General features: G+C 66.8%; 44 protein-coding genes, 3 tRNA genes and 2 pseudogenes. 31 read left to right on the forward strand and 18 right to left on the reverse strand.

The features are described from left to right. The first annotated feature begins 118 nt into the window (after positions 1-118). The 4 genes from ON29_RS29555 to ON29_RS29570 all read left to right on the forward strand — a co-directional run bounded on the left by ON29_RS29555 (position 119) and on the right by ON29_RS29570 (position 3,774). Positions 119-907 (forward strand): RsmA family anti-sigma factor, encoded by a 789-nt coding sequence (locus ON29_RS29555; protein WP_040871368.1) that lies wholly within the window; start codon positions 119-121, stop codon positions 905-907. 109 nt (positions 908-1,016) lie between these two features. After that, positions 1,017-2,033: a thioredoxin-disulfide reductase gene (trxB, locus tag ON29_RS29560; protein ID WP_040871370.1), complete on the forward strand. Its 1,017-nt coding sequence runs from the start codon at positions 1,017-1,019 to the stop codon at positions 2,031-2,033. A gap of 54 nt (positions 2,034-2,087) precedes the next feature. Then, complete coding sequence (trxA, locus tag ON29_RS29565; protein WP_040871372.1) at positions 2,088-2,420, forward strand: thioredoxin; 333 nt, start codon at positions 2,088-2,090, stop codon at positions 2,418-2,420. 160 nt (positions 2,421-2,580) lie between these two features. Continuing rightward, on the forward strand, positions 2,581-3,774 hold the full coding sequence (locus ON29_RS29570; RefSeq protein ID WP_040871373.1) for an N-acetylmuramoyl-L-alanine amidase: 1,194 nt from the start codon (positions 2,581-2,583) through the stop codon (positions 3,772-3,774). 67 nt (positions 3,775-3,841) lie between these two features. On the opposite strand, the gene ON29_RS29575 is transcribed toward ON29_RS29570, so the two are convergent. From ON29_RS29575 to ON29_RS36175, 4 genes are all read right to left on the reverse strand, one after another. Next, positions 3,842-4,570, reverse strand: coding sequence for a hypothetical protein (locus ON29_RS29575; RefSeq protein ID WP_040871374.1), 729 nt, complete (start codon positions 4,568-4,570; stop codon positions 3,842-3,844). A gap of 251 nt (positions 4,571-4,821) precedes the next feature. Continuing rightward, positions 4,822-5,835: a ParB/RepB/Spo0J family partition protein gene (locus tag ON29_RS29580; protein ID WP_040871375.1), complete on the reverse strand. Its 1,014-nt coding sequence runs from the start codon at positions 5,833-5,835 to the stop codon at positions 4,822-4,824. Between the two features lie 70 nt (positions 5,836-5,905). Beyond that, on the reverse strand, positions 5,906-6,859 hold the full coding sequence (locus ON29_RS29585; protein WP_040871376.1) for a ParA family protein: 954 nt from the start codon (positions 6,857-6,859) through the stop codon (positions 5,906-5,908). A gap of 1,256 nt (positions 6,860-8,115) precedes the next feature. Further along, positions 8,116-8,355, reverse strand: coding sequence for a hypothetical protein (locus tag ON29_RS36175; RefSeq protein WP_040871377.1), 240 nt, complete (start codon positions 8,353-8,355; stop codon positions 8,116-8,118). 26 nt (positions 8,356-8,381) lie between these two features. Here ON29_RS36175 and ON29_RS37320 point away from each other — a divergent pair. Beyond that, positions 8,382-8,580, forward strand: a pseudogene (locus ON29_RS37320) (acyl-CoA dehydrogenase family protein); the annotation flags it as partial. A 1,614-nt stretch (positions 8,581-10,194) separates the two neighbouring features. On the opposite strand, the gene rsmG reads toward ON29_RS37320, so the two are convergent. From rsmG to rpmH, 6 genes are all read right to left on the reverse strand, one after another. Then, positions 10,195-10,986, reverse strand: coding sequence for a 16S rRNA (guanine(527)-N(7))-methyltransferase RsmG (gene rsmG / locus ON29_RS29595; RefSeq protein WP_083864148.1), 792 nt, complete (start codon positions 10,984-10,986; stop codon positions 10,195-10,197). Positions 10,987-11,127: 141 nt separating this feature from the next. Beyond that, entirely contained in the window at positions 11,128-11,634 is a 507-nt protein-coding gene (locus ON29_RS29600; protein WP_051175727.1) for a Jag family protein, read from the reverse strand. 157 nt (positions 11,635-11,791) lie between these two features. Beyond that, complete coding sequence (gene yidC / locus ON29_RS29605; protein ID WP_040871379.1) at positions 11,792-12,874, reverse strand: membrane protein insertase YidC; 1,083 nt, start codon at positions 12,872-12,874, stop codon at positions 11,792-11,794. A 4-nt stretch (positions 12,875-12,878) separates the two neighbouring features. Beyond that, entirely contained in the window at positions 12,879-13,277 is a 399-nt protein-coding gene (gene yidD, locus ON29_RS34100; protein ID WP_051175729.1) for a membrane protein insertion efficiency factor YidD, read from the reverse strand. Then, positions 13,274-13,705 carry a ribonuclease P protein component gene (gene rnpA, locus ON29_RS29615; RefSeq protein ID WP_040871381.1) on the reverse strand — a complete coding sequence of 144 codons (432 nt, stop codon included), beginning with the start codon at positions 13,703-13,705 and terminating at the stop codon, positions 13,274-13,276. The genes yidD and rnpA overlap by 4 nt, the downstream gene beginning before the upstream one ends. Positions 13,706-13,726: 21 nt before the next feature. Then, a complete protein-coding gene (gene rpmH, locus ON29_RS35140) occupies positions 13,727-13,870 on the reverse strand; it encodes a 50S ribosomal protein L34 (protein WP_006550910.1) in 144 nt (47 codons plus the stop codon). 635 nt (positions 13,871-14,505) lie between these two features. Here rpmH and dnaA point away from each other — a divergent pair. From dnaA to ON29_RS29660, 9 genes are all read left to right on the forward strand, one after another. Continuing rightward, entirely contained in the window at positions 14,506-16,446 is a 1,941-nt protein-coding gene (gene dnaA / locus ON29_RS29620; RefSeq protein ID WP_040871382.1) for a chromosomal replication initiator protein DnaA, read from the forward strand. 871 nt (positions 16,447-17,317) lie between these two features. Then, positions 17,318-18,493 (forward strand): DNA polymerase III subunit beta, encoded by a 1,176-nt coding sequence (dnaN, locus tag ON29_RS29625; protein ID WP_040871384.1) that lies wholly within the window; start codon positions 17,318-17,320, stop codon positions 18,491-18,493. Positions 18,494-18,736: 243 nt separating this feature from the next. After that, complete coding sequence (gene recF, locus ON29_RS29630; RefSeq protein WP_083864149.1) at positions 18,737-20,017, forward strand: DNA replication/repair protein RecF; 1,281 nt, start codon at positions 18,737-18,739, stop codon at positions 20,015-20,017. Between the two features lie 358 nt (positions 20,018-20,375). Further along, on the forward strand, positions 20,376-20,945 hold the full coding sequence (locus tag ON29_RS29635) for a DUF721 family protein (protein WP_040871385.1): 570 nt from the start codon (positions 20,376-20,378) through the stop codon (positions 20,943-20,945). A 134-nt stretch (positions 20,946-21,079) separates the two neighbouring features. Beyond that, entirely contained in the window at positions 21,080-21,991 is a 912-nt protein-coding gene (locus tag ON29_RS29640; protein ID WP_040871386.1) for an alpha/beta fold hydrolase, read from the forward strand. A 299-nt stretch (positions 21,992-22,290) separates the two neighbouring features. Continuing rightward, the gene (gene gyrB / locus ON29_RS29645; protein ID WP_040871388.1) at positions 22,291-24,336 is read left to right on the forward strand and encodes a DNA topoisomerase (ATP-hydrolyzing) subunit B; all 2,046 of its coding nucleotides are present in this window, start codon (positions 22,291-22,293) and stop codon (positions 24,334-24,336) included. Between the two features lie 52 nt (positions 24,337-24,388). Next, the gene (gyrA, locus tag ON29_RS29650) at positions 24,389-26,908 is read left to right on the forward strand and encodes a DNA gyrase subunit A (RefSeq protein WP_040871390.1); all 2,520 of its coding nucleotides are present in this window, start codon (positions 24,389-24,391) and stop codon (positions 26,906-26,908) included. 39 nt (positions 26,909-26,947) lie between these two features. Further along, positions 26,948-28,195 carry a DUF3566 domain-containing protein gene (locus tag ON29_RS29655; protein ID WP_040871391.1) on the forward strand — a complete coding sequence of 416 codons (1,248 nt, stop codon included), beginning with the start codon at positions 26,948-26,950 and terminating at the stop codon, positions 28,193-28,195. Between the two features lie 154 nt (positions 28,196-28,349). Then, positions 28,350-28,423, forward strand: a tRNA-Ile gene (locus ON29_RS29660). 247 nt (positions 28,424-28,670) lie between these two features. Here the strand turns inward: ON29_RS29660 and ON29_RS29665 are convergent. After that, positions 28,671-28,743: transfer RNA gene (locus ON29_RS29665), tRNA-Ala, on the reverse strand. Between the two features lie 204 nt (positions 28,744-28,947). Here ON29_RS29665 and ON29_RS29670 point away from each other — a divergent pair. After that, positions 28,948-31,149, forward strand: a complete 2,202-nt coding sequence (locus tag ON29_RS29670) for an MMPL family transporter (RefSeq protein WP_040871392.1) — start codon at positions 28,948-28,950, stop codon at positions 31,147-31,149. A gap of 22 nt (positions 31,150-31,171) precedes the next feature. On the opposite strand, the gene ON29_RS29675 is transcribed toward ON29_RS29670, so the two are convergent. After that, complete coding sequence (locus ON29_RS29675) at positions 31,172-31,807, reverse strand: TetR/AcrR family transcriptional regulator (protein ID WP_040871394.1); 636 nt, start codon at positions 31,805-31,807, stop codon at positions 31,172-31,174. A 133-nt stretch (positions 31,808-31,940) separates the two neighbouring features. Between ON29_RS29675 and ON29_RS29680 the strand changes: the two genes are divergently transcribed. The 9 genes from ON29_RS29680 to ON29_RS37970 all read left to right on the forward strand — a co-directional run bounded on the left by ON29_RS29680 (position 31,941) and on the right by ON29_RS37970 (position 39,195). Then, entirely contained in the window at positions 31,941-33,074 is a 1,134-nt protein-coding gene (locus tag ON29_RS29680; protein ID WP_085994964.1) for a VOC family protein, read from the forward strand. After that, positions 33,071-34,006 (forward strand): fumarylacetoacetate hydrolase family protein, encoded by a 936-nt coding sequence (locus ON29_RS29685; RefSeq protein ID WP_040871397.1) that lies wholly within the window; start codon positions 33,071-33,073, stop codon positions 34,004-34,006. The genes ON29_RS29680 and ON29_RS29685 overlap by 4 nt, the downstream gene beginning before the upstream one ends. Beyond that, entirely contained in the window at positions 34,003-34,221 is a 219-nt protein-coding gene (locus tag ON29_RS29690) for a hypothetical protein (protein ID WP_040871398.1), read from the forward strand. Before ON29_RS29685 ends, ON29_RS29690 begins: the two co-directional genes overlap by 4 nt. Beyond that, a complete protein-coding gene (locus ON29_RS29695) occupies positions 34,218-34,574 on the forward strand; it encodes a DoxX family protein (RefSeq protein WP_040871399.1) in 357 nt (118 codons plus the stop codon). The genes ON29_RS29690 and ON29_RS29695 overlap by 4 nt, the downstream gene beginning before the upstream one ends. After that, the gene (gene mhpA, locus ON29_RS29700) at positions 34,571-36,148 is read left to right on the forward strand and encodes a bifunctional 3-(3-hydroxy-phenyl)propionate/3-hydroxycinnamic acid hydroxylase MhpA (RefSeq protein ID WP_040871400.1); all 1,578 of its coding nucleotides are present in this window, start codon (positions 34,571-34,573) and stop codon (positions 36,146-36,148) included. Before ON29_RS29695 ends, mhpA begins: the two co-directional genes overlap by 4 nt. Positions 36,149-36,258: 110 nt before the next feature. Next, a tRNA-Ala gene (locus ON29_RS29705) sits at positions 36,259-36,331 on the forward strand. Positions 36,332-36,383: 52 nt separating this feature from the next. Next, positions 36,384-37,229 carry a ParA family protein gene (locus ON29_RS34105; RefSeq protein ID WP_157172942.1) on the forward strand — a complete coding sequence of 282 codons (846 nt, stop codon included), beginning with the start codon at positions 36,384-36,386 and terminating at the stop codon, positions 37,227-37,229. Then, complete coding sequence (locus tag ON29_RS34110; RefSeq protein ID WP_051175733.1) at positions 37,229-38,017, forward strand: hypothetical protein; 789 nt, start codon at positions 37,229-37,231, stop codon at positions 38,015-38,017. The genes ON29_RS34105 and ON29_RS34110 overlap by 1 nt, the downstream gene beginning before the upstream one ends. Positions 38,018-38,712: 695 nt before the next feature. Continuing rightward, on the forward strand, positions 38,713-39,195 hold the full coding sequence (locus ON29_RS37970) for a C40 family peptidase (RefSeq protein ID WP_040871419.1): 483 nt from the start codon (positions 38,713-38,715) through the stop codon (positions 39,193-39,195). Positions 39,196-39,274: 79 nt separating this feature from the next. Here the strand turns inward: ON29_RS37970 and ON29_RS29725 are convergent, their stop codons facing one another. Beyond that, a complete protein-coding gene (locus tag ON29_RS29725) occupies positions 39,275-39,979 on the reverse strand; it encodes a YoaK family protein (RefSeq protein WP_083864150.1) in 705 nt (234 codons plus the stop codon). A gap of 206 nt (positions 39,980-40,185) precedes the next feature. Between ON29_RS29725 and ON29_RS29730 the strand changes: the two genes are divergently transcribed. The 5 genes from ON29_RS29730 (at position 40,186) to ON29_RS29755 (ending at position 45,517) form a co-directional block, all read left to right on the forward strand. Continuing rightward, positions 40,186-41,112, forward strand: a complete 927-nt coding sequence (locus ON29_RS29730; protein ID WP_040871402.1) for an acyl-CoA dehydrogenase family protein — start codon at positions 40,186-40,188, stop codon at positions 41,110-41,112. A gap of 820 nt (positions 41,113-41,932) precedes the next feature. Then, positions 41,933-42,934 (forward strand): daunorubicin resistance protein DrrA family ABC transporter ATP-binding protein, encoded by a 1,002-nt coding sequence (locus ON29_RS29740; RefSeq protein ID WP_040871404.1) that lies wholly within the window; start codon positions 41,933-41,935, stop codon positions 42,932-42,934. Next, positions 42,931-43,779 carry an ABC transporter permease gene (locus ON29_RS29745; RefSeq protein ID WP_051175735.1) on the forward strand — a complete coding sequence of 283 codons (849 nt, stop codon included), beginning with the start codon at positions 42,931-42,933 and terminating at the stop codon, positions 43,777-43,779. The genes ON29_RS29740 and ON29_RS29745 overlap by 4 nt, the downstream gene beginning before the upstream one ends. Positions 43,780-44,112: 333 nt before the next feature. Beyond that, a complete protein-coding gene (locus ON29_RS29750; protein ID WP_040871422.1) occupies positions 44,113-44,640 on the forward strand; it encodes a peptidylprolyl isomerase in 528 nt (175 codons plus the stop codon). A 4-nt stretch (positions 44,641-44,644) separates the two neighbouring features. Beyond that, positions 44,645-45,517 carry a rhomboid family intramembrane serine protease gene (locus ON29_RS29755; protein ID WP_040871405.1) on the forward strand — a complete coding sequence of 291 codons (873 nt, stop codon included), beginning with the start codon at positions 44,645-44,647 and terminating at the stop codon, positions 45,515-45,517. A 53-nt stretch (positions 45,518-45,570) separates the two neighbouring features. Here the strand turns inward: ON29_RS29755 and ON29_RS29760 are convergent, their stop codons facing one another. Both ON29_RS29760 and crgA read right to left on the reverse strand, forming a co-directional pair. Further along, positions 45,571-46,056, reverse strand: coding sequence for a PH domain-containing protein (locus tag ON29_RS29760; RefSeq protein WP_051175737.1), 486 nt, complete (start codon positions 46,054-46,056; stop codon positions 45,571-45,573). An 89-nt stretch (positions 46,057-46,145) separates the two neighbouring features. Next, entirely contained in the window at positions 46,146-46,409 is a 264-nt protein-coding gene (crgA, locus tag ON29_RS29765; RefSeq protein ID WP_040871406.1) for a cell division protein CrgA, read from the reverse strand. Between the two features lie 96 nt (positions 46,410-46,505). Between crgA and ON29_RS29770 the strand changes: the two genes are divergently transcribed. Both ON29_RS29770 and ON29_RS29775 read left to right on the forward strand, forming a co-directional pair. Next, the gene (locus ON29_RS29770) at positions 46,506-47,150 is read left to right on the forward strand and encodes an aminodeoxychorismate/anthranilate synthase component II (protein WP_040871408.1); all 645 of its coding nucleotides are present in this window, start codon (positions 46,506-46,508) and stop codon (positions 47,148-47,150) included. Then, positions 47,147-47,827, forward strand: coding sequence for a RibD family protein (locus tag ON29_RS29775; RefSeq protein WP_040871409.1), 681 nt, complete (start codon positions 47,147-47,149; stop codon positions 47,825-47,827). Before ON29_RS29770 ends, ON29_RS29775 begins: the two co-directional genes overlap by 4 nt. Before the next feature lie 263 nt (positions 47,828-48,090). Here the strand turns inward: ON29_RS29775 and ON29_RS29780 are convergent, their stop codons facing one another. The 3 genes and pseudogenes from ON29_RS29780 to ON29_RS36765 all read right to left on the reverse strand — a co-directional run. Further along, positions 48,091-48,510 (reverse strand): CBS domain-containing protein, encoded by a 420-nt coding sequence (locus tag ON29_RS29780; protein ID WP_040871410.1) that lies wholly within the window; start codon positions 48,508-48,510, stop codon positions 48,091-48,093. 106 nt (positions 48,511-48,616) lie between these two features. Beyond that, positions 48,617-50,518: a Stk1 family PASTA domain-containing Ser/Thr kinase gene (pknB, locus tag ON29_RS29785; RefSeq protein ID WP_040871411.1), complete on the reverse strand. Its 1,902-nt coding sequence runs from the start codon at positions 50,516-50,518 to the stop codon at positions 48,617-48,619. Then, positions 50,515-50,929: pseudogene (locus ON29_RS36765) on the reverse strand (serine/threonine protein kinase); the annotation flags it as partial. The gene pknB and the pseudogene ON29_RS36765, both read right to left, overlap by 4 nt.

Here is a 50,929-nt window from a genome sequence, read left to right on the forward strand (position 1 = left end):
GGGGAACCGGAGGTAGTTGGGATGCGTCATTAATAGTGACGAACCACTGAACGATTCAGAGGCAGGTCCCGTCGGCGAGGGGATCCCCGCGATGTCAGATGCGAACAACGGAGGTGCGATGGCTACCCGGTCCGTGCCGCAGCCCCCGTTCACGCCCGAATTGCTGGCCGACCTGCATGCCGACAATGTGACATCGGCGCAGCGAGAGCAGCTGTGGCCCGCGGTTCCGCACGACCCGGAGGCAGTGCGGTACCTGGACGCGTTGGACGAGGTCACCACCGAGTTGCGTGCTCTCGGCCGGGATGAGCACATCATCCATTCGATGCCGGAGGACGTGGCGGCACGGCTCGCTCTGTTCATCGATGAACTGGAACCACCCGAGGAGACTCCTGCGGAGAACGCCACGGTTCACGAGCTTTCCCCCGCCCGGGCGCGCGAATCCGCTGCGGCAGCAGAGATTTCCGGAACCGCGCCGGTGGTTCTCGACGAGCATCGGCGCGGCAGATCCCGCTGGCTCGCGGCGGCGGCCGCGGCGATCGTCACGGTGGCGGGCGCCGGTGCCTGGTTCTCGACGTCCTTCGACGGCGATGCCCCCGCGCCCACGGCACAACCGACCCCGGGGAACGACGACTGGGGTGACGATCTCACCGCCACCACGGCCCTCAGCGCACTCGGCAGGCACAACGTCACCGGATCGCTGGCGGGCCCGGGAGCGCTCGAACGTTGTGTCCGGGCGAACGGTCTCGACCGCACGGTGCTCGGGTCGACCGACATCAGATTCCAGGGCGGCAACGCGGTGCTCATCCTGCTCAACGGCCCGCAGCCGCCCAAGATCACCGCACTGGTGGTCGGCACCGGCTGCGGTACCGGCGATCCACAGCGCAAGGCATTGCAGGACATCGGCTGACCTTGCGATCTGCGCCACGCACACGGGTGTGACCCGGACAAGCCGGGAACAACAGCCATTACCCTGTTGTTGACCGACACGTCCGATCGAATCTTCCCGGAAGGGCCCCATGAGCGAACGTAGCGAGCAAAGAAACAACACCGGCACGCCAGTTCGCGACCTGATCATCATCGGCTCCGGACCCGCCGGTTACACGGCCGCCATCTACGCGGGCCGTGCCGAGCTCCAGCCGCTGCAGTTCGAGGGGACCCAGTTCGGCGGCGCGCTGATGACCACCACCGAAGTCGAGAACTTCCCCGGCTTCCGCGACGGCATCATGGGCCCTGATCTCATGGAGGAGATGCGCGAGCAGGCCAAGCGGTTCGGTGCGGATATCCGCACCGAGGACGTGGAGGCCGTCGACGTGACCGGCCCGATCAAGAAGGTCGTCGTGGGCGGGGAGACCTTCGAGGCCTACGCCGTCGTCCTCGCCATGGGCTCGGCCGCACGCTACCTGAACGTTCCGGGGGAACAGCGCTTGCTCGGCCGCGGTGTCAGCGCCTGCGCCACCTGCGACGGTTTCTTCTTCAAGGGCCAGGACATCGTGGTGGTCGGCGGCGGCGATTCCGCGATGGAAGAGGCGACCTTCCTCACCAAGTTCGCCGCCAGCGTCACCATCGTGCACCGCCGCGAGGAGTTCCGCGCCTCCCGCATCATGCTCGAGCGGGCGAAGGCGAACGAGAAGATCAAGTTCGCGCTCAACGCCGAAGTGGTCGAGGTGCACGGTGAGACCAGCGTCACCCACCTGACCCTGCGTGACACCAGGACCGGCGAAACCTTCGATCTGCCCGCCACTGGGCTGTTCGTCGCGATCGGCCACGATCCGCGCAGCGAACTCGTCAAGGGCCAGGTCGCCTTGGACGACGAGGGCTATGTACTGGTGCAGCACCCGACCACCGCCACCGACGTCCCCGGCGTCTTCGCCGCCGGCGATCTCGTCGACCACACCTACCGCCAGGCGATCACCGCCGCGGGCACGGGCTGCCGGGCGGCCATCGACGCCGAGCGCTGGTTGGCCGACCAGGGCGACATCACCTCGAACACCCTCGACCACGCGGGTGAGTCGGTAACCGTTCCCGCCAACTGAGCTCGCGCGAACGAGCAACACCTTTCATCTCGCTGTATCGCAAGGAGAACACCCATGCCCGAGTCCGCCAACACCGTCACCGTCACCGACGCGTCGTTCGCCGACGACGTGCTGCTGAGTGAGAAGCCCGTCCTCGTCGATTTCTGGGCGGACTGGTGCGGACCGTGCAAGATGGTCGCGCCCGTCTTGGAGGAGATCGCGGCCGCGTACGCGGACAAGCTGACCGTCGCGAAGGTGGACGTGGACGCGAACCCGAGCACCGCCCGCGATTATCAGATCCTCTCGCTGCCCACTATGATGCTGTTCCGCGGCGGTAAGCCGGTCAAGCAGATCGTCGGGGCGAAGGGCAAAGCGGCTCTTCTGCGCGAACTCGAAGACGTCATCTGACGGCGCGATCCGACGACGCGCCGTACGATGCCTGGACCCGGGGATTGTCGAAACCCGGTCCGGGTCTGAGACAATCGACCGACGTTCCGGTCGTGCGAAGGTGTAGCCCATCGCATGAGTGGGTACCCGCGGGTTTGACGGAAGGAAAGGGCTCTCACGCATGCACCGACTTCGTCACGGCGATTCCGGTCCAGCCGTAGCAGAGGTTCGGAGCACCCTGGCAAGCCTCGGGTTCCTACACGCGCATATCGCTACCGATCACGCGGACACACGCGAGTATTGGAAGGACACCGAGGTCTCCTTCGACCACCACCTCGACTCGGCGGTTCGCGCATTCCAGCAGCATCGCGGCTTGCTCGTCGACGGCGTGGTCGGCCCGGCCACCTACCGGGCACTGAAGGAAGCGTCCTACCGGCTCGGCGCGCGCACGCTGATCTACCAGTTGTCCGCGCCGCTGTACGGCGACGACGTGGCCACACTTCAGCGCAGGCTGCAGGACCTCGGCTTCTACGTGCACCGCGTCGACGGCTACTTCGGCCCGCACACCCATGACGCGCTGACCGCCTTCCAGCGGGAGATCGGGCTGTCCGCGGACGGCATCTGCGGTCCCGACACCCTGCGCTCGCTGGATCTGCTCGGTGCCAGGGTGACCGGAGGCAATCCGCACCGGATCGCCGAGGAAGAGGTGGTGCACCGGGCGGGGCCCCAGCTGACCGGCAAGCGGATCGTCATCGATCCGGGTCTCGGCGGTCCGGACAAGGGTTGCGCCGTGCCCTCCGAATACGGCGAGGTCTACGAGTCGGAAATCCTGTGGGACCTGGCCAGTCGTCTGGAAGGGCGGATGGCGGCCACGGGTATGGAGACCTTCCTGTCACGTCCGTGGGGCGCCAATCCCACCGACGCCGAACGCGCGGACACGTCCAACGCCTTCGACGCCGACTTGATGATCTCGCTGCGCTGCGCCACCAACCCGAGCCCGCTGGCCAACGGTGTGGCCGGGTTCTACTTCGGCAACTCGCACGGCTCGGTGTCCATGATCGGGCAGGTGCTGGCCGGGTTCATCCAGCGGGAGGTCGTCGCCCGAACCTCGCTGCAGGACTGCCGAACCCATGCGCGAACCTGGGATCTGTTGCGTCTCACCAAGATGCCCACCGTGCAGGTCGACATCGGTTATCTGACCAACGAATACGACGCCTCGGTGCTCACCAACCCGCGCATGCGCGACGTGATCGCCGAAGCCATCTTGATCTCGGTGAAGCGGCTGTACCTGCTCGGGCAGGACGATCAGCCGACCGGTACCTACACGTTCGCTGAGCTGCTGGCCGAAGAACTGGCCGCCGCGGACCGTATGTAGCCTCGGCCTTCTCGCAACGAAACGTCCCCTGCCTTCCGACTCGGCAGGGGACGTTTCGGCGTTTGCGTCAGCGCGCTCCGATGCGGGTCGGCGCGGTCATCGATGCCGCCGCGAGCAGCTGATCCAGCGCCCGTTCGACGTCTTCCTTCCAGCCGTGGTCGGAGTCGAGTTCCAACCGCAAGCGGGGGAACCGGTGATGCTGGGCCACCACCTCGAAGCCGACATCCTCCAAGAAGTCGGCGTCGATCATGCAACTCTCGGGCGAGCACTCGGTCGTCGCACCCGCAGCGCCCGCCCCCTTGATCGGTGCGACGATCCGCTCGAGCAATGTCATCGAGCCGGATCGCTCCGCGAGTGCCTGCGTCGCCGGGTCGGTACGGATGCCGAACGCTTCCAGAGCGCGCACGCCACGGCGCACCAGATCGGCTACCACGGCCTGGACCAGGCGATGGGCTACATCGACGCCCTGATACGGGAATTCGGCCCGCAGCGTGGTCAGCAGGACCGCGTCCGGGCTCACGGGGGAGGTGGGGAAGAGCGCGGCCCGAGGTACCACCCTCGGCGGTGCGTAGAAGGCACAGCCGGCGACGCTGCCGTCGACGTTCGCCACCTGTCCGCACGAACCCCACTCCAGCATGACCGTGGACAGCCAGGCTTCCTTCTCGAACACCGGATCGCTGAAATTACGCGAGTCCTCCGCCACCGCGGGGTCCATCTCCCAGAAGACACAGCGCCGCGCATGCGCGGGAAGCTTTTCCAGTCCGCCGAGGGTTAGTGCTGTGACGCTGGTCGACACCGCTCTGCTCAGCCTCCAGCTGTCCGATTCATCCACGCTCACGTCGCATCAAAGTCTGCTCGCCAGCAAGAATAAGCGATCAAGGGGAACCCGCCTCATTCCATGTCGCTGTGCTGTTGGTCAAAAGAACTTGTGTTGCGTCGCCGGGAGCGATCCGCGCTCCACGACCGCGCGAAACCCTGCCGTCACAGTGACGTTTCGGCCGGGAACTCGCACCTATCGAAACCACAAGTTTAATTTCGTCACTTCTGTCACACCTGGGGCGCGCTCTGCTCCATCAGGGCGACGATCCTTTCGAGGTCTTCGACCGACCCGAACTCGACGACGATCTTGCCTTTGCGCTTGCCCATACTCACGAGGACCCGGGTGTCGTAGGAGCCGGACAGCCGATCGGCCACGGCTTGTAGGCCCGGCATCTCGATCGGCTTGCGACGAACGACGGGAGAGGGCGCGGCCGCGTCCTGCTCTCGGTTCGCCAGCATGACAGCTTCCTCGGTGGCCCGGACCGAGAGTCCCTCGGCGACGATTCGGGCGGCGAGCACCTCTTGAGCGTCCGCACCCGCTTCGAGACCGAGCAGTGCTCGCGCGTGCCCGGCGGACAGTACGCCCGCCGCGACCCGGCGCTGCACCGGGATCGGCAACTTCAGTAGACGGATCATATTCGTCACAACCGGTCGAGAGCGGCCGATTCGCGAGGCCAATTCCTCGTGGGTGACGTCGAATTCCTCCAGCAGCTGCTGATAGGCCGCCGCCTCTTCGAGCGGGTTCAGCTGCACCCGGTGGATGTTCTCCAGCAGGGCGTCGCGCAGCATCGACTCGTCCGCGGTCTCCCGGACGATCGCGGGAATGGCAGCCAGGCCCGCTTCCTGGCATGCTCGCCAGCGCCGCTCGCCCATGACCAGCTGATAGCGGTCCACGCCCGGCTCGGTCCGGCGCACCACGATCGGCTGCATCAGACCGAATTCGCGGATCGAATGCACCAGCTCGGCCAGGGCGTCTTCTTCGAAGACCGTGCGCGGCTGCTTCGGATTCGGCTCGATCTGGTCCGGCGGGATCTCCCGGTAGATGGCTCCGCCGGCCTCGAGTTCGGCGTTGTCGGCCGGATCCGGTACCCGATGCAGATAGGTGGAAGGGGGCTGCGGCCCGACCGGATCCAGACCGATGACACTCGCAGCGGCGCTGCTGAGGCCCGGAGCGGCCGTCGGTGTCGTCGGAATCAGCGCGGCGAGACCGCGCCCCAGCCCACCCTTCTTCGCCTGACTCATCGGTCTACCGACCCCTTCCTCGTTCCGCCACCAAACCGGACTGTGCCGGGCGCCGACCCGGCCCGCCGAGTCACTCCGCCGACTTCGTCGCGGCGACGCGCGGGACCGCGCGGGCCGCCATCTCGCGTCCGGCATCCAGGTAGCTCATCGCGCCCCGGGAGCCTGGATCATAATCGAGCACCGTCATGCCGTAACCCGGCGCCTCCGACACCTTCACACTGCGTGGGATCACCGACCGCAGCACGACATCGCCGAAGTGCCCGCGGACCTCCTCGGCGACCTGGTCGGCCAACTTGGTGCGACCGTCGTACATCGTGAGGATCACGGTCGAGACGTGGAGTTCCGGATTCAGGTGCGCCTGCACCAGTCCGATATTGCGGAGCAACTGACCGACGCCCTCCAGCGCGTAGTACTCGCACTGGATCGGGATCAGCACCTCCTTCGCCGCGACGAGCGCGTTCACCGTCAGCAGACCCAAGGAAGGCGGGCAGTCGATCATCACGTAGTCGATGTCGTAACCGGCGATGTTCGCCTCTTGGATCGCGGCTTTCAGCCGACCCTCCCTGGCCACCATCGACACGAGTTCGATCTCGGCGCCCGCCAGATCGATGGTCGCGGGGATACACAGGAGACGCTCGCTGTGCGGGCTGGTCTGGATCGCGTCCCGCACCGAGACCTCGCCGATGAGCAACTCGTAGCTGGAGGGGACGCCCGAATGGTGCTCGATACCCAGGGCGGTGCTGGCGTTGCCCTGCGGGTCGAGATCGATCACGAGAACCGTCATCCCCTGATGCGCCAGGGCAGCCGCCAGATTCACGGTGGTGGTCGTCTTCCCGACCCCGCCCTTCTGATTGGCGATCGTGATGATGCGTTGCTCGTGCGGTTTCGGCACAGTCACCTTTCCTGGATGGAGGACCTGACTTGCACGTTGCGCTTCGGCAGCGATCGGGGTCTCACTGGGGGAGATGTGCCCGAACGGCGTATTTCCGAATGCCTCCGCGTCGAAATTGCTGGAGTCCAGCATCCCCGGCACGCGCGACGTTGTTTCCCGTGAAACATTCGCCGGACCGCTCGACATAGACAGCTCCTAACCCGAGAAACTTCAGAACACGTACGCGCGATAGGACGGATCGGCGCCGTGCCAGCAACAGCCTTTGTCGGATCGAACACGATGCACAACCGGGTCCGCAGCGCCCGATCGACCGAGCGGAGCTCCTCGCCGCTGTGACAACCAGATCCCTCCGTGGCACCTACGCTCACGCCCGACGGACACTAGCTTGCCAGCACTGAGCGGTTTAAGAAAGCTGAATCGCGGCGAGGCGCAAAGCGACACGCAAATCCGCACGAATTCACCCCGCCGCGCGCGCTGTTTCACATGAAACATTGGCCGCGAACCAGTGGGCGGGGCGGTTCGACCTGACGTGGTGGACTGAGCATCGAAGACCGGGCAGCTGGGTCGCAGCGACGGTTTGGGGGTCTGCTTCCGGCCACCTCGACGAACGTTCTCCGTCCAGCGGATGCATGCTCGTTCCTTCGGATGGGCGCACCTGGTCACGAAGGTGGCGGACGACGAAGCGATGGACGTGGCAGCGGTCGATGGCGATCACGGACAGGGGATTCCACTATTAGGAGTGCACCGGCGTCGGGTGCCTGAATCGCGCTCGCGTCATGCCGGGGCTGCTGAGCAGAACGGCCGAGTGTTCCACTGAGTGCCGCCCTGAGCCATCGGCGTTCCCCTTCGGGATGCGGAAGCGATCGAGTGTGGCAGAAGCGGAGAAGCGCTCCTCCGGGAACGCTGGCGCACACGCAGCCGCATCGCCCATGGAAGATCGGCCGTTGGCGATCCGAGTTGAAGGGAAGTATCAGCCACTCGGTTCCGCCGTCTGTTCATCACCGCACCGATGTTTCACGTGAATCATCGTGTGCCGCAATTTCAAGCACTGCGCACGCAGCGCCCGCAGACGGTCCACTGCTCGCGAGGTGCACTGGTCGCGCCGCCCGCACACAGCCACTTCTCCAGCGTGGGCGTTTACTCGAGGGAGGGGGAACCACCTCGGGACCAACCACCTGCCCATTCCGAAGACTTGCTTATCGCGGGCGCAGCCGCATCATGCCCGTGTGGTACGCCCGGCCATCGCTGCCCCTCCAAATTCACCACCCCTCCGCCCTTTCGCGCCCTCCGCCTTTCGCGCCTTCCGTTCGTGCGCGCCTTCCGTTCGTGCGCGCCTTCCGTTCGTGCGCGCCCTCCGTTCGTGCGCGCCCTCCGTTCGTGCGCGCCCTTCACTCGTGCGCGCCCTTCACCTTCTGCGAGCTCCGCTCGTGCGCGCTCTCGGTTCGCGTGCTCTCCCACCCTTCCGCGCGCTCCACCTTCCGTGCTCTGCGCCCTTCCGTGCGCTCCCGCTCGTCCGTGCGCTCCCGCTCGTCCGTGCGCTCCCGCTCGTCCGCGCGCTCCCGCTCGTCCGCGCGCTCCGCTCGTCCGCGCGCTCCGCTCGTCCGTGTCCACCGCTCGTCCGTGTCCACCGCTCGTCCGTGTCCACCGCTCGTCCGTGTCCACCGCTCATCCGTGCGCTCACTTCTCGCGTTCTCCCACCCTTCCCTTCGCCGACGAATTCCTCGCCCCGAACGCGCTGGAGTGGGACGAGCAGAAGCACTTCCCGGTGGACGTTGCTGCGCAAGGTGGGCCCGGTCGGTCTCGGCGGCATCTACGTGCGCGAGGACGTGGGCGGTTCGGGCCTGCGCGCCCTCCGCCCTACCCCGCGCGCTCAGTTCTTCCTCGCCCTCCGTGCGTCTGCGCGCCCAGTTCTTGTGCTCTCCCGCTCGTCCGTGTTCTCGGCTCTCCCGTGCCGTCGCTCGTCTGGGCGCTCGGCTCCTCCGTGTCCACCGCTCGTCCGTGCGCTCAGCTCTCACGCCCGGCTCTTCATGCCCACCTCCGCGCGCTCACTTCTCGCGCTCTCCACCCTGCCGCGCGCTCCGACCCTGCCGCGCGCTCAGTTCTCGCGCACCCCCGGCTCTTCACGCCCACCGCTCGTCCGCGTCCTCGGTTCTCGTGCTCTTCCGCCCTTCTGCCTATCCGCGCTCTCCACCCTTCCGCGTGCTCAGCTCGTGCGTACCCTCGGCTCTCGTGCCCACCACGTCCGCGGCTCCGCCCTTCCGTGCCTTCGCCTTCGTGTGTGCCCTCCGTCGTTCTGTACACATCTACTGCGTGGCGCACCTTCCTCCCTCTTTTTCGGTGCGCCGCAACGCTCGGCGCGGATGCGCGGCGCGCAGTCGCCGCGCTTCGGTCTTCTGCGCGGTTCACCAATCTGCGCCCCTCGAGAATGCGCCCGCTATCGCTGTTCGCGCACTCCTCTCATCCGCGCGGCCGCACACATCCACTTCGCGCGCACTCACCTTCGCCTGTGCGCACTCGCCTCGCGCTCCGCATGTCCGTCGTTCGCACGAACCAAGTCGGCGGCACGATGGGAATGGCCCGGGGCGTAGGACACTCGATCGTTTCTGCTCCGCAACCCGGCATGACGCGAGCGCGCTATCCAAATACTCGAGGGACTGGCTTGGCCTGCCGCGCCGCGAGGCACACGCAGTCATGCTCGGCTAACGCCTGTCTGGACATCGGCGCCGAAAGTTCATTCGCACAGCGCTCTTACAAGCGGCAAGCTTTGGCCCCATCGCGATCTCCAGAGATGCAGAGACTCCGTTAACCATCGCGCGGTGGGATGATCGCACCGGTACGTCCCGTGCCCGACCCTCCCGCCGAAGATGGTCCTTCCGGCCTCACCCGGCCGCGAGCGCTGGCTGCAACGATGACACGTCGTGGCCCGACAAGAAGCCGACTGTGATTCACGTGAAACATCGGGAGGGTGAAGCGCGCTGGTCGCAAACCGTAGTGTTCTGGCTCGGATTCACGTGAAACATACGGAGGCGGCGGCCCGTCGACATGACGTCGCCAACCAGTGAAGCGACCTCGCCACTGCCTCGAATGGATCCTCGGGAGTCGGGCCCGCCAGACGCGGTCCTGTTGTCGCCTCCCGCCGGGATGAACGGGCTGGTGTCCATTGCCAGCAATGTGTCCGACGGGGCGCGCGGCACTGGCCGCTCGAGGCCGAACAGTCCACAGCCCCCGCGGATCCGCCACGTCGAACTCCACGCGGATAACGCGCGAGCGCCGGGCGCGCCTGATACGGATCTATAGCCGGGCGACTCGGCACTGGATGATGTTTTCGCGTCGCCGATGGCGATCTCAGTGGAATTCCGGGTAGCGAACATATCCGCTTGCCCGTGTTCGACTTTCATCATTTCGTCAGAGTGACGAAACGTGCCCAGGTCCTAAGGTCGGGCATAGAATCTTCGGTATCGAAGCTTCTACTTGGCCTTGCGCGCCGCACGCTTGCGCCCACGCCCCGTCGTCGCCGTGCGCCCTGCCTTACCTTCGCGTTCGACCGCTCGTTCGGCCCGTCGCAGGGAACTGCGCTCGGCGCGGGGGAGCCGCTCGGCGCTGATCACCATGGTGGGCGTGGCCACCAGGCCGACACCGCATTGCAGCACGACCGCATTGCCGGCTCCGGCTTTCGCCAGCGCGGCGCCATCGCGTTCCAGTTCTTCTGCCGCGCTGGAACCCTTGAGTGCGAGCATGTGCCCATGGTCGCGTAGGAGGGGCAGTGACCACTGAGCGAGTTTGCCGAGCGGGGCTACCGCGCGAGAGGTGACAACGTCCGCGCCACCGGCTTCTTTCATCACACCGGACTGCTCGGCCCGTCCTCGCACCACGGTTACATCCAAGTCCACCGATTCGATGAACTCGCTCAGAAACACGGTTCGGCGCAGCAATGGTTCGACCAGGGTGATCCGCAGGTCCGGCCGCGCGATCGCAAGCGGGATACCGGGCAAGCCGGCGCCACTGCCGATGTCGACCACGGAGGCTCCCTCAGCGATCAACTCGCCGAGGACTGCACAGTTGAGGATGTGGCGATCCCAGAGGCGGGGCACCTCGCGTGGGCCGATCAAGCCGCGCTCCACGCCCGCGGTCGCGAGCGCCGTGCAATATCGACGCGCGAGATCGAGTCGGTCGCCGAAGACGGTGGCCGCCGACGCGGGTGGCTCCAGCTCCGCGGGTACCGCGGCGGCTCCACCGAGATCTCGTTCCACGTGAAACATCCTTCCGAACTCGGGTCGATCTACGAGCGAGCAATCGGGCTCCGGACACGAACAAGGCCCCCGATCCGAAGACCAGAGGCCCTATCCAACCACTACCCGTCCGGGCCGCGAAACATGCCGCCCGCTTGGGGATGCCGCGGGTCAGCCGGGAACGACCACCACGTGCCGGTTCGGTTCCACACCTTCGCTCTCGCTGCTGACGCCCTCCACAGCGGCCACCGCGTCGTGCACGATCTTGCGCTCGAACGGCGTCATGGGCGCGAGCGACTCCGGCTCGCCGGAGTCCAGCACTCGCTGCGCCGCCGCCGCTCCGAGCTCGCTCAGTTCGGACCGCCGTTTGGCCCGCCACCCTGCTACGTCCAGCATCAGTCGGCTGCGTACGCCGGTCGCCTGCTGGACGGCGAGACGAGTCAGCTCCTGCAACGCGTCGAGCACCTCGCCGTTGCGGCCGACGAGCTTCGTCAGATCACGTCCGCCGTCGATGCTCACCACCGCACGGTCGCCTTCCACGTCGAGATCGATGTCACCGTCGAAGTCGAGTACGTCAAGCAGCTGCTCGAGGTAGTCGCCGGCGATCTCGCCTTCCTCGATGAGCGCTTCCTCGGCATCGGTCACGACATCGCCGGTGTCCGCCTCGGCGTTCGCCATCGTCGTCGCCACGGTGGCATCCCCTCCGTCGGTCTCAACAGTCATTTGATTTCCTTCATCTGCTCATCGCGCGCGCCGGGCAATCGCCGCCGGGCGGTATTCGCGATCAAGGGTTGCTCAGCGGTCGAGGTGGGCGGATCAGCCCACCGATCGGTCGTCAGCGCTTGCGCTTCTGATTCGCCCTACCCCGGTTGCCCGGCCGCTTCTGGCCGGCCGGTCGGCGTTGACCCGCGGCCTGCTTCGACGGCTTCGCGGTGCCATTCGTCGATGCGACAGCAGTGTCCTCGTCCGACCCGGCGTCGGCCGCGGCGGCGGATTCCGGCTTCTTCTTCACGTTGACCGGTTTGGCACCGGGCTTCGGCGCGTTCTGCGCGCGCTGCTCCAGCTTCGCCTGCTTCTTGGCTTCTTCTTCTTTCGCCATGCGACCGAACACGAGGTGCTGCTGCCCGTAGGTCCAGATGTTGTTGGAGACCCAGTACAGCAGGATGGCGATGGGCAGGAACGGGCCACCGACGAGCACGCCGAGGGGGAACACCCACAGCGCGAGCTTGTTCATCATCGCGGCCTGCGGGTTGGCCGCGGCTTCCGGCGTCTGCCGCGCCACCGACGCGCGGGCGTTGAAGTGGGTCGCCAGACCCGCGATGACCATCAGGGGAATTGCGACGAGCGCGATGCTCAGCTTGCTCGGTACGCCGCCGTAGCTGGCGAATGCCTGCAGTTCGTTGACGGGTGTGGTGATGAACGCCGAGATCGGCGCGCCGAAGATACGGGCGCTCAGGAAGGACTGGACATCGGCCGCACTGAAGACGTAGTTCGCGGTGTTCGCGTTCTGCTCCGGCGTCATCGCGAGCTGACCGAGGCCGTGGCCGGTCCGGTTGAACGAGCGAAGCACATGGAAGAGTCCGAGGAACACCGGGACCTGAGCGAGGATCGGCAGGCAACCCATCAGCGGATTGAAGCCGTTGTCCTTCTGCAGCTTCTGCATCTCGACCGCCATCTTCTGGCGATCGTTCTTGTATTTCTTCTGCAGCTCTTTGATCTGCGGCTGCAGTTCCTGCATCTGCTTGGTGGTGCGCACCTGCTTGACGAACGGCTTGTAGAGCACCAGGCGCAAGGTGAACACCAGGAACACCACGGCCAGCGCCCAGGTGAGACCGTTGTCCGCGCCGAACGCGAACCCGAAGACCCGATGCCAGAACCAGAGGATCCAGGACACCGGGTAATAAATGAAGTCGAGCACGGCTCTATGCACTCCCGTCGTTCGTGTCGCCGATCACCGCGTGCGGCGATCCTTTACAAGCGTTCGGCTCCGACCGCGGTTCGGCGGGCAGGCTCGGTTCCTGCGTCGCCGCGTCGGTCGCTGACCCGTCCGCAGGCTCGGCGCGGGATGTGCTCCGCTTCCGCTCCGGGACGGGGTCCCACCCACCAGGGTGCCAGGGCGCGCATTTGGCCAAGCGCACGACCGTCAGTCCGAGCCCGATGAACAGGCCCCGAGTGCGCAGTGCGGTAACCGCGTACTCGCTACAGGTCGGGGTGAAACGGCACACCGGCATGCGGGTGGGGGAGACGTAGGTCCGATACAGCTCGATCGAAAAGATCAGCACGTTCACGGGCAGTCTGGCGATCTTCGCCCAAAGGCTCATGCCCGGCCGCCCGTCGACACGCCCGTCTCGGCGGCGAGGCCGAGCTTGCGCAGCGCGGTGCGTACCTGGCGCAGCAGGTCCTCCGACGAAGCCATCGCGGCGCCCGGAAGCGCACGGATCACGACATCGGTCCCCGGCGGCAGTTCGTCGACCACCTGGGCGCACATATGACGCAGGCGGCGGGCAACGCGATGTCGAATCACCGCGTTGCCCACCGCCTTGCTGACGATCAACCCGAACCGCGGCCCGCCTACGCGGACCAGCAAGTCGTCCGGGACCTGATCATGTCGTCCATTCGTGCCCACAACTCCGTCATACCCGTGTGCGAGCGCATGCACGACCAGATCACGCCTCCCGATTCGCTGGCCGCGGCGCACCGTCCGGGAGAAGTCGGCACGATGATGCAACCGATACGGCTCAGGCAACACCCGAGCGTCCGAGAGCGAGGATCAGGCAGTGAGGGAGGCGCGGCCCTTACGGCGACGCGCCGAGACGATGGCGCGACCCGCACGGGTGCGCATCCGGAGGCGGAAGCCGTGAACCCGCGCCCGACGACGGTTGTTCGGCTGGAACGTCCGCTTGCCCTTGGCCACGGTCAACACTCCTCGAGTAGGCGGGCACCAGGTGGTGCCCGAAGCTTGTCGGTGATACGTATATTGCGCGAATGAATCGCAGGTCTGGTCATCATCGGCGCGCGTCGGTCCTGGCGCACAGTCGGTCGATCACGACCTAAACGCGGTCAGCACAAGACCGCCACCGCACCAAGGGGTGACTGTACGAGGGTACTGATCGGTCCGGGACGGGTCAAACTCGACCCCCTCTTTCCCCGGCCCCCGCAACCAGGCGGAATCGGTCGTCCGGAGTGAGGCGTTCCGGCCATCCCAGTGAGTTCGTCCACGCCCCTAGCCATCCCGTAGGCTTGGCCGCCAAGGTACGTAGCCAGACGATTGCTGTAGAACCGCAGGTCGCAGCGTTGCCCTCTCCGCGCATGCCCGCGTTTCACAGCTCCCCAGGGTTCTCCACATCTGTGGATAATTGTGTGGAAAGACCCCTGGAGTGGCATATTCGTAGGGCCGACGGTGCCCACGCCGCTGTCCTGATGGGGGACCCGGACAGCGTCCGAACCGGTTACGGACGTACGCAGGATCACGGGGCCACCCCCGAGCATCACATTCCACGCGTGCCCCGGCCGTCTGCTCCTATCGACCTACTCCGGGGAGGAAACTGCATGGACGACGAGCAGAACGTGCTGGCCACGGTATGGCCCGAGGTTGTGAGCGAGCTGACCACCGGATCGCCGGACGGCGCCATCCCTCCGGTTACCCGGGCGCAGCAGGCCTGGCTGAAACTGGTCAAGCCGCTGACGGTCGCACAGGGGTTCGCCCTGCTCTCCGTGCCCTCGTCGCTGGCCCAGGAGGCCATCGAACGCGATCTGCGCGAGCCCATCCTCCGTTCCCTCGGCCGCAGGCTCGGCCCCCAGGTGGAAGGACTCGGCGTCCGCATCGCCGCCCCGACCACCCCGACCGTCGACCGCCAGAGCAACACCCCACGGCACGCGCGGATGACGAGCAGGCCGGAGCGCCCACGAGAAGGCAGGCCTCCCGCCGCCTACCCCGGTTCGGAATTCCCCGGCCGCGACGCGTACCCGGGGCCGCGTTATGCACAACCCGCCACCGACTATCCCGCGGCTTCTCCTTACAACGACAGCTCCGACTACGCCGGCGCCGACTACGGGCAGGACTTCGCCCCGTCGGAGGAGTACCGCCAGCCGGAGTACGCCCGTACCGACTATCCACAGCACGGTGAGTACTCCACGACGGCCGAGCTGCCCATGATGTCCGGGCCGGACGCCGCACCGCGCCGGGAACCCGGACTTCCCCCGCGCCGGGAGCCTGCCATCCCGCCGGGGCAGGAGTCGCTGTTCAACCCCGAACCGTCGCCGGGCAGTGCGCGCGGCCCGCTCCGTGCACCGCTGCGCGAGACCACCGACGACGACTCGGGACCGGCGCACGATCCGGTACGTGAGCCGGTCGCCGAACGTCCGCGCGGCGATCATGACGACGAGCCCGTGGTGAACGTCCGCAACTCGTGGCCCACCTACTTCGCCAAGTCGCAGGAATCGCCGGCTCCGTCGACGTCCTCGGCCAGCCTGAACGCGAAGTACACCTTCGAAACCTTCGTCATCGGCGCGTCCAACCGCTTCGCGCATGCGGCGGCCGTGGCCATCGCCGAAGCCCCCGCCCGCGCCTACAACCCGTTGTTCGTCTGGGGCGCCTCGGGATTGGGCAAGACGCACCTGCTGCACGCGGCGGGCCATTACGCGCAGCGTCTCTTCCCGGGTATGCGGGTCAAGTACGTGTCGACCGAAGAGTTCACCAACGACTTCATCAACAGCCTGCGCGACGACCGCAAGGTCGCGTTCAAGCGCCGTTACCGCGAGACCGACATCCTGCTGGTGGACGACATCCAGTTCATCGAGGGCAAGGAAGGCATCCAAGAGGAGTTCTTCCACACCTTCAACACGCTGCACAACGCGAACAAACAGATCGTCGTCTCCTCGGATCGTCCACCCAAGCAGCTGGCCACGCTGGAAGAGCGGCTGCGGACGCGATTCGAATGGGGACTGATCACCGATGTGCAGCCGCCCGAGCTGGAGACCCGCATCGCCATCCTGCGCAAGAAGGCGCGCATGGACCGGCTCGATGTGCCGCACGACGTGCTGGAGCTGATCGCCAGCCGGGTGGAGCGCAACATTCGCGAGCTGGAGGGCGCGCTGATCCGGGTGACCGCGTTCGCCTCGTTGAACGGCCAGCCACTGGATCTTCCGCTGGCCGAAGTGGTGCTGCGCGACCTGATGCCGGACACCGCGGCGCTGGAGATCAACGCGGCCACGATCATGGCCGTCACGGCGGAGTACTTCAACACCACGTTGGAAGAGCTCACCGGTCCCGGTAAGGCTCGCCCGCTGGCCCAGGCCAGGCAGATCGCCATGTATCTGTGCCGCGAGCTGACCGACCTGTCTTTGCCGAAGATCGGCCAGGCGTTCGGCCGCGACCACACCACGGTGATGTACGCGGAGAAAAAGGTCCGCAAGGAGATGACCGAGCGGCGCCGCGTCTACGACCAGGTGCAGGAACTCACAGCCCGGATCAAGCAGCGCTCTCGCTGAGCGGTATCCACACCCGAGCACCGCCCCTGACCTGGGGCGGTGCTTTTTTGTGGGTTGTGGATTCCTCGAGGAATCCTTGTGGAGTCCTCGAGGAATCCACTGGTTTGTCCACCGATCCGCTAACAGGGCGCGGTGATCGCCTCCTCGAGTCCGCTCACAGGGCGAATTCCACAGTTTCCCCAGGCATGTTTGCGCACAGGCGCTGACCTGGGGCCTGTCCGGATCGGGCCTTGTGGAATCCTCGAGGAGTCCGTGTGGAGTCCTCGAGGATTCCTCGAGCTGTCCACGATTTCGTGCACATGTGTGAACAACCGGGTGAATCCGGTGGAACAACTCGAGGACCACTCGAGGATGAATCTGGGACAACTGCGGAACCTCCACAGACCCCTCGTGTTCATCCTCGAGACACCCCATGGCCATCCCCACGGCACCACGCCCCCTGAGCAGCGGATTCGGGCGCAGTCCACAGAATCCACAGCGCCTACTACTACTTCAGTTCTTCTCATTAGAGATCTCTCTTCAAAACAGGGTGTGTGGAAAGTCGGTCGGACGCCGCACCTTCGCCGGCGGTCCCGGTTTCCCGGCAAGGACGACAGGGATCCGCGAGAGCCGAAAGCCGGATCGGCATCCGTCGTCCGTGCCGCGGTATGCCCCGACTCGGTCCCGTGCTCCGCCCGCTCGTCCGCGCTCGGGACTCGCGTATTCATGGCGCCGGAGGGTCGGGCTAGGTGCACGTCGCTCGCGCGGGTACGGTTTGATGTCTGTCGCCTGTGCCAGACTGCGAAGGCGGCCGATTCGGCAGGACCCTTTCGAGCACCGACACTGACGAGCCGACAACAGATCACGGAACCGGGAGAGGACAGATCGGGCGATGGAGCTTGCAAGCATGAAGTTTCGGGTCGCCCGTGAGGATTTCGCCGAGTCCGTCGCCTGGGTGGCGCGCAGCCTGCCGTCCCGGCCTCCGGTTCCGGTGCTCGGCGGCGTGCTGCTGGTCGCCGACGAGGACGGCCTGACCGTCTCCGGTTTCGACTACGAGGTCTCCGCGCAGGTGCGGGTCGCGGCCGAGGTCGCGGGCCCCGGCCAGGTACTCGTCTCCGGTCGTCTGCTGGCCGACATCACCAAGGCGCTGTCCAACAAGCCCGTCGACGTCTCCGTGGACGGCACCCGCGTGCTGATCACCTGTGGCAGCGCGAAGTTCTCGCTGCCGACCATGCCCGTCGAGGACTATCCCCAGTTGCCCGAGGTGCCCCAGCAGACCGGTGAACTGAGTGTGGATGTCTTCGCCGAGGCCGTCGGGCAGGTCGCCGTCGCCGCGGGCCGTGACGACACCCTGCCGATGCTGACCGGTATCCGCGTGGAGATCGAGGGATCCAAGGTCGTTCTCGCGGCGACCGACCGGTTCCGCCTCGCCGTCCGGCACATCGAATGGCAGCCCGCGCGCGCCGACATCGAGACTTCGGTGCTCATCCCGGCCAGGACGCTCTCGGAGGCCGCCAAGACGCTCGGGCCCTCCGACGCGCCCGTTCAGCTGTCCCTGGGGACCGGTGCGGGGTCGGACGGCCTGCTCGGCATCGTGAACGCTGGCCGCCGGACCACCACGCGCCTGCTCGACGCGGAATTCCCCAAGTTCCGCCAGTTGCTCCCCAAGGAGCACACCTCCATCGCCACCCTCGCCGTCGCCGCGCTGGCCGAAGCGATCAAGCGCGTCGCGCTGGTCGCCGAACGCGGCGCGCAGGTGCGGCTGGAGTTCTCCGCCGACGGCCTGCTGCTGTCGGCGGGCGGTGACGACGCGGGCCGGGCCGAGGAGTGGCTGGAGGCCGATTTCCGCGGTGAATCGCTCACCATCGCGTTCAACCCCGGCTATCTAATCGACGGCTTGTCCGCCCTGCACTCCGACCGCGTCACCTTCGGCTTCACCACGCCGAGCAGGCCGGCGGTGCTGCTGCCCGCCTCCGACGAAGAACCCGAGGTGCTCGACTCCGGAACGTTCGCGGCGTTGTCGAGCCCGTACATCTATCTGCTGATGCCGGTCCGGCTGCCGGGCTGATCGCCTGTGCATGATCTGGTTTCCTATGGATCCGCGCCGCGTGGTCCAGCGCGGGTGAACAGTGATGCCGCTGGAAAATCCCCAGCGACGTCGGAGAAACCGGTTTACGCGCAGTTGGGGGCCCACTTTATCCACAGGTGTTCCACAGGGCTGTGGCGCACCGCAGGGCATCTGCCCAGGGCGGCGACGATGTACCGATCGGCGGGAATGTCCGCTTCGGCCCAGGCAGGGGCGCGATAGCGGATGTTCGTCCGAACTCTGTCGCTGCGTGACTTCCGCTCGTGGGAGTATGCGGAACTCGAATTATCCCCAGGTCGAACCGTTTTCTTGGGATCGAACGGCAACGGCAAGACAAACCTGTTGGAAGCGATCGGCTACCTGGCCACGCTCGGTTCGCATCGCGTCGCCTCGGAAGCTCCGTTGATCCGCACCGGGGCCGAGCGGGCCCGGGTCGGCGCCACCGTGGTCAACACCGGCCGCGAGTTACGCATCGATGTGGAGCTGAACCAGGGCAGCGCCAATCGCGCGCAGATCAACCGCTCACCGGTCCGCCGGACGCGGGAGGTCCTGGGGATTCTGCAAACCGTGTTGTTCGCGCCGGAGGATCTCGCGTTGGTGCGCGGCGACCCGGGCGAGCGCCGTCGATTCATGGACGAGTTGTGCACAACCCGCCTCCCCAGGTTGGCCGCGGTTCGTGGGGACTACGACCGGGTGCTACGCCAGCGCTCGGCACTGCTGAAAACGGCTGGGCGGCAAGCTCGGTCCAAGGCCGATCTGAGCACCCTCGACGTGTGGGACGGGCACCTCGCCGCGCACGCGTCCGTTCTGCTCGCCCAGCGGCTGCGCTTGGTGCACGAGCTCGCGCCGTATCTGGCTCGGTCCTATGCTTCGATCGCCCCGGAGTCGCGGCCCGCGGCGATCGCCTATCGCAGCGCCGCGCTGCCCCCGGAGTTCCTGGACCCGGCCAGGGCGCCGCGCCCGGAGGACCAGGAGGAGCTGGAGGGGGTCCTGCTGCGCGAACTCGCCGCCGCGCGACCGAAGGAACTCGAGCGCGGGGTGTGCCTGGTCGGCCCGCACCGCGACGAACTGGACCTGATGCTGGGGGACTCGCCCGCCAAGGGGTTCGCCAGCCACGGCGAGTCCTGGTCGTTCGCCTTGGCTTTGCGGTTGGGCGCGTTCGAACTGCTGCGCGCCACAGGCGCCGAACCGGTGCTGCTGCTCGATGACGTGTTCGCCGAACTCGACCGGCGGCGCCGCGCCGCGCTGGCGGCCGTCGCGGCAGGCGCGGAGCAAGTGCTGATCACGGCGGCCGTGCCGGAGGACGTACCCGCCGAACTCGCCGCGGTGCCGTTGCGGGTGGAAACCGCGGGCGGTCCCGACGGCCGCGTCTCCCGGATCGTCGCGGAGAACCCGTCGGGCAGCGACGATCTCGGCGGCGAACGGGAGAACGACGAGGCCACGCATCCGGCGATCGAGAGCGAACGTGATCCGGTCACCGGTTCGACGGAGTCGCGGGCGCCGTAATCATCCACAGGAGAGTGGACAGGTGATCCCAGCATCCACATCGGCCGCTCCGGTCCACTACAGTGACCAGTCGTCGGTGCTACCGATCGAGTTCTCCCCAGTTGAGCCCGATTCCCCAACACCTGTGGAAAACTCGCTCGGCCGGGAGGGATCGCTCCTGTGAGACTCGCTTCAGCAACGGCTGAGCAAGCGACCGAACTTGTCCGGAATCCGGCGATTTGGGCGGTGAACAGATTGTTCGCCCGGCTACCGGGGCGTGCGGTGCGCACGATTCCCGGTACTGGCAACCTCGGGAAACGGCTGGGGACAACTTGATCGAAACTGGGGACAAACGACCGACTGCGGAGGGAGCGGGGCGATGAACGATCAGCCCGTGGAGCCCGGCCCCGCCGAATCCGCAGGAGCGGAGCCCGAACTGCGCGGCATCGACCTGGCGCGGCGCGCCCTCGAGGAAGCGCGCGCCGCGGCACGGGCGAGTGGCAAGGCTGTCGGTCAGGGGCGTTCCTCGCCTCAGCGCAGGCTGCGGCCCGGCGCCCGCAGGCGCACCGGATGGTCCGGCGCCGGCCCCGATGAGCGCGATCCACAGCCGCTGTCCAGGCTGACCGGCTCCATCGCCAAGAACCGCGGGTGGTCGAACAAGGTGGCCGAGGGCATGGTCTTCGGCCGCTGGTCGGGAGTGGTGGGTGAGGACATCGCCGCGCACGCCACACCGATCACCCTGAAGGACGGCGTACTGAGCATCGCCGCCGAGTCGACCGCGTGGGCGACGCAGCTGCGGATGCTGCAGAGCCAGATCCTGGCGAAGATCAATGCCGCGGTCGGCCAGGGCGTGGTGACCTCGCTGAAGATCTCGGGGCCTGCCGCGCCGAGCTGGCGCAAAGGTGAACGCCATATCAGAGGTCGCGGACCGCGCGACACCTACGGCTGACCACCACGAGCAGTATCTGATACTTGGTGTTACGTTATTCCGAAAGTGGCGTTTCACGTGGAACGTCCCGGTTCGAGGTCGCACCGAGCAGCTCGCGACGCCGGACCGGAATCGTGCGGGCAGAAAGAATTTCGATGACGATCACCACGGCGGTCGGTCCGTTTCCGGCGAGCGCGACTCGAACGGTTCGCCGAGGTGACGTCGAACTCGCGGTCTACGAATGCGGCAACCCCGACGGCGTGCCGGTTCTGCTGATCCATGGCTGGCCCGATACCCATCTGCTGTGGAGTCGGGTAGCGGCCAGGCTCGGCGGCCGCCATCGTGTGATCGCCTTCGACAACCGAGGCGTGGGCAGCAGTTCGGCGCCGACAGCGGTCGAGGACTATCGGATCGAGGAACTCGCGGCCGATGTCCGTGCGGTCATCGACGCGGTCGCGCCCGGCGAACGGGTGCACGTCCTCGGGCACGACTGGGGATCGGTGATCGGGTGGGAAGCGGTCGCCGCCGCGGACGCCGCATCGATGATCGCGTCCTTCACCTCGGTGTCCGGCCCCAACCTGGACTTCCTCGGCGCCTATCTGCGTGGTCCGCTCACCCCGGCGCGGCTGCGCGGCGCCCTGACCCAAGCCGTGGCATCGGCCTATACCGTCGCCTTCCAGATCCCCAAGTTGCCGGATCCGGTGCTGCGGGTCCTCGCCGGCCGCTGGCCGCGTTTCCTCGCGTTCTTCGACGGCCTGGACCCCGCGCTGGTGGAAACAGCGCCGACGCTGCGCACCGATATGCTCAACAGTCTGAAGCTCTACCGCGCGAACATCCGGCCGCACCTGCGTCATCCGCGGCCTCGTCCGATCGAGGTGCCCGTCCAACTGATCGTCGCCACTCGCGACCGCGCCGTGCGGCCCGTGGCCAACGCCGAGGCCGACCGGTGGGTGCCGCGTTTGACCCGGGTCGAGATCCCGGCGCGGCACTGGTCGCCGATCTCCCACCCCGCGGAGCTGGCGCGCCACACCGCCGCGTTCATCGCTCGGGTCGACGCCCCGCGCTGATCCGGGGCGGTGACCCGCCGACTCATCTCTCAGGCCACTTCTGATGGATCAAAACCAGCGGAAGGCGGAACCGAGTCGCCGAATTCCGATTTCTCGCATCCACGGCGCTGTGAGGGGTGTCGGAAGTGGGTTGTAAGTTGGGTGTACCAGTAGGATGGTGACGTAACTAGCGGCGATACCTTCGGCGCGTTCCGCACAGTCCGCGCGTGGACCCTGATTCTCGAGAGAATGACCAGGGTCGACGCGTGCTGTCCGATCGCTCTATGCCGGGATCAGCAAGTAAGGAGAGCTACCGACCAGTGGCTGCCAAAGACTCCACCGCATCGGGTTCGACCAGAACGACCGGGAAGCAGGACTACGGTGCCTCCTCCATCAAGGTTCTCGAGGGGCTCGAGGCGGTTCGCAAGCGTCCGGGCATGTACATCGGCTCCACCGGTGAGCGTGGTCTGCACCACCTGATCTGGGAGGTCGTCGACAACTCCGTCGACGAGGCGATGGCCGGGTACGCGACGAAGGTCGAGGTCACCCTGCTGGCCGACGGCGGCGTCGAAGTGGTCGACGACGGCCGCGGCATTCCAGTGGCGATGCACGCCCAAGGCATACCGACCATCGAGGTCGTCATGACCCAGCTGCACGCGGGCGGCAAGTTCGACTCGGATTCCTACGCGGTGTCCGGTGGTCTGCACGGCGTCGGTATCTCCGTGGTCAACGCGCTGTCGAGCCGCTTGGAAGCGGAGATCGACCACGACGGCTACCACTGGAGCCAGACCTACAAGGACGCCATCCCCGGCAAGCTGATCCAAGGTGAGCCGACCAAGAAGACCGGCACCACCATCCGCTTCTGGGCGGATCCGGAGATCTTCGAGACCACCACCTACAACTTCGAGACGGTTGCCCGCAGGCTGCAGGAGATGGCGTTCCTGAACAAGGGACTGACCATCAAGCTCACCGACGAGCGCGTCAGCGACTCCGATGTGACCGACGAGGTGGTCAGCGAAACCGCCGAGGCGCCCAAGCACGCCGAGGAGGGCACCGCGCCCGCCGAGCACAAGGTGAAGACCCGGACCTACCACTACCCGGGCGGTCTGGAGGACTTCGTCCGCCACATCAACCGCACCAAGCAGGCGATCCACAACTCGGTCGTCGGGTTCACCGGCAAGGGCACCGGCCACGAGCTCGAGGTCGCGATGCAGTGGAACTCGGGCTACTCGGAGTCGGTACACACCTTCGCGAACACCATCAACACGCACGAGGGCGGTACGCACGAAGAGGGCTTCCGCGCGGCGTTGACCACAGTGGTCAACAAGTACGCCAAGGACAAGAGGCTCATCAAGGAGAAGGACGGCAACCTCACCGGTGACGACATCCGGGAGGGCCTGGCCGCCATCGTGAGCGTCAAGGTCGGCGAGCCGCAGTTCGAGGGCCAGACCAAGACCAAGCTCGGCAACACCGAGGTGAAGTCGTTCGTGCAGCGCACCTGTAACGAGCACCTCACACACTGGTTCGAGGCGAACCCGGCCGACGCGAAGACCATCGTCAACAAGGCGGTCTCCTCGGCGCAGGCCCGCGTCGCCGCGCGCAAGGCGCGCGAGCTGGTGCGGCGCAAGTCCGCCACCGACCTGGGTGGTCTGCCCGGCAAGCTGGCCGACTGCCGGTCCAAGGATCCGAGCAAGTCCGAGATCTACATCGTGGAGGGTGACTCCGCAGGCGGCTCGGCGAAGTCCGGCCGCGACTCGATGTACCAGGCGATCCTGCCGCTGCGCGGCAAGATCATCAACGTCGAGAAGGCGCGTATCGACAAGGTCCTCAAGAACAACGAGGTCCAGTCGATCATCACCGCCTTCGGTACGGGCATCCACGACGAGTTCGACATCAGCAAGCTGCGCTACCACAAGATCGTGCTGATGGCCGACGCCGACGTGGACGGCCAGCACATCTCCACGCTGCTGCTGACGCTGCTGTTCCGTTTCATGCGCCCGCTGGTGGAGCACGGGCACGTGTATCTCGCGCAGCCGCCGCTCTACAAGCTCAAGTGGCAGCGCAGCGATCCGGAGTTCGCCTACTCCGATCGCGAGCGTGACGGTCTGCTCGAAGCGGGGCTCGCCGCCGGAAAGAAGATCAACAAGGACGACGGCGTGCAGCGCTACAAGGGCCTCGGTGAGATGAACGCCAAGGAGCTGTGGGAGACCACCATGGATCCCGCGGTGCGGGTGCTTCGTCAAGTGACGCTCGATGACGCGGCCGCTGCCGACGAACTGTTCTCGGTCCTGATGGGCGAGGACGTCGAGGCGCGTCGCAGCTTCATCACCCGCAATGCCAAGGACGTTCGCTTCCTCGACGTATAGCCGGCGTGAGTTCACCCAGCCCTGTTCACGCCAGGCCCGGTAAGGAGACCGCATGACCGAGACCACGCTGCCCCCGAATGGCGGTGCGGGCGACCGTATCGAACCGGTCGATATTCAGAACGAGATGCAGAGCAGCTATATCGATTACGCGATGAGCGTGATCGTCGGCCGTGCGCTGCCCGATGTGCGCGACGGCCTCAAGCCGGTGCATCGGCGCGTGCTCTACGCGATGTACGACAACGGCTACCGGCCGGACCGCGGTTACGTGAAGTCCGCCCGCCCGGTCGCCGAGACCATGGGTAACTATCACCCGCACGGTGACGCGTCGATCTACGACACCCTGGTCCGCATGGCCCAGCCGTGGTCGCTGCGGTATCCCCTCGTGGACGGTCAGGGCAACTTCGGTTCCCGCGGAAACGACGGCGCCGCCGCGATGCGGTACACCGAGTGTCGCCTGACCCCGCTCGCGATGGAACTGCTGCGTGAGATCGACCATGAGACGGTCGATTTCACGCCCAACTACGACGGCCGTTCCCAGGAACCCGTCGTGCTCCCGAGCCGGGTGCCGAACCTGCTGATGAACGGCAGCAACGGCATCGCGGTCGGCATGGCGACCAACATCCCGCCGCACAACCTGAACGAACTCGCCGAGGCGATCTACTGGGCGCTGGATAATTACGACGCGGACGAGGAAGCCACGCTGGCGGCGTGCATGGAGCGCGTCAAGGGCCCGGACTTCCCCACCCATGGCCTGATCGTCGGCGGCCAGGGCATCCACGACGCTTATACGACCGGTCGTGGCTCGATCCGGATGCGCGGCGTCGTCGAGATCGAAGAGGACAACCGGGGCCGGACGACGATCGTCATCACCGAGCTCCCGTACCAGGTCAACACCGACAACTTCATCAACTCGATCGCCGAGCAGGTGAAGGACGGCAAGATCGCGGGCATCTCCGATATCCACGACGAGTCCTCCGACCGCGTGGGCATGCGGATCGTGGTGACGGTGAAGCGCGATGCCGTCGCCAAGGTGGTGCTGAACAATCTCTACAAGCACACCCAGTTGCAGACGAGCTTCGGCGCGAACATGCTGTCGATCGTCGACGGCGTGCCGCGGACGCTGCGGCTCGACCAGATGATCCGGCTCTACGTCGACCACCAGTTGAACGTGATCGTCCGGCGAACCCGCTACTTGCTGCGCAAGGCGGAGGAGCGGGCCCATATCCTGCGCGGCCTGGTCAAGGCACTCGACGCGCTGGACGAGGTCATCGCTCTGATCCGCCGTTCGGCCAACACCGATACCGCCCGGCTCGGCCTGATGGAACTGCTGCAGATCGATGAGATCCAGGCGACGGCGATTCTCGACATGCAGCTGCGTCGCCTCTCCGCCTTGGAACGGCAGAAGATCATCGACGAGCTGGCCAAGATCGAGGCCGAGATCGCCGACCTCAAGGACATCCTGGACAAGCCGGAGCGCCAGCGCGCGATCGTCCGCGACGAACTGGCCGAGATCGTCGACAAGTACGGCGACGATCGGCGCACCAGGATCATCGCCGCCGACGGCGACGTGGCCGACGAGGATCTGATCGCTCGCGAGGACGTGGTCGTCACGATCACCGAGACCGGCTACGCCAAGCGCACCAAGACCGACCTCTACCGCAGCCAGAAGCGCGGCGGCAAGGGTGTGCAGGGCGCAGGGCTCAAGCAGGACGACATCGTCAAGCACTTCTTCGTCACCTCGACGCACGACTGGCTGCTGTTCTTCACGAACAAGGGCCGGGTGTACCGGGCCAAGGCCTACGAACTGCCCGAGGCCAACCGCACCGCGCGCGGCCAGCACGTGGCGAACCTGCTGGCCTTCCAGCCGGACGAGAAGATCGCCCAGATCATCCAGATCAAGTCCTACGACGACGCGCCATACCTGGTGCTCGCCACCAGGAACGGCCTGGTGAAGAAGTCGAAACTGACCGACTTCGACTCCAACCGCAGCGGCGGCATCGTCGCGGTGAATCTGCGCGACGAGGACGAATTGGTCGGCGTGGTGCTCTGCTCGGCCGACGACGACCTGCTCCTGGTCTCCGCGCTCGGCCAGTCGATCCGCTTCTCGGCCACCGACGAGGCGCTGCGGCCGATGGGGCGCGCCACCTCCGGTGTCCAGGGCATGCGGTTCAACGAGAGCGACGAACTGTTGTCGCTCAATGTGGTTCGGGACGGCACATATCTGCTGGTCGCCACCTCCGGCGGCTACGCCAAGCGGACCGCGATCGAGGAGTACACCGCGCAGGGCCGCGGCGGTAAAGGCGTATTGACCATCCAGTTCGACGCGAAACGTGGCACCCTGGTCGGGGCGCTCATCGTCGACGACGACGATGAGTTGTACGCGATCACCTCCGGTGGCGGCGTGATCCGGACGGCAGCGAAGCAGGTTCGCAAGGCTGGACGACAGACCAAGGGCGTGCGATTGATGAACCTCGCGGAGGGCGATACCTTGCTTGCGATCGCGCGCAATGCCGACGAGCCCGATCCCGATCAGGTCTCCGGTGGCGGCGACACCGACTCCTCCGAGAAGTAACCCATCAGCGGCGGCAACGAACGGACCCAAGGATTCCCATTGACCACTCCGAATCAGCCGAATGACGAGCGGCACCAGACGAACGGTGTGACCGAGCGGATCGCACCGTCACCGATCCCGCCGCGGCCGATCCCACGGCCGGTCGCCTCGGCCGAGAACGGTCAGCCCGGCGGCGGCCAGCAGAGCGGCCAGCCGGTCGGTCACCCCGGTGGTGGCCAGGCCGGCGGTCACCCCGGTGGCGCGCAGCCGGGTGGTCACCCGGGCCAGCCGAACGGGCCGCAGTCCGGCGGGCACCCGGGTGGGCAGCCGGGCAACCAGCCCGGCGGCAACCAGCCGAACGCTCAGCAGCGCGAGATCCGCGACCAGCAGGGTGATTTCGCGCCGCAGCAGGGCGCGCCGCAGCAGGGCGCGCCGCAGCAGGGCGCGCCGGACCAGGCGCCCGGCGGCGACGGCCAGGACCGTTTCGACCAGAAGACGGCGCGGATCAACAACCAGGCCCCGCAGTCCGCGCCCGAGAACGAGGACAAGCAACCGGTCGGCGCCGCGGGCAACGGCGGACAACAGTCGCCGTACCAGGACGGGTGGGCGCAGCTGCCGCAGCGGGAGCCGCAGTCCAACCTGTACCGTCCCGGCCAGGCGCCGGTCACCGGACGCCCGAACTCCGGCGGTGGGGGTCTCGGCGGCGGCACGTCCAACGCACGCACCACCGCCGACCTGGCGGCCAAGGCGGCACGCAAGGAAGCGGCCATGGTGAAGTCGGTCGGCATCGACGGGCCCACCCGCAGCATCGCACGCCCGGAACTGATCAAGGACATGCCCGACCTGTCCGAGATCCGGCATCCGCTGCCGCCGAACGAAGCAGGAGTTCCACAGGCCGGGCCGGTTTCGCCCGCGGTTCCGGTCGCGGTCGCCGCGGTTGCCTCCGGGGAGCCGCTGCGGGCCACGGTGCAGATCCGGCGCATCGATCCCTGGTCGACGCTGAAGATCTCGCTCGTCATCAGCGTTGCGATGTTCTTCGTGTGGATGCTCGCGGTCGGCCTGCTCTACATCGTGCTCGAGGGCATGGGCGTGTGGGAGCGGCTGAACAACACGTTCACCGACATGGTGTCGCAGGACAGCGGCTCGGTGGGACTGATCGACGCGGGAACCGTGTTCGGTTACGCGGGCGTGATCGGCCTGATCAACGTCGTGTTGTTCACCGCGCTCGGCACCGTCGGCACCTTCATCTACAACCAGTGCTGCGATCTCGTCGGCGGTATCCAGGTCACCCTGGCCGACCCCGACTAGCAAGGCAGGCATGCACGGACGGCCGGTACCCGCCACCATTGATCGGGTGCCGGCCGTTTCCCTTGGCCACACGGCTTCTACCAGCCGTTTTGGTTCATCGGAGAACTGTTGTGTAGTCTCTACACGTTGTTGTTCACGCGAACAACACCACTACGGGCCTATAGCTCAGGCGGTTAGAGCGCTTCGCTGATAACGAAGAGGTCGGAGGTTCAAGTCCTCCTAGGCCCACTCCATCTTCTCTTCATCTGGTCGTCGACCATCCGAATCCCGCTGGCTCGGAAACTCATGAAAACCACGTGAGTGGGCGCTTTTCCGTGAGCACTCGCCTTTCGTCGGCCGCCGGGCACCTACTCGGGCCACGACCACTCAACGCGATCACGTCCGGGAAGCCCGCTGGGCGGGGTACGGGGATTGCATTCACGAAACCGTGGAACGACAAAGGCTCATGCTCTTGCGAGCATGAGCCTTCGAGGAGTGGAGCCTAGGGGAATCGAACCCCTAACCCCTGCCTTGCAAAGGCAGTGCTCTGCCAATTGAGCTAAGGCCCCGCGGCTGTCACGGCTTGCGCGTACAGACGTCTCGAAACGGTACCTTCTCCCCGCTGAGATGGTCAAAACGGCAGGTTGTCGCGCCGAGGCGCACGCCGATTGCGGCGATGTCGCTGTCCGGCCCGGTATGGACATTTAGGGTTGGTCGCAGCGTCACGATCCGGTTCTTCGATGTGTTGTCGGTTGCTCGATGAGAGGACCCGCATGTCTCGGTATCTGTTCGCCCTCGGCCGCACGGTCGCTCGGTTGCGCTGGTGGGTGCTGGCGGTGTGGCTGGTGCTGCTCGCCTGCGCGATCGGGTTCGCCGCGGTGAGCGGCGGCAAGACCACGGACAACTTCACCATTCCGAACACCGAGTCGCAGGATGCTGTTTCGCTGCTGAAGCAGCGGATGCCGGCCTACAGCGGCGCGCAGATGCAGGTGGTGTTCGCCACCCCGGGATTGGCCAAGGTCACCGACTCGCAGGCGAGCGCGCAGATCCAGCAGGTCATGGCCGGGTTGCGCGGGCTGCCGCAGGTGGCCACCGTGGTCGACCCGTTCGAGGCGAAGACGATCTCACCCGATCAGCGCGTTGCCTTGGGCAGCGTCCAGTTCTCGGTGCCGGTGGGGGAGGTGACCGAGCAGACATTGGATGAGGTCGACCACATCGCCGCGCCCGCCCGCGAGGCGGGGCTCGAGGTGGAGTTCTCCGGAGCGGTGTACCCGGGCTTCACCGCCGAGGTGCCCGAGACGCCCGAGATCCTCGGCATCGCCGCGGCCTTCGTCATCCTGCTGATCACGTTCGGGGCGGTGGTCGCCGCGGGGCTGCCCATCGTCACGGCATTGGTCGGCGTCGCGATCGGTCTGACCGGCATCCTCGGCGTGGCCGCGTTCGTCGACGTGCCCGCGGCGGCGACTTCCCTGGCATTGATGCTGGGATTGTCGTGCGGAATCGACTACGCGCTGTTCATCCTGTCCCGGCATCGGCACAACATCGTGCTGGGTCTGGCCGCGGAGGAGTCGATACCCCTGGCGGTCGGCACGGCGGGCAGTTCGGTCGTGTTCGCCGCGGTGACGGTGATCATCGCGCTGTGCGGGCTGGCGGTCGCCGGGATCCCGTTCCTCACGGTCATGGGGTTGACCGCGGCGGGCGCCGTGCTGGTGGCGATGCTCGTGGCCCTGACTCTGCTGCCCGCGCTTCTCGGGTTCGCAGGCGATACGGTCGCGCGCTTCGTCTCGCCGCCGCTGCATCCCGGACGCGCCGAAGAGGTGGCGCGGATCGCGGCCTACGAACCGGAGCGCACGATGGGGCACAGCTGGGGCCGGTTCGTCACGCGCTACCGGCTGCCTTTGCTCGTGCTCGGTATCGCGACGCTGATCGTCTTGGCGATCCCGGTCACCCGGATCCATCTCGGGTTGCCGAGCGGGGAGTCGCAGCCGGAATCGAGCACAGCGCACAAGGCTTATGACCTGGTCAGCCGTTCGTTCGGTCCGGGTTTCAACGGACCGCTGCTGATGGTGACCGATCTGTCCAGGGCCACCACCCCGGACGCCGCCCAGACGTTGACGGACAGGTTGCGCGCCGAACCCGATGTCGCCGCGGTTCAGCCCGCGGGCAGCGGCGACGGCCTGGTGCTCATCCAGGTCGTGCCGACCACCGGGCCGGACGACGAGGCGACCGCGCAGCTGGTCACCCGGCTGCGCGACAACCGCGACCGGATCGAGGCGAACACGGGCGCCACCTTTCTGATCGGTGGAACGACCGCCGCGAACATCGACACGTCCAACCGGCTGGCCGAGGCGCTGCCGATTTTTCTCCTGGTCGTCGTCGGCTTGGCGCTGTTGCTGCTGACGATCGCCTTCCGCACCGTGCTGGTGCCGTTGTCCTCGATCGTCGGTTTCATCCTGTCGGTCTTCGCGGCACTGGGCGTCCAGGTCGCGGTGTTCCAGTGGGGATGGGGAGCGGAGTTCTTCGGTGTGACGAAGGCGCAGACGCTGAGTTTTCTGCCGATCATCATCCTGGCGATAATCTTCGGGCTTTCCAGCGACTACCAGATCTTCGTCGTCTCCCGGATCAAAGAGGAATACAGCCGCACGGGTGACGCGACCGGGTCGGTGCAGAACGGGGTGGCGCACTCGGCACGGGTGGTGAGCGCGGCGGCGCTGATCATGTTCGCCGTCTTCGTGGCGTTCACCTGGGTCGACAACCCGGTGGTCAAGCCGCTGGCCCTCACGCTGGCGATCGGCGTGCTCCTCGATGCCTTCGTTGTGCGGCTGACGTTGGTGCCCGCGGTCATGGCCCTGATCGGCGAGCGCATGTGGTACCACCCGCGCTGGTTCGGCCGCTACGTCCCCGATCTCGACATCGAGGGCACCGAACTGGACAAGGAGTTCACCGCGAGCGCCGTCCGGGGCAACAGCGGGTGACGCCTGCCGGTGCTCCGGCGGCCTAGTCGAGGGACGGCAGCGGCCGCGAGCAGATCTCGTGCGCCTCGTCGGCGGGGATACCGAACATGCGCAGCAGGTCCTCGGTGACCTGATCGGTGGCGGCCGCGTCGTCGCGCTCGGGGTGATCGTGCAGCAGTTGGCCGAGGCACAGCGCGGCCCCGGACACGATGGTCATGGCCAACTCCGCGTCAGGCGCCCGGAACCGGCCGGTGCGAGCCGCGGCCTCGATATCGCGCCGAGCGCGGGGCGCGAGTCCTTTGTCGGAGGTGGTGAGCGTGAGGCCGGTGTTGAGCAGCACCTTGCTCAGGGTGGGCAGTCTGCGGTGCATACGGCCGGTCAACCGGAAGCTCTGCGCGAAGACTTCGGCGGGGTCGTCCATGCCCTCGGTCAAGTGGTCGAGTACCGCGCCGTGCTTCTCGAGCGCTTCCTCCACCGCCGCGTGGAACAGGTCCTCCCGGCTCTGGAAGTGGTTGTAGAACGACCCCATGCCGACATCCGCGGCCTGGGTGATCTCCAGGATCGGCGCGTTCGGCTTCCCGGTCGCGAGGAACGACTGGGCCGCCGTCACGAGGGCGGCTCGGGTACGGGCCTTGCGGCGCTCCAGGCGGTTGGGTTCCACCTCGGTCCGATCGGTCATGCCCGCTCCTCTCCCTGTCGGCGCCCGACCATGGTAGCGCTGCGGTTCAATAATGACGAATTCCTCAGTGACTCCTTGACTGAAAATCGCGTCGTATGTGACGATATCGTCATTCAAGGAAAGGGAGTGGTCGCTGATGGACCGTCACGACCCACACACCGGATTGCACAGCGAGAACGGTGCGGTAGCGGGCGAACATCCGGGACGGGCGCGCGAACCGATCGTGAAAGTGCACGATCTGGCGTGGCTCGAATTCCAGAAGCCGGACCTGGAGCGCGCCGAGGTCTTCGCGCACGCGTTCGGTTTCGCCACCTCGTTTCGCACAGGGGACGAGCTGTATTTACGAGGTGCTGATCCGCAGGCGCCGTGCGTGCTGATCCGCCGAGGCGTGCGCTCGCGGTTCGACGGCCCGGCCTTTCGTGCGGCGGACGCCGCCGACCTGCTCCGATTGGCCGAGGCCACAGGCGGCACGGTGGCGGCCCTGCCCGAGACCCTGGGCGGGTCGACCGTCGAGCTCACCGATCCGAGTGGATTGCGGGTGCGGGTGGTCGCCGACACCGACGAACTCGCCGCTCTGCCCGCCCAGCAGCCGCATACGTTCAACTTCGGGCACGAAGTGGCGCGGGTCAATCGGACGCAGCGGCCGCCCCGGGTGCCCGCCCGGGTTCAGCGGCTGGGGCATGTGGTGGTGCAGACCACCAGGTATCTCGAAACGCTCGATTGGTACCTGCAGCACTTGGGGCTGATCGTCAGTGACTTCCTCTACTACCCGGGTCAACGCGAGCGCGGCCCGGTGATGAGCTTCATCCGCTGTGATCGCGGCCGGACGCCCACCGACCATCACACGCTGGCACTGGTGCTCGGCCCGGCGAACCGGTACGTGCACTCCGCTTACCAAGTCGCCGATCTGGATGCCATGGCCGCGGGCGGGGAGTACCTGCGTGATCACGGTTACTTCCGGTCGTGGGGGATCGGCAGGCATATCAAGGGCAGCCAGATCTTCGACTACTGGCGCGACCCGGACGGGTTCCTCGTCGAGCATTTCAGCGACGGCGACATGTTCGACTGCACGGTGGAACCCGGCTGGGCACCGTTCACCGCGTCCGGGCTGGCGCAGTGGGGGCCGCCTGCCAGCAAAGACTTCCTCGGCCTCAAACCGGGCCGGGAAACTCTTCGCGAGCTGCGCACGATGGTCGACGCGCTGCGCGAGGACAACGAATTCGATCTCCGTCGCCTGCGCGGCCTGTTGAAAGTAGCCGGTTCATGAGCATTTCCGTTCTCCGCACCGCCGACGCCTGGTGGGTGGTCACACCCGCGGGCGCGGCCGAGGTCGACACCACGGCGACCACCACCGGGCAACTGCTGGCGGATCGGCAGGCGATCCGCGCGGCGTCCACGAGCAGCGAGGTCGTGCCGGTCGAGAGCCTGGCGCCGGTCTCGCCGGTGACCGCGCCGTGCCGGGTGGTCGCCCAGATGACCAACTTCGCCTCGCACGTCCGGGATTCCGGCGGTGACCCGGCGACGGTGCCGCTGACCTTCTTCCGCAAGGCCTCGGGGTCGATCAGCGGCCCGCACGACGACGTCATCCGGCCGCCGCACGTGCGGCTGCTGGATTACGAGGTGGAGATCGGCCTCGTGTTCGGTCGCGACATGCCGGTCGGATCGGAGATCACGAGCGACAACCTGGCCGACTACATCGCCGGTCTCGTGGTCACCAACGACATCTCCGCCCGCGACGTCCAGTTGCCGAAAACCCAGTTCTACGAGGCGAAATCGTATCCGACGTTCACCCCGGTGGGACCTGTGCTCGTGCTTCTGGAAGACGACGAGCTGAAACGGTTCACCGATCTGCGGCTGCGGTTGTGGGTCAACGGCGGCCTGCGTCAGGACATGACCGTCGCCGACATGATCTACCGGCCGTTGGAGACCCTGCGGGCATTGACCGGTTTCCAGCGCATGGACGCAGGCGACCTGCTGCTCACCGGAACTCCCATCGGCACGGCGATCAGCGCCCCGCCCAAACCGGTCGAGATCATCGGCTCACTGCTTCCGCCCGCGGTGAAGTGGAAGATGTTCTTCAAGAACCAGGCCAAGAACCCGAAGTATCTGCACGACGGCGACGTCGTCGAGGCCGCGATAGCCACCGACGACGGCGTGATCGACCTCGGCCGCCAGCGCACCACGGTGAGGTACCGGTGACCGAGGATTTGCGGTGGTCGCCGCGCGCCGACGCAACCCGCCGGGATCTTCTCGACGCCCTCGACGAGCCGCCCGGAGTGCGGAGTATCGCGGTCACGGTCGACGACGGCGCGAAAGTCGCCACTGTCGAGCTGGACCACACCGGTGACGAATGCATTGTCGCGGTGATTCCGGGTCGGTACGCGCTCGCGTGGAAGCGCGGGGTGCTCCGATGAGCTTCGCATCGGTCCTGCTCGCCGCGGTGCCGGCGGTGTTCTTCTCGGCGATCGGTGTGGCGAAGATACTGGCGGTGCCGTCGATGCGGGAACGGGCCACGCACACCGGATACTCCGTCGCCGCCTACCGGGGCATCGGCTTCGCGGAGATCGCGGGCGCCCTCGGGCTCCTGCTCGGCATCGGCTGGTGGCAGCTCGGCCTCGCGGCGGGGATCGGCCTGGTGCTGTTGCTGGTCGGCGCCGTCGTCGTCCACGTGCGCGTCGGCGACGGCATCCGCGAGTTCGCCCCGGCGATCGTGGGTTGTCTCGTCGCCGTCGGGTATCTCGTGACGCTGCTGGGAGCCGCCCGGTGAACGTTCCCGTCGTGATCGTCGGCGCCGGACCCACCGGGCTCACCGCGGCCCTACTGCTCGCCCGACACGGCGTCGAGTCGCTGGTCCTGGAACGGTGGGATGGTATCTATCCGCAACCGCGCGCGGTGCACTTGGACGGTGAAATCCGCAGGCTCCTGGGAAGGTTGGGTGTCGGGGAGGAATTCGACGCCATCTCCCGGCCTGCGCTCGGCCTGCGTCTGCTCGACCGGGATATGCGGGTGCTGGCCGAATTCCACCGCGATCCGGTCGGCGGCCGCAACGGGTACCCGGACGCGAACATGTTCGACCAACCGGAGTTGGAGGCGATTCTGCGTACCGCGGCGCAGCGCCATACGGGCGTGACTGTTCGGGGCGATGCCGAAGTCACCGCGGTGACCCAGGAGATCCGCGGCGCACGGGTCGACTTCACCGACCGGACCACCGGCGCGGCGGAGTCGGTCCACGCGCGGTACGTCCTGGGCTGCGACGGGGCGAACAGCCTGGTGCGCGCGTCGATCGGCGCCGAGATGCGTTCGCTGAACTTCGAGCAACGGTGGCTGGTCGTCGACGTGGCCACCACGGCCGACCTCGGGGCGTGGGAAGGCGTGCATCAGGTCTGTGATCCCTTCCGCGCCGCGACCTACATGCGCATCGGAACGACACGGTATCGATGGGAATTCCGCCTGCGTCCCGGTGAGGCAGCGGCCGACTACGAGGAGATCGGCCGGGTTCACGAGCTGATCCGCCCCTGGACCGGCGATATTCCGGTGGAGGAAGTCCAGTTGCTCCGGGTGGCCGAGTACACCTTCCGCGCGCAGATCGCCGACCGCTGGCGGGCGGGCCGGGTCTTCCTGCTGGGCGACGCCGCCCATCTCACACCACCGTTCATCGGGCAGGGCATGGGCGCGGGCCTGCGGGACGCGGCCAACCTCACCTGGAAGCTCGCGGGCGTGCTTGCCGGAGACCTGCCCGAACAGGTGCTGGACTCCTACGAGATCGAACGAAAACCACACGCGCGAAACATGATTCGGCTGGCGAAGGTCATCGGCATGGCGATGACCGAGGGCGGTGAACTGGGCAACCTGCTGCGCCGCCTCCTCGCTCCGCGCCTGCGTCGCCTACCCGGTTTCCACGCACTGGTCACCAGCGGTGAGACACCGCCGCTACGCCGGTCCGGGCTGGTCGCGCGGCCGCGCCTGGGTGGCGGCCGGGCGGGCCATCTGGTGCCCAACGCGGTCCTGGAGGGCGGGCGTCGCTACGACGACGTCATCGGAGGCCGGTACGCGATCGTCACCGCGGTTCAGCCGACCTCCGCGGACCGCACACTGGTCAGCGAACGCGGGGGAGTGCTGGTGGCGGCAGCCCCAGGGACCGATCTGCGGAGGTGGCTGCGGCGGCCCGGCGCCCGGGCGGTTCTCGTCCGTCCGGACGGCGCCGTGCAGCGCTCGGCACGGGACCTGCCGGGACTCTGCGCGGCCATGCCTCGATTCGGTTCGCGCGCTCGCGAGGATCGCGCCGACGGCTCGAGCCCTCCTGGGCCCGCTCCCGGCAGCGCAGTAGGGTGGAAACCATGAAACTTCTCCTCACCGTCGGCGTCGCGCTTCTGGTTCTCTTCGGCATCTCCAAACTGCGCCGGCGCAGCGACGCGGACATGTGGCACGAGGTGACCACCCGCTGAAACCCGGGGGCCTTAGCTCAATTGGCAGAGCACTGCCTTTGCAAGGCAGGGGTTAGGGGTTCGATTCCCCTAGGCTCCACTGATTACGCACTCGAGGATTCGAGGGATACGCCGCTGATGTTTGTGTCCAATTGGACACAGAGCAGTGGCGGCACAGCCGCAACAACAGGGCGCAATCGGACGGTATTCGCCGGTACTGTGCCAGACTGACCGGGCACAGTAATGCACTCCTCACCCTCGGAGGACCGTCTATGACGAATTCTGTTGCGCCACTCGAATTGCCCGAACCCCTGGTCATCACGCTGGGGAATCTCAAGGGCGGGGTCGGTAAAACGACATCAGCGTTCTTCTTGGCGAGCTACTTCGCTTCGGTTCACGAACGCCGGGTGCTGGTGATCGATGCCGACCCGCTCAGCCAAACCGGGTACTCCTGGTACCGGCGTCTGGTCAAAGGAGGCATCGAGGTGCCGTTCGACCTGGTCGCCTTCCCCTCACGGCACGTCAACGACTGCATCACCGACAACGCAGCCGATTTCGACGTCATCATCGTGGATGCCGGGGGTGAGTCGGCCGAGATCTTCAAGGCCGCGATTCCCGAGAGCGATGAGCTGTTGCTGCTGACGAGTGTCAGCCCGTCCGAGGTGAAACGAGTCCCGAGCACCTTCAAAGCCGCCGAGGAAGCAGCGGCCGACAGCAACCGGGAAATACGGGTGCGGGTGCTGATGACAAAAGTGCCGGTGATCATGAAGAAAGGTGTGAATGTCTCGACCGAATACCGTGCGCAGCGGGGATATCTGGAGAGCGCGGGCTACGACGTATTCGGTTCCTATTTGAGCGCGTGGAAATGGTATCGAGAAGCGGCCGACGGGGAGGTCGGGGAGGGCGCGGAGAACCCGATCGAGGATCTCGGCGAATACCGGCAGGTGGGCGACGAGCTGGTGAACGCCTACCGGGCACTATTGGAGGTGCCGGCCTGATGCCTCCACAACGCAGGAAGGGTTCGATCGGCGGCGCCAATCCGCTGTCCGACGCCGCGGAACACACCCCGCCCGTCTCACCGCTGCGCGATGCCGAATGGCGGCGGTCGAAGCCGGCCGTGAGCCCGAATGTCTTGACCATGCCGGTGCCCGACGCGGGTGACGGCCCGCTGAGCGACCGCGAGCGCGCGCAATTGACGGTGTGCGAATCATCGATCGACACGCTGCGCATAGCGTTCTGGGCGGCCGGGCGCGCCCTGCAGATCGTGCGCGACGGCCGACTGTACCGGGACAGCCACGAGACGTTCGACGAGTACGTGGAACAGCGGTGGGACATGCAGCGGTCCTACGCCCACAAGCTCATTCGCGCTTGGCCGCTGGCCGCGCGGCTGCATCCGATCGCGCCCGCGATCAACGAGGGGCAGGTGCGCGAACTGTTGCCGGTGGCGGCCGAATACGGCGAAGACGCGGCGGTCACCGTGTACACCACCGTGGCGGCGGGCGCCGACGTGAAAGTCACCGCGGGAAAGCTCCGGCAAGCGGTGGCGCTCCTGCCCGAACGCTATGACGAAGACGTGGTGATCGAGCGTCTTCAAGCGTGGTTGCGCGGTGAGCTGCGGGACGAAAACGACCGTGCGGCCGACATCTTCACCGCCATGGAATCTCGGCTCGCCGCGCTGACCAAGCGCGTCGTCAGGGGGTCCAACGACGACCCGCGCGCGGCCCGCGAGTTCGCGGCGAGGCTCCGGACGATCGCCAGACAGATCGAGGAACAGATCACCGCGTGAACGACGAATGAACGATGCGCCCCGCAGCGGAACCGTTTCCGCGCGGGGCGCGGTGTCTCCGGGTGAATACATTTCGGTGTCGCGGAATTCATATCGCAGAACTACACGGCGAAACGAGTTATTATTTCGTTACGAAATCAAAGGCGCGTTGTGCTTTACAAGGTGCGATATATGCCGAAAGGTGAACGCTCGGATCGGATCCGCTGGACTGACGAATCACCGTGATGGTTTTCGAATCAATTCGAAGTCTTTGGTGACGTCCCACGCGCCGGGAACCACGGCGCCGTACGGCCCACCGAAGGCAAGCGATATGAGCATCGGAGGACCGCATCATGGCATCATCGACCGACGTCCGATATATCCGCTACCTGCGGCGAGCCGTCTTCTGGGCACTCACCGCGGGGGCGGCCGCCCTGCTGGGCATGTTGTTCAACGCCGCGGAGGCATCGGCTCAGCCGGTGACCATCCCGGGCGTAGGAACATTCGAGGTTTCCGACGAAATACCGCTTCCCGACGCACCGGAAAAACTGTTCCGGAACAACGCTATCCTTCCGGTCACGGAAGCTCCGGTAACGGCTGGAATCCGGGAAATCGAGGCCGCCGCAGCTACTCCCGTCTCGAACATCGAAATCGCACCGGCCACGCTCGGCCCGGCGGTCGAGTCCCCGGTCTCGGTTGTCGTCCCCGCGATCGAACTGCCGGTGCCGACGATCATTCCGGCGATCGAGATTCCGCTCCTCGGGGCACTCCCGGAGATCGAACTCCCGTTCCTCGCCGAGTTCCCTGACATCATGCCGAGGGCACCCACCCCGCCCGCGGCGGTGATACCGCAGAAGAGTGCCGGAGAGATGGCAGTCGACGCGGCACGAACCAAACTCGGCTCCGATTACAGCTATGGCGCGGTCGGCCCCGATTCCTTCGATTGCTCCGGTTTGGTGCAGTGGTCCTACGAGCAGGCCGGCGTGGAGCTGCCGCGCACCAGCTACGACCAGCTCGCCACCGGAACGCCGGTGCCGCTCGACGAACTGCAACCAGGCGACGTGGTGTCGTTCTACGGCGGAAGCCACTCCGCCCTCTACGCCGGCGACGGCAAAGTCATCCACGCATCGACCTACGGCATCGGGGTGACCACTTCCCCGCTCGCCTCGATGCCGGCGACCGGCGCCCGCCGATTCTGACTTCCTCTGGTGAATTCACACCGGCAGTTCCCGGTCCGGCAGAGCCTGCCGCGACGAGCACCGACAGATGCCCGGCGACTCAGTCCGTGAGGGGACCGTGCCGGTCCAGGTGCAGGTAGGTGAATCCGGTGACGAACAGGCACACCACGGTCGCGGTGATCAGCATGGCCCAGCCCGCCACCAGCAGACTCAGCAGTCCGCCGAGCAGCGCGCCGAGCACGAAACCGGTGTAGAGCAGGAAGTATCCGAGCCAGTCGGCGTAATCGCCGCCGCTGAGATGACGTTCGATACCCTGCCCCATCTTGACCAGAGTCCCGGTGACGTAACTGAGCGGCACCGAAACCTCACCGTTCTGCACGAACGATGTGTTGAGCGCCCCGACGCCGAAAGCGACGAGCATGATCGGCAGCAGCCCGATCGGCTCGATTCCCCTCCGATACTCCAGGATGTCGATGACGGATGCGAGCGCCAGGCACACGGTGGTGAGCAGAGTGGCTCCATGCGGGTGCCCCGACCAGTAACGCCTGCGGCACCACGAGGCCACGACCACACCGGCGACAAATGACATCAGCAACCCGGTGGCCGCCAACGCCATGTCCGGCTCGTCGTGGAAGTACCCGAGGACAGCCCGTTCGGTATTGCCCGTCATGAACGTGACGAAATAGCCGGCCGTATGCATGAATGCCGCAGCGCCGATCAGCCCGGCGAGTGCGGCCAGTACCCAGGACAGTCTGGCCTCGGAGTCGAATAGCGCACTTCTCCGGCTTTCCTCCAGTTCCGGCACAGGTCGAACTCCTTCCGGTACGACGCGACACCCCAGTGAAGCAGGCAGTTCATCGGATTCGCCGACGCAGCGCCGAGAGACTGCCCCGCGGCGGCTAGGAGTCCCGCGCCGGCACCCTGCGCAACCGGCATCGAGCGTCCGGACGCGGCGGCCGGGGTCGGGCTCGGTATGGCCCGGGGGAATCGCTGCTCGGTTACCGTGCTGAGGTGGATACTCTGTTCGACTTCCTGCTGACCGCGCCGGTGGCGACCGCGCCGCTGGACGATGTCGCCGCCGCGTGGACGCGACATCGCGTGGCCGCGAACCGATTCGACCAGCCGGTGGAGATCGCGATCGCGGGTGGCTTCGGCGCCGACCGGCTCGGGTTCGCCTTCCTGTCCGGCTATCAGGAGGCGTTGCGGACGCTGATTCCGGACCTGCCGGACGACGAGCTGGTCGCGATGTGCGCGACCGAGGAGGGCGGCGGCCATCCCGCCGCGATCCACACCACGCTCACCGAACGGGACGGGGCCTGGCTGGTCGACGGTGCGAAGTCGTTCGCGACCATGGGCTCGTTCGCACGACAGTTGGTGGTGATCGCCAGTGTCGGCGCGGCGCCCGACGGACGGAATCGGCTGCGCGCCTGCATGGTCGAGGCGGGCGAAGCCGGTGTGCGTCTGGCCGATCGTCCAGCGCTCCCGTTCGCGCCCGAGGTTCCGCACGCTTCGGTCGTGCTGACCGGCGCGCCCGCGCTGGTGCTGCCCGGCGACGGATATCTGGACTACCTCAAGCCGTTCCGGACGATCGAGGACATCCACGTGCTGGCTGCCACGCTGGGCTGGCTGGTACGGGTGGCCCGGGCGTCGGACTGGCCGCGGGCGAGTCGGCAACAGTTGCTGACCGCGGTCGCCGCGGTGCGCGGCCTGGACATCGCCGCGCCGAGTTCCGCGGGCGTGCACATCGCTCTCGGCGGCGTTTTCGAATTGTTCGGTTCGCTGCTTGCCGAACTCGAGCCGCTGTGGCAATCCGCGGACCCGGTGACGCGACAGCGGTGGGAGCGCGACCGGCCGCTGCTGGCCACCGCAGGGCGGGTGCGCGGGCAACGGCTCACCGCCGCGTGGCGAGCGATGGAACCGGACGACCAGTTGGATTAGCGCTCGACCTGGCCTGAAATGGGGAGCGGGCCTCGGCGAAGGGGGGGAGTTAGCCGAGGCCCGCGTAGGGTCGGCCCGGGGGGAGGGGCCGACGTGAACGATGCTACTCGATGATGTGCGGTTGTGTGTGCGCGGGGACGGCCACGTTCCAAGTTTTTTCGGGTTGGCTCACCTTCCGGACGACCTGTGACGGCCCTTGCCGCGCGACCAGCCGATCCCCTTGCTCCGAATTGTTGTCCTATAGTTTGCCAAAAGCCTTGGCGAGCAACCTATTCCGATCCATTTCGTAGTGGTGACCTGCTATGGCACCGAGCGGCCCAGAACATGCCGACCAGTCGCCGCGCCACGAAAACGATGGAAACTCCGGCGTGTCGACAACGCCGGGTGTGGCGCCGCGTGGCGTGCGCGCCGCCCGAACTTGTCGTACCCCGATGCGAACATGTGTTCGTGTTCACCGACTCTGTGGTTCCCGCCGAGCGCACCCGCTCGCCGCGACGGCTCGCGCTCGAACGTCCCCCATTCGAGTACGGGTCTTCCTCGATTCGGGTAGTCCGCTACGCGCGCTCCGATGCCGGGGCACGCGGGACCATCGAACCGGTCGCATTCCGATCCGGTACCCCCGAGCACCGACTGGATCGGAATGCGGCCTTCTGCTGTGCCCGGGTAGTTCCCGAGGCCGCGCACCCGGAACAAATCGGATGAAATTGTCGGCGGGCGGGACAATACTGACTCGGGTATCGGCCGGTCACCCGATCCAGCGAGTCGTCGGGCGCCTGGCGTCGCACTGCATCACATCGAACTCATCAACCCCAGGAGAATCATGCCCGACGCAATAGTCGCCGAGGGTCTGGTCAAACGATACGGCCAACTGGTGGCCCTCGACGGCCTCGACCTGAGCGTCCCGGAAGGGACCGTCACCGCACTGCTCGGACCCAACGGCGCAGGTAAGACCACCACCGTCCGGGTGTTCACCACCCTGCTGGTGCCGGATGCCGGACGCGCGACGGTCGCGGGAATCGATGTGCTGCGCGAGCCGCAGGCGCTGCGTTCCCGCATCGGGGCGTCGGGGCAATACGCCGCGGTCGACGAATACCTCACCGGTTTCGAGAATTTGGAAATGGTGGGACGTCTTTATCACATGGGCGTACAGCGAAGTAAGGAACGAGCCCGCGAATTGCTCGAACGATTCCGGCTCACCGACGCAGCGGACCGACCGGTCAAGGGCTACTCCGGCGGTATGCGCCGTCGTCTCGACCTGGCGGGCGCGCTGGTCGCGAATCCACCCGTCCTTTTTCTGGACGAGCCGACCACCGGGCTGGATCCCCGCGCCCGTCTGGATCTTTGGGACGTCATCGAGGAATTGGTGGCAGGCGGGACCACGTTGCTGCTCACCACGCAGTACATGGAAGAGGCGGATCGGCTCGCCGATTCGATCGCGGTGATCGACCACGGCAAGGTGATCGCGAAGGGCACCGCGGACGAACTCAAGACCATGGTCGGCGGCGACCGGATCGAGCTGACCGTCGACCGCGCCGACAATCTCGCGACGGCCGAGACCGCCCTGAAAGACCTGGCCGATGGCGAGATCCACCTCGAACCGGGGTTGCGCAGGATCACCGTCCCGGTCGCCGACGGATCGCAGGCTCTGGTGGAGGCGGTGGGGCGGCTGGCCGAGCACAACGTACAGATCCACGATGTCGGTCTGCGCCGTCCGTCCCTGGACGACGTCTTCCTCACCCTCACCGGCCACGAAGCGGAGACGAGCGCCGTCGGCGACGCGGCGGACGACAAGCTGGAAGCTACGGAAGGAACGATCCGATGACCGCGACGGCCCCGGCCCTGACACGGCCCTCGCTGGGCGAGCGACTGTCCATCGTGGTCAGTGACAGCGTGACGATCGCGAAACGCAATGTCATCAAGATCAAGCGGGTACCCGACGTCCTGATCTTCTCCACACTCTCGCCGATCATGTTCGTGCTGCTGTTCGCCTACGTCTTCGGCGCGGCCATCGATGTGCCCGGTCTGTCCGGCGGATACCGCGAGTTCCTCATCGCGGGCATCTTCGCGCAGACCGTGGTGTTCGGCGCGACCTTCACCGGCGCGGGACTGGCCGAGGACATGCAGAAGGGCATCATCGACCGATTCCGCTCGCTGCCGATGGCTTCGTCGGCGGTGCTGGTCGGCCGCACGATCAGCGATGTGGTGATCAACGTGGTCAGCCTGACGGTGATGTCGCTGACCGGTCTGGTGGTCGGCTGGCGGATTCGCGGTTCGTTCCTGGACGCGGTGCTGGCCTACATCCTGCTGCTGCTGTTCGCCTACGCGGTGTCCTGGATCATGGCCGTGGTGGGCCTGCTGGTGCGGGCGCCGGAGGTGTTCAACAACGCCAGCTTCATGGTGATCTTCCCGCTGACGTTCATCGCCAACACGTTCGTCCCCAGCGACAAGTTGCCCACCGCCCTGCGGGTGATCGCGGAATGGAACCCGGTATCCGCGCTGACCCAGGCGACGCGCGACCTGTTCGGCAACACCAGCCCGCTCGCACCGACGTCGGACTCCTGGCCGCTGCGGCACCCGGTGATCACCTCCCTGGTGTGGGTGGTGGTGATCATGGTGGTGTTCGTGCCGCTGGCCCTGCGTCAGTACAAGAAGACGGTCAGTCGCTGACCGGCGATTCCCGATCAGCGATCGTGTTCCGCGCCGGCTTCCGCCAAGGGTGCCGGCGCGGAGCCGTTACGGGAGTACCCGATGCGCGGGGGAGCGGGGGCGGGCTCCGGCTGCTGCGGCCGCCGGCTACGGACCAGATAGGCCACGCCGCCCGCCAGCGCGACTGCCGCCGCGAGGAGGAGCCGATTACGTGAACGCGAAGAGACATGCAAGCGCCCCGAGGTCATTGCACCACTCTAGGCACAGCCCGCCGATTCGCGCAGGAGGCCCAGCTCACAGCACGGTCCGGCCCAGTTCCGCGGCTGGATCGCCAACCGTGGCACGATGGGCGTCGTGACCTCACCGAATCAGACATCCGTGGCAACGCTGCACACGAATCATGGCGATATCAAGCTCGCGCTCTTCGGTAACCACGCGCCCAAAACGGTGCGCAATTTCCTAGGTCTCGCCGAGGGTTCGGCACCGTACACCACCGCGAACGCCAGCGGGGGCAACACCGGCCCGTTCTATGACGGCGCTCTGTTCCATCGCGTGATGGCCGGATTCATGATCCAGGGTGGCGATCCCACCGGTACCGGTCGCGGCGGCCCGGGTTACGAGTTCGGCGACGAGTTCCACCCGGAGTTGCGGTTCGACCGGGGCTACTTGCTGGCGATGGCCAACGCGGGGCCGGGCACCAACGGCTCGCAGTTCTTCATCACCGTTCGCCCGCAGCCGCATCTCAACCGCAAGCACACGATCTTCGGTGAAGTGGTGGATCCGGATTCCCGGAAGGTCGTCGACTCGATCGCGACCACCGGGACCGATCGCAACGACCGCCCGCTGGAACCCGTCGTTATCACCAAGATCACGATCGAATGAGACTATGAATCCCCAGCCGCCCGCACCCACGTGCGTCCGCCATCCGAATCGCCCGACCGGCCTGGCCTGCACGCGGTGCGGGCGGCCGTCCTGCGCGGAATGCCTGCGTCCCGCAGCCGTCGGCCAGCACTGCGTCGACTGCCTGCGCACGGATCAGCGTGGCGTCGCTCCGGTGCGGACGGTCTCGGGCGCGGCAGCGGCCCGCACATCCGCACCTTATGTGACCTATGCGCTGATCGCGATCAACATGGTGATCTACGCGATCACCGCGGCCCAGTCGAAGAACCTGATGGACAACCAGCTGGGTTCCGCGCTGTTCGTGGACTGGGTGCTGTGGGCACCGGCCGTCGCGGACGGCGAATGGTGGCGGGTGCTCGGTTCCGGGTTCCTGCACTACGGCCCGATCCACCTGGCGCTCAACATGTTCGCCCTGTACGTGGTGGGCCGCGATGCCGAGCTGGTGCTGGGACGATTGCGCTATCTCGCGGTGTACTCGGTTTCGCTGCTCGGCGGGTCCGCCGGGGTCATGCTGTTCTCGCAGAACAGTCTTACGGCGGGCGCGTCCGGCGCGGTGTACGGCTTGTTCGGTGCGATCACGATCATCCTGCTCCGGTTGCGCCAGAACCCGAATCAGATGCTCATCATCATCGGCATCAACGTCTTCATCAGTTTGTCGCTGCCCGGCATCTCACTCTGGGGCCATCTCGGCGGTCTGGCCGCGGGCACGCTCGCGACCCTCGGCATCCTGTTCCTGCCCGGGTGGCTGCGAGTGAAAACTCCGCAAGCGGCACGGGTGGTCGGCTGGGCAGCGGTGGCGCTCGTCGCCGTCGCGGCGCTGGCAACGGTGGTAGTGAGCGCGATCACTTCCGCTGCGTGACACGCTGATTCGCTTCACGTGAAACATTCGCGTCCGCGTGGGACGAATGCACGTCAGCGAGTCTTGTCCTCGGTGAGCCGCAGTGCTCCTACCAGGTCTTGGTAGACGAGTTCAGGGTTTGCGCCCAGATCCCAGCGGCCGAAGATCAGGAGCCGCTCGGTGCCATCGTGCTGGACATCGAGTTCCAGCATCGGCATCTTGCGCCCGAGACGTCGGTAGCTCACCACGCGGGCGCGACTGATCTGCTCAGGGGCGTATTCGTCCGCCCCCGTCAGCGTGCGGACGACCATGCGCGGGTGCGCGCCGGTTATCACCGACAGCCGCGGGCGTTGCCGGAACCCGAGCCCGGCAAGGGCGAGCAGTCCGACGGCGGCGAGTCCCACGAGCAGGCGGCTGGCGGCTTCGGAGGTGACCACCGCGGCGACGGCCAGCGCGATGCCGCCCACGGTAACCGCGACGAGAGCGGGTGTCGGCGTGGTCCAGGCCAGGCGCGGCTCTTCGCGGTCCCGCGGGCCGGGGGCCGGGGGCTCCGGACTCACAGCACTCCCCAATCGCTCCTCGAGTTGTCCACAGGCTCATCCACAGGTGTGCATGAATGACACGTCTGTAATCCGGGTCGGCGTTGTGCTCAGCGCCAGCGCATCGTCATGATCAGCCCGACCACCATCAGGCCGAAGCCGATCAGGAAGTTCCAGGCGTTGAGGTCGTTCATCCAGCTGATCTGCTCGGCCGCCAGATAGTAGACGAGCAGCCACACCAGCCCGGCGAGCATGAACCCGAGCATGATGGCGACATACCAGACCGGAGACGGCCCCGCCTTCACCTTCACCGGCGTCCGGCTGGCGGGGTTGATCGTATAGTCGGTCTTCTTACGGACCTTCGACTTGGGCATGACGTCCTCGTATTCGGCGGCAGGTCGTGGTCTCTAGGCTATCCCAACAGGTAATGGATGCGACGCGGTGCCGGGCGGGGACGTAATCTCGATGTCATGCGTGTTCTGGTCGTCGACAATTACGACAGCTTCGTCTTCAACCTGGTGCAGTACCTCGGGCAACTCGGTGTCGACGCTGTCGTCTGGCGCAACGACGAGCCGAATCTGGCCGACGTCGGCGCGGTCGTAGGCGATTTCGACGGCATTTTGATCAGCCCCGGCCCCGGCACCCCCGACCGTGCGGGCGCCAGCATCCCGTTGGTGCGCGCCTGCGCGCAGCAGAGTGTTCCGCTGCTCGGCGTGTGCCTCGGCCACCAGGCGATCGGTGAGGCGTTCGGCGCCACCGTCACCAGGGCCCCGGAGCTGCTGCACGGGAAGACGAGCGAGGTCTTCCACATCGGCGCGGGTGTGCTGGCCGGTCTGCCCGACCCGTTCACCGCCACGCGGTACCACTCGCTCACCGTCGTGGAAGACACCCTGCCCGAGGAGATCGAGGTGCTCGGACGCACCGAGAGCGGGATCGTGATGGCCATGCGTCATCGCACCTTGCCCATCCACGGTGTGCAGTTCCATCCGGAATCGGTGCTCACCCAGGGTGGGCACCGGATGCTGGCCAACTGGCTCGGCGTGTGCGGGGAGCGCCCCGCCGAGGGTTTGGTGCAGACGCTGGAGGCGGAGGTCGCCGCGCTGGTGTTGCGGTGACCCGTCCGCATGTGCTGCTGTCGGTCGCGGCGAGCATCGACGGGTACATCGACGACGCGAGCCCGCAGCGGCTGCGCTTGTCCGACGCGGCGGACTTCGACCGGGTGGACCAGGTCCGCGCGGACTCCGACGCCATCCTGGTCGGCGCGCAGACCCTGCGCAGCGACAACCCGCGATTGCTCGTCGACAGCGCCGAACGCAGGGCGGCGCGCGTCGCGGCGGGCAAACCGGAATTTCCGCTGAAGGTGACCGTCTCGGCGAGCGGCGACTTGGCTCCGGAGCTGCGGTTCTGGCACTACGGCGGCGACAAGCTCGTGTACTCCACCGCGGCGGCCGCGCCGGAACTCACCGCCCGCCTGGCCGGATTGGCCGAGGTCGTGGCTCTCGGGACCGAGCTCGATTTCGGTGCACTGCTGGACGATCTGGGCCGACGGGGTGTCGACCGGCTCATGGTGGAGGGCGGCACCCGCATCCACACCGCGTTTCTCGCCGCCGATCTGGCCGACGAACTGCATCTAGCGATCGCCCCGATCCTGGTGGGAGACATCGCGGCGCCGCGCTTTCTCGACCCGGCCGACTTTCCGGGCGCGCCTCATCGCCGGATGCGCCTTACCGACGTGACGCAAGTCGGGGATGTCGCGGTGTTGCGTTACCTGCCGAAGGCCGAGCCTGCCTGACGCCGACGCGATCCCTCGGCGTCGAGGGCACGCGGAACAGCTCGGCGTGACGCCGCGAGCCGTCCAGGACGAGCGAACCGCGGACGGCCATCGGCCGTCCGCGGTTCGAACTCACCTGGCACCTCGCCCCGGCTGCCCGCACCGGCGGCATGGGCCGCTGCTCCCCGGAGTCGCCGAGCGGGAGCCCGGCCGAAAGACGCCGAAGTACCTTGTGCGGACACGGAAGGCGTTGTCGGGTGCGTTCCTCCGCGCCGGTCCGAAATCTATGGACGTCCGTAGACGGCGGTGACGAACTCGCCGAGCTGGTTGTCGTCCAGATGCCGGGCCAGGTCCGCCTCGCTGATCATGCCGACCAACCGCTTGTCCTCGATGACCGGCATGCGCTTGACCCGGTTGCTTTCCATCTCGTCGAGGACTTCCTCGATGTCGGCGTTGGCGTCGACCCACCGGGGCGTCGATTCACACAGTTCATCCACCCGGCATTCCGACGGGGTCTTGCCCTGGGCGATGCACTTCACCACGATGTCGCGGTCGGTGACGATGCCGCACATCCGCTCGTTCTGGTCGGAGATGATCAGGGACCCGACGTCGAGTTCGGCCATGGTGCGTGCGGCCTGCTCGATTGTCGTGTCCTTCGAAATCCACTGGACGCCCGGTTTCATGATGTCCCTGGCAGTGGTCATGAGCTACCTCCTCGTGCTCAGCTGCGCTGATTGGGATGAAGCAGCATCATTCTCCCGCAATTCACACCGGTTGGTCTTGTTTTCTGGATACCGGCGGCGGCGCCGATCACGGCGGGCCGAGTACCCCCACGCCGACCAGGATGGCGCTGTTCTTCTGGATCGAACTGCCCGCCGACGGTTGCTGGCTGAGGATGCGCCCGACATTGCCCGCGTCGAAGGTGCCCTGCGGGGACTGGCTGATCTGGCTGGTGCTGCCGGCCCAGCCTTCCGCGCGCAGCTTCTCCACCGCCTGCGAGACGGTGAGACCGACCAGCGACGGCATCTTCAGGTCACCCGCGGACACCTGGACCGTGACCGTGGAACCCTTCTCGGCGCTGCTGCCGCCTGCCGGGCTGGAGGCGACCACCTCGCCCTTGGGCTTCGAGGACTGCACCTCCTGGACGACGACCTTGAAGCCGTTGCCCTCGATGTTCGGCTGCGCCACGTCGATGCTCTGCCCGACGACGTAGGGAACGCGGACCGCCTCCGGGCCGGTGCCGACGGTGACGACGATTTCCCAGTCGACGTCGACCTTCGAACCCGGCGACGGGTTCTGCTCGATCACCTGGTCCTTCTCGGCGGTGCTCGACGGTTTGCGCTCGACGTTCGGATTGATCCGAAGGCCCTTGGAGTTCAAGACCTGCTCGGCCTGCTCCTGGGACAGACCGGTCAACTTCGGCACCTGGACCTGCGCGGGACCCGAGGACACCTGGACCGTGACCGTGCTGCCCTCATCGATCCGCGAGCCGCCGAGCGGCTGGGTCGCGATCACGTTTCCCGTGGCGACCTTGCTATCGGGCTTCTGCTGGATCGCCACGGTGAAGCCGAGCTTCTGCAGCGCGTCCTGCGCTTGCTGCGAGGACTTGTTGGACAGGTCGGGAATGGCCACCTGGTCCGGTCGGCTTCCCGGCCCGAGCAGCACCCAGAACAGCGCGAAAGCCACCGCGACGGCCGCGACGGCGCCGATCGCGATGTAGGCGGTCCGGCGCCGTCCGTTCGGCTCGGCCGGATCCTGCTCGGCGGTGTCGTCGTGGCGCTCGACCGTACGGTAGTTGCGCGGCGGGGGCTCGTCCGCGCCCATCATGGTGGTGCGGTCCTCGTCGGTCATCACCATCGGGGCGCTGGGCTTCTGGCCGCCGAGCACCCGGATCAGATCGGCGCGCATCTCGGCGGCGCTCTGGTATCGGTTGGCCGGATTCTTGCTCATCGCCTTGAGCACGACCGAGTCCAGTTCGCGCGGCACCCCGGAGTACACGTGCGAGGGCAGTCGCGGGTCTTCCCGGACGTGCTGGTAGGCGACGGCGACCGGGGAATCACCCGTGAAAGGCGGCTCCGCGGTGAGGATCTCGAACAGCACACAACCGACGGAGTAGACGTCCGAGCGCGCGTCCACCGTTTCGCCGCGCGCCTGCTCCGGGGAGAGGTACTGCGCGGTGCCGATCACCGCCGCGGTCTGGGTCATGGGGTTGGAGTTGTCGGCGAGTGCGCGCGCGATGCCGAAGTCCATCACCTTCACCGCGCCCGACCGGTTGATCATGATGTTCGCGGGCTTCATGTCGCGGTGCACGATCCCGGCCTTGTGGCTGAAATCCAAGGCGGCGCAGACATCCGCGATGATCTCCATCGCGCGGCGCGGCGGCAGCGGTCCCTTGCCGCGCACGATGTCGCGCAGTGTGTCGCCGTCGACGTACTCCATCACGATGTACGGCAGCGGGCCGCCGTCCACCTCCGCCTCGCCCGTGTCGTAGACCGCCACGATGGCCGGATGATTGAGCGCGGCCGCGTTCTGCGCTTCGCGCTTGAACCGCAGGTAGAACGTGGGGTCACGGGCCAGGTCGGCCCGCAGGACCTTGATAGCCACGTCCCGGCTCAAGCGGACGTCGCGAGCCTTGTGCACCTCGGACATACCACCGAACCCGATGATCTCGCCCAGCTCGTAGCGAGACGAGAGATTCTTCGGGGTCGTCATGGCAGTCCTTGCGAAGAAGTGGCGGATCCGCTGCGGGTGGCCGAAGGCCCTCGGGCACCGGGAATCTCCGGGAATGGTATGTCGAGAGTCGGGATGCGCGGACGGCTGGTTGTGGCGGTGGGCGCGGTGGTCGTCGGCTTCGTCGTGCTCGGTGCCGTGCTGGTGGGCGGCGGGGTGGTCGTCGTCGGCTCCGGTGTCGTGGTCTTCGGCTCGGTGGTGGGCGGTTCGTAGGTCTCGGTGTCCACGGGCGGAGGTGCGGGCTTGGGCGTCGTCGTGGCCACCGGCGGGACGGGCTTGGGGTTCGGCGCGACCGTCACGGTCGGCGACGGCGTGGAATCCGGATTGGTGTCTCCACCGAAGAGCAGGTAGGCCGTGAGCGCCCCGAGCAGCACCGCGCCGATGCCGAGCCCG

The sequence above is a fragment of the Nocardia exalbida NBRC 100660 genome, assembly GCF_000308575.1.
Lineage (GTDB): Bacteria > Actinomycetota > Actinomycetes > Mycobacteriales > Mycobacteriaceae > Nocardia > Nocardia exalbida.

What these genes read in the sequence shown, in the direction of transcription:
- ON29_RS29555 (WP_040871368.1), top strand. Translation starts at nt 119, where the DNA reads ATGGCTACCCGGTCCGTGCCGCAGCCCCCGTTCACGCCCGAATTGCTG.
- trxB (WP_040871370.1), top strand. Translation starts at nt 1,017, where the DNA reads ATGAGCGAACGTAGCGAGCAAAGAAACAACACCGGCACGCCAGTTCGC.
- trxA (WP_040871372.1), top strand. Translation starts at nt 2,088, where the DNA reads ATGCCCGAGTCCGCCAACACCGTCACCGTCACCGACGCGTCGTTCGCC.
- ON29_RS29570 (WP_040871373.1), top strand. Translation starts at nt 2,581, where the DNA reads ATGCACCGACTTCGTCACGGCGATTCCGGTCCAGCCGTAGCAGAGGTT.
- ON29_RS29580 (WP_040871375.1), bottom strand. Translation starts at nt 5,835, where the DNA reads ATGAGTCAGGCGAAGAAGGGTGGGCTGGGGCGCGGTCTCGCCGCGCTG.
- ON29_RS29585 (WP_040871376.1), bottom strand. Translation starts at nt 6,859, where the DNA reads ATGCTGGACTCCAGCAATTTCGACGCGGAGGCATTCGGAAATACGCCG.
- rsmG (WP_083864148.1), bottom strand. Translation starts at nt 10,986, where the DNA reads ATGTTTCACGTGGAACGAGATCTCGGTGGAGCCGCCGCGGTACCCGCG.
- ON29_RS29600 (WP_051175727.1), bottom strand. Translation starts at nt 11,634, where the DNA reads ATGGCGAACGCCGAGGCGGACACCGGCGATGTCGTGACCGATGCCGAG.
- yidD (WP_051175729.1), bottom strand. Translation starts at nt 13,277, where the DNA reads ATGAGCCTTTGGGCGAAGATCGCCAGACTGCCCGTGAACGTGCTGATC.
- dnaA (WP_040871382.1), top strand. Translation starts at nt 14,506, where the DNA reads ATGGACGACGAGCAGAACGTGCTGGCCACGGTATGGCCCGAGGTTGTG.
- dnaN (WP_040871384.1), top strand. Translation starts at nt 17,318, where the DNA reads ATGGAGCTTGCAAGCATGAAGTTTCGGGTCGCCCGTGAGGATTTCGCC.
- recF (WP_083864149.1), top strand. Translation starts at nt 18,737, where the DNA reads ATGTTCGTCCGAACTCTGTCGCTGCGTGACTTCCGCTCGTGGGAGTAT.
- ON29_RS29635 (WP_040871385.1), top strand. Translation starts at nt 20,376, where the DNA reads ATGAACGATCAGCCCGTGGAGCCCGGCCCCGCCGAATCCGCAGGAGCG.
- ON29_RS29640 (WP_040871386.1), top strand. Translation starts at nt 21,080, where the DNA reads ATGACGATCACCACGGCGGTCGGTCCGTTTCCGGCGAGCGCGACTCGA.
- gyrA (WP_040871390.1), top strand. Translation starts at nt 24,389, where the DNA reads ATGACCGAGACCACGCTGCCCCCGAATGGCGGTGCGGGCGACCGTATC.
- ON29_RS29670 (WP_040871392.1), top strand. Translation starts at nt 28,948, where the DNA reads ATGTCTCGGTATCTGTTCGCCCTCGGCCGCACGGTCGCTCGGTTGCGC.
- ON29_RS29675 (WP_040871394.1), bottom strand. Translation starts at nt 31,807, where the DNA reads ATGACCGATCGGACCGAGGTGGAACCCAACCGCCTGGAGCGCCGCAAG.
- ON29_RS29685 (WP_040871397.1), top strand. Translation starts at nt 33,071, where the DNA reads ATGAGCATTTCCGTTCTCCGCACCGCCGACGCCTGGTGGGTGGTCACA.
- ON29_RS29695 (WP_040871399.1), top strand. Translation starts at nt 34,218, where the DNA reads ATGAGCTTCGCATCGGTCCTGCTCGCCGCGGTGCCGGCGGTGTTCTTC.
- ON29_RS34110 (WP_051175733.1), top strand. Translation starts at nt 37,229, where the DNA reads ATGCCTCCACAACGCAGGAAGGGTTCGATCGGCGGCGCCAATCCGCTG.
- ON29_RS29740 (WP_040871404.1), top strand. Translation starts at nt 41,933, where the DNA reads ATGCCCGACGCAATAGTCGCCGAGGGTCTGGTCAAACGATACGGCCAA.
- ON29_RS29745 (WP_051175735.1), top strand. Translation starts at nt 42,931, where the DNA reads ATGACCGCGACGGCCCCGGCCCTGACACGGCCCTCGCTGGGCGAGCGA.
- ON29_RS29755 (WP_040871405.1), top strand. Translation starts at nt 44,645, where the DNA reads ATGAATCCCCAGCCGCCCGCACCCACGTGCGTCCGCCATCCGAATCGC.
- crgA (WP_040871406.1), bottom strand. Translation starts at nt 46,409, where the DNA reads ATGCCCAAGTCGAAGGTCCGTAAGAAGACCGACTATACGATCAACCCC.
- ON29_RS29770 (WP_040871408.1), top strand. Translation starts at nt 46,506, where the DNA reads ATGCGTGTTCTGGTCGTCGACAATTACGACAGCTTCGTCTTCAACCTG.
- ON29_RS29780 (WP_040871410.1), bottom strand. Translation starts at nt 48,510, where the DNA reads ATGACCACTGCCAGGGACATCATGAAACCGGGCGTCCAGTGGATTTCG.
- pknB (WP_040871411.1), bottom strand. Translation starts at nt 50,518, where the DNA reads ATGACGACCCCGAAGAATCTCTCGTCTCGCTACGAGCTGGGCGAGATC.